This is a genomic window from Sphingomonas pokkalii (assembly GCF_003096275.1).
Classification (GTDB): Bacteria; Pseudomonadota; Alphaproteobacteria; order Sphingomonadales; family Sphingomonadaceae; genus Sphingomonas; species Sphingomonas pokkalii.
The window spans coordinates 4,114,354-4,171,419 of record NZ_QENQ01000001.1 but is presented as its reverse complement, the minus strand read 5'-3'; the positions used below and the strand labels follow the sequence as shown (position 1 = coordinate 4,171,419).

Here is a 57,066-nt window from a genome sequence, read left to right as displayed (position 1 = left end):
TAGCTGATGGGGTGGACGCCCCCCGACGGCATCGATGTGCCAAAGTGGAGGTGTTGATCACCACTTGAGGGAGGCGTCCGTGTCGGAAGTTAGCACAATCGGTCTGGATATCGCCAAGAGTGTTTTTCATGCACATGGGGCGGATGAGCGGGGTGTGATGGTGTTCAGCCGCAGGCTGACGCGGGGCAAGCTGCTCGAGTTCTTCGCGGTGCAGCGGCGGTGTACGGTAGCACTGGAGGCATGCGGCGGTGCACATCACTGGGCGCGCGAGTTGCAGGCGATGGGGTACCGTGTGCGGCTGATCCCGCCGGCGTACGTCAAGCCGTTCGTGAAGCGGCACAAGAATGATGCGATTGATGCGGAGGCGATCTGCGAGGCGGCGCAGCGTCCCGGCATGCGCTTTGTGGCAGTCAAGAGCGAGGAGCAGCAAGCGGCAGGGCTGGTGTTCCGCACGCGCGACCTGATCGTGCGCCAGCGCACCCAGCTCATCAACGCGATCCGGGGTCACCTGACCGAGTATGGCTGGGTGGCGCCGCGAGGCACGGCGCACATGACCCTGCTGGCCGAGATGCTGGAGGACGATGAGATGGCTTCGTCCCTGCCGGCTGAAGCGCTGCCGATGTTCAGGGTTATGGTCGACCTGCTGACCGAACTCGACAAGCGCCTTGCCATGCTCGATCGCGAGATCGCACGACGTGCAAAGGAGGACAAGGCAGCACGTCGGCTGATGACCATCCCTGGGATTGGGCCGATTGCCGCCACGGCAATCCTGGCACTTGCTCCGCCCATTGAGACGTTTGCCAAGAGTCGCGACTTTGCCGCCTGGCTCGGGCTTGCGCCACGACAGCACTCAACCGGCGGCAAGCAGCGCTTGGGCAGCATCTCGAAAATGGGGGAGCGAACCATCCGCCGATTGCTCATCATCGGGGGCAGCTCAGTGGTGCGGCAGGCGTGTCGCCGCGGTGCGCCTGCCGGCTCCTGGCTGGAGCGGATGCTCGCGCGCAAGCCGCGCATGCTCGTCTCGGTGGCGCTCGCCAACAAGATGGCGCGCATGGTGTGGGCGCTGCTGACCAGGAAAGAGGATTACAGAGCTCCGGCAGTGGCAGCGGCATAAAGCCGCGGCGGCAGCCAGAGGCGTCGGGGACGTAGGCGGATCGAAGGAGGGTATGGCACAACAGTCGGCGAGACGGGGCTGGAAGAACCAGTGATACGGCAGAGCGCTACCAAGCGCGATTAGCTGAAATGGATCCGGTCCGCGAACTCCCATACTGGCCCGCAGCTATGGCGCTGCTCATCGAGGCCGGACAGATGACAGCATCCGACTACGTGCCAACATTACCCCGATTTACCGCTTGCATCCGAAGGGGCGTCCACAGATGCCGTCTCCCTCAAGTGGTGATCAACACCTCCACTTTGGCACATCGATGCCGTCGGGGGGCGTCCACCCCATCAGCTAACCACCAAGATGCGAAATTCCCGCACCGGCGGCTCCCGCTCTGGAAGCTGTGCTCATTCCTCCCCCGGCGGGGGAGGGGGACCGGCAAAGCCGGTGGAGGGGTAGTCTCCGCGGGCGACAGCGACGATGTGGTGGATCGCAGCTCCCAGATCGGACAGGATGATCTGCGCGGGAATGCGGAGCACCCGAACGCCTTGCGCGCAAAGCCAGCCATCGCGGATCACGTCTCGCGCTGGCCGATCGTCCCGCGCGTGCGCTTCGCCATCGACCTCCACAGCAAGGTTGCGAGCCGGACAGAAGAAATCGAGGACATAGCTGCCCGCTGGATGCTGACGGCGAAAGCGCAAGCCTTCAGGACGGGTTCGAAGCGCCTGCCACAGGAGAAGTTCGGGCAAGGTCATCCGTCGGCGCAGATGCCGGGCAAAATCCTGCGTTTTCTTCGACCCGTGGAGCATGCGGAGACTACCCCTCCACCAGCCTGCGGCTGGTCCCCCTCCCCCTCCGGGGGAGGATCGAAGAAAGCATCATCCGCGAACCCGCGCAACGTCCGCTTCCCACCCCATTTTCAGGCATTCAGGCGCGCTGTCGAAGGCGTCCGTTTATGAGGTCAGGCCCCATAGCGAGATGACGTGATGTTGGCCCATCGTTATTGCCCTGCGGCGACCGCCGCGCCGATCAACGCACGAACATGGCGAGAATCGACCAGCGCAGGATCGCGCAGGCACAGATAGCGCCCCCGCCGCCCCTCCCCCCGCAGCAGCGCCGCCGGGTCGGGCAAGGCCGCGCCCGCGGCGAAATGGAGAAGAAGATTGGGCGGATCGACAACCAGCCGCAATACCGCGCCACCCCCCTGGGGCGGGGCATAGAAAAAGGTCCGCCGCTCCCCCGCACCGATTCCCGCTCGATCGCGCCGGGCCATAGCGTGTGCAGCAGCACCCGCGCGGCGGCGAGGCGGGCGGCGAGGTCCGCCGCCCGATCTTCCTTCCGATCAGATATCGTCGTCGGGCTCCGGGCCGGCCATCAGACCCTCGGCGACCTGGTCGGTACGCCCCCGGATCGCCGCTTCCAGTCGATCGCAAACCTCCGGATTCTCGCGCAGGAAGTTCTTTGCGTTCTCACGACCCTGGCCGATGCGAATGCTGTCGTAGCTGAACCACGCGCCCGCCTTCTCGACCAGCCCGGCCTTCACGCCGAGATCGAGGATCTCGCCAATCTTCGAAATGCCTTCGCCATACATGATATCGAATTCGACCTGCTTGAACGGCGGGGCGACCTTATTCTTGACGACCTTCACCCGCGTGGCGTTGCCGACGATTTCGTCGCGATCCTTGATCTGGCCGGTGCGGCGGATATCGAGGCGGACCGAGGCGTAGAATTTCAGCGCGTTGCCGCCCGTCGTCGTCTCTGGGTTGCCGTACATCACGCCGATCTTCATGCGCAGCTGGTTGATGAAGATCACCATGCAGCGCGAACGGCTGATCGAGCCGGTGAGCTTGCGCAGGCTCTGCGACATCAGGCGGGCCTGGAGGCCGACATGGCTGTCCCCCATCTCGCCTTCGATTTCGGCGCGCGGCACCAGCGCCGCGACCGAATCGACCACCAGCACATCGATTGCGTTCGAGCGGACCAGCGTATCGGTGATTTCCAGCGCCTGCTCGCCGGTATCGGGCTGCGAGACGATCAGTTCATCGATATTGACGCCAAGCTTCTTGGCATAGACCGGATCGAGCGCATGTTCGGCATCGACGAATGCCGCGACGCCACCATTTTTCTGCGCTTCGGCGATCACGTGCAGCGCCAGCGTCGTCTTGCCCGAGCTTTCCGGACCATAGACTTCGATCACGCGCCCGCGCGGCAGCCCGCCGACCCCGAGGGCGATATCGAGCCCGAGCGAGCCGGTGGAAATCGCCTCCACCTGCATCGTTTCCTTCGAGCCCAGCTTCATCGCGGAACCCTTGCCAAAGGCACGATCGATCTGCGCGAGGGCGGCGTCGAGCGCCTTCTGCTTGTCTGTGGAAAGGGCCATGTTGCCGTCGATCACCTTGAGAGATGCTGCCATTGGAAGAGCCCCGTCGCTAAAGGGTTTGTACACCAGGTTCAACTGTATTGGCATCCATGTATCGCATTTGTTCTTAGGGAACAAGAGCGGAACACACGGGAAGATTGCGGCGATGCGCCAGGCTGGCTAGCGGTGCGGAATGACCATGATCGTCGGCCACGTCTCCGCCCTTGCACGCTTTCCGGTAAAGTCCATGGCCGGCGAGACGCTGGCGATCGCCGAAATGGACTGGCAAGGCATTGAAGGGGATCGCCAATATGCCTTTGTCCGCGCGGCGAACGGAACCCGCTTTCCGTGGCTTACCGCACGCGAAGTGCCGGGGATGGTGCTGCACCGCGCCCGGTTCGCCGATCCCGCCGCGCCCAAGACCAGCGCCGTCGAAGTCGAGGCCCCCGATGGCGGCCTCCGCGCGCTCCACGATGCCGGGCTGCACGCGCACCTCGCCGAGGCGGCACGCGAGCCGGTGTCGCTGATCCAGGTGGCGCGCGGTGTGTACGATTCGATGCCGATCTCGCTCCAGACCAGCGCCGGCCATCGCGCGCTGGAGATCGCGCATGGCGGCCCGATCGATTCGCGCCGCTTCCGCATCAACGTGACGATCGAGAGCGAGCTGCGCCCCGAGCAATGGCAGGGCCGGCGCCTCGCCTTCGGCGACCCGAGCGAGGACGGCGCGATCGTGCATTGCGCCGACCCGATTCAGCGCTGCGTGCTCGTCACCATCGATCCCGAAACGGGCGCCAAGGACTCGACGATCCTGCGCACCGTGGCGCAGCGCTTCGGCGCCTGCTACGGGCTCTACTCGGCGCCGGCGCGACCGGGGCTGATCCGCGTCGGCGATCCGGTGCGCATCCTCGCCTGAAGCGGAGGGGCCGGCGCCCCTCCCCTTCCTTTACTTCCCCGCCTTGCCCGTCCACCGGTCCATCCAGCCGAGCACTTCGCCATACCATTGCAGCGAGTTCTTCGGCTTGAGCACCCAATGGTTCTCGTCCGGAAACACGACCAGCTTCGACGGGATATCGCGCCGCTGGAGCGCGGTGAAGGCGGCCAGTCCCTGGGTATAGGGAATGCGGAAATCCTTCTCGCCGGTAATCACCAGCTGCGGCGTCTTCCAGGCGGCGACATGGTTGACCGGGTTCCAGCGTTCGAACGCGGCGGGATCCTCATAATAGGCCTTGCCGCCATGCTCCCATTCGTCGAACCACAGTTCCTCGGTTTCATAGGCCATCGCGCGGGCGTCGAACACGCCGTCGTGCTGGACGATGCACTGGAAGCGATCCGGCCACTGGCCCTCGATCCAGTTCATCATATAGCCGCCATAGGAGGCACCGAGCGCGCAGGCCTTATCCTGGCTAAGGAAATCAAAGCGATCGGTTGCAGCCTTCAATCCTTTTTTGAGGTCCTCCAGCGGCCAGCCACCCCAGTTATTGCGGATCGCATCGGTAAAGGCCTGACCGTAGCCGGTCGAACCATGGAAATCGACGGCGACCACCGCATAGCCGGCGCCCGCAAATACCGCCGGGTTCCAGCGATAGGACCAGCTATTGCCCATGCTGCCCTGCGGACCGCCATGGACGATGAAAGCGACCGGCGCCTTGGCCCCCGATGCCAGTCCGGCCGGCTTGGCGACATAGCCCCAGACGGTATCGCCATTGGCCCCGCTGAAGCTGTAGCGAGTGACTTCGGGCATGGTGATGCCGGCAAGCTTCTCGGCGTTCACCGCCGTCAGCCGCGTGCTCTTCCTGCCCTTCAGCCAGTATAGATCGTCCGGCGCGGTGATGCTGTTCATCGCATAGACGAGGCCGCCCTTGGTCGGCACCACGGCGGAAACGCTGCCCTGTTCGGTCAACCGCTCGACCTTGCCGCTGGCCGCATCCACCGCGAACACCGGTTCTTCCTGGACGTCCTGCGCCGTGACGTAGATCGTCTTGGAATCGACACCCCAGGCGATCGAGGCGACCGAGCGATCCCAGTTCGGCGTCAGCGCGCGCACATCGCCGGTGACGAGGTTGCGCAGCATCAGCACCAGGCGATCCGCCTCATAGCCCGGCCGCCGCATCGCCGCCCAGGCGAGCCATTTGCCATCCGGCGACACCGCGGGAAACGTATCCGTCGCCGCATTGCCCGATGTGAGGTTGACCGGGGCCGAGGCGCCGTCGGCCGGCGCCGCGAAGATATCGAGATTGGTCGAGAGCGGTTCGATCCGCCCCGCCTCGCGCAGCGCGAAATACACCGTCTTGCCGTCCGGCGACCAGCTGACTTCCTCGACCCCGCCATAGGGCTTGGACGGCACATCGCCGATCAGCCCGCCGACGATGGCGACCCCCGCATTGTCGGCGCCGTTCGGCCCGAACGGCAGCACGAACAGCTGGGAGCGGTTGCCATCCGCCCAGTGATCCCAGTGCCGGACGAACAGCTGATCGTACACGCGGCCCGATCCTGCGTTCGCATCCTTCTTTTCCATTGCCGGCTGCAGGCTGGGCGCGCCGGGCTTGCGATCGGCCCAGATCAGCAGGCGGCGGCCATCCGGCGAAACCTTGAACCCATTGAACCCGCCGGGAATATGCGTGAGCTGCACCGGCGTGCCACCGGTGACGGCGACACCCCACACCGCGTCTTCCCCGCCCTTGTCCGACTGGAACCAGACGGTCTTGCCGTCGGCGGAGAATTGCGGCGCGGTTTCGTTGACCTCGGCTTCCGCCACCAGCTTCTGGGGCTTGGCGCCCTTTACGGACAGGTCCAGCCGCCAGAGATCGTAGCGGCCCTTGTTGGCCGCCAGATCGGTCTCTCGCTGCTGCCAGACGAGCCAATGCCCGTCCGGCGACACCGCGGGCGATCCGATGCGGGAAAGGCCGACGACATCCTGGATGGTGAGATCTCGCGCCGAGGCCGGCGCAGCGATGGCAGCGAGCGCGACGCTCGCGACGAGGAACTGCTTCATGGCCGGCACGATAGCCGGAAGGTAACGCCGGTTACAATCGCCCGTTCGCGCCCCGCGGCGATCAGCGCCCGCCCGTGATCCGGGCGATTTCGCGGGCGACGATCGCCTCGACGATCTCGGGCAGGTTCTGATCGAGCCAATCGCGCAGCATTGGCTTGAGCATTTCGCGCACCAGGCCTTCCAGCGTATCCGATCCCGGCACCTGCGGCTTGATCACCAGCCGCGACAGGATTTCGAGCTTTTCGCGGCTCGCCTCGGCAACGCGGTCCGAAAGAATGGGATCAACCGCCGACGCCGCTGCCAGCGGCGCTTCGGCCATCGGCTCGTTCAGCTCCAGCACGTCTTCATGCGGTACGGCGTCGAGCGGGACAGCCGCCGGCACATCCCGCGGATCGGACGCGCCCCCGAGCGGCCGCCCACGACCGGCGGCGCCGGGTTCGTCATCGGCGATGATCCGTTTGATCGATGCGAGGATCTCCTCCATCGACGGCTCGCTGCTGGCAGTCCCCATCGCGTCCATCCTGGCGTTCGAGCGGTACGAGCAGCCTCAATCAGGGATTCTGCCGGTCGCTGTCAACCGGACGCTGGAGAATGGGATCGAGCGGCTGGCCCACCACCTCCGGCGTCTGGGGCGGTGTGCTCCGGGTGCTGGTCGCGACCGGCATGGGCGTCTTGTCATCGCGCCAGTCGTTGATGCGGTTACGGACGCGCTTGTAGTTCAGCGCCGGATCGTAGAGCTGCCCCGCCTCGAAATTGAGGTCCCTGGCCTGCGCGCGCCCCATGGCGGCAAGCAAGGTGAAGCCGGCGACATAGGCGTCGCGTTCCGCAGTGACATACTGGACCTGTGCGTTCAGCAGTTCCTGCTCGGCGTTGAGGATATCGAGAATGGTGCGCGTGCCGACGCTGTTTTCGGCGCGCACGCCTTCCAGGCTGAGCTGGTTCGCCTGCACGGCGGTGCGCGAGGATTCGATCACGCGGAGCGCAGCCTGATAGCTGGCATAGGCAGACCGCGCCTGCGCGATCACGCCGCGTTCGGTGAGCGTGACCTGCTCGATCGCGGCGCCTTCGCGCGCCTGGGCCTGGCGCACCTGCGCAGCCGGGCGGCCCGCCTGAAACAGGGGCATCGTCAGCTGCACGCCGACGGTGGCGTTGGTCGTGGTATTCGGAACCGCCGCAGCGCCACTGCCGACGCTGGCGATAGAGCCGAGATAATTGGTGTAGGTGCCACCGGCCCCCAGGCTGACCTGTGGCAGGCGCCCGGCCTGCGCAACCCGGGTGTCGTAGCGCGTGGCATCGCGCGCGAGCTGGGCCGCTTCAAGGAACGGATTGTTGGCGAGCGCGACCTGTTCGGCGGTCTGCACGTCCTCCGGCAGATTCGGCAGCGGCGGCGGCGGCGCGAGCACGCCCGGCGGCGTCCCGACGACCCGAATATAGGTCTCACGGCTGCCGATCAGCTGTGCCTCGGCGCTGCGCAGCTGGGCCTGGGCGAGCGCCAGCCGAGCTTCGGACTGCGCCACATCGGTGCGGGTCAGATCGCCGACCTCGAACCGGTCGCGCGTTGCCTGGAGGTTCACCTCGAGGACGTGGACATTTTCCTGGTTGAGCCGGACGACCGATTCATCGCGAATAACGTTGAGATAGGCCGTGACGGTCTGGGTGAAGATGTCGGCCTCGGTCCCGCGTAGATTGGCGCGGCCGGCATCCACCCGCACCTCGGCGGCGTGAACCGAATTGCGAATTCGGCCGCCGCTATAGATCGGCTGCGTCAGGTTCAGCCCGAACTGCGCCTGGCGCGTCGGCGTAAACGCGTTGGAGGCAGTATTGTACAGGCTGTCGCTGGCACTCCCGTTCGCGGTGAAGCCGGGCAACCCCTGCGAGCGCGCGATCGGAACATTCTCGTCGTTGGCACGCTGGTTCGCGCGTTGCCCCTGCAGATCGGGATTCGTCGCATAGGCCTGTGCGAGCGCATCCTGCAGCGTCGTGGTCGGCGTGGCCGTCTTGGCGCCGGGCGAAGGCACGTCCTGCCGCCCGCTTGGCGCGGTCTGGGCTAAGGCTGGCGCCCCGATGGCAACGAGGCTCACACTAAAGAGCAAGAAGTTCAGTCGCATGAGCCCCGTCTTTAAGGTTAAAAGGTAAATTTTCTCGGCTTGTCGAAGCCCGGCAGGCGGGCAACTTCGATATCCATGAAGTCCGCCAAGCCGAATCCCCCTTCGGTACGACGGCCAAGGGCGAGACGCGTGACACCGCGATCGACCACGCCGGTGGCGATGCGGCCACCCGGCTTCACCTGATCGATGATCGCCTGCGGCAACGCTTCCACGGCACCGTCGATGACGATCAGGTCATAGGGCGCACGCCCCGCCCAACCGGCATTCAGCGGCCCCTGCACCAGTTCGACATTCGCCGAACCGGCCAGCCCGCCGCGCGCAATCGCCGCGAGCGAAGGATCTTCCTCCAGCGCGATGACCGACTGCACCAGCTGCGCGAGCACGGCCGCGCCATAGCCGCCGGCCGCGCCGATCAGCAGCACATGATCGGTCGGCTGCAGCACCGATTCCGTGAGCAGCCGCCCAAGCACCAGCGGCGCATTATGCTGGCGGCCATTGCCCAGCGGCAGGAGCGAATCGCGATAGGCGATTGCCCGATGCTCGGCGGGGAGAAAGGCCTCGCGGGGAATGCGCGACATCGCCGCCACCACACGAGGATCGTTCACCGCGTTGGTACGCAGCTGGCTTGCCACCATGGCGTGGCGCATCGCTTCGAAACGGGGCGCTTCGACGGGCGCAGGGTCGACCAGAAGGGTCATCATCACTCCGCTTGTCGCACAACTGTTTTAGCCGTGCAATACACTTGTTGCTATCTCTGTGGCTTGTATCGCGGTGCAACGGCCGCGCCAAGCGACCGCAACGTTATTTTGAAACGATGTTGACATTCCCCCCATGCCCAAGGCATTGGCCGCGCCTCACCCAAGGATGGCCCGATGGCGGAGTGGTGACGCAGCGGACTGCAAATCCGTATACGCCGGTTCGATTCCGGCTCGGGCCTCCAGTGATCCTACCCGCACCCTTTTCTTCCAGCCCCCGTCGAGCGGGGACCGGCTGAGTCCGCGCCGTTCCGGCCGCGCTGCGCCGGGGTGGCAGCCAGAGCGCGATGACATCGCGCCACCCCGCCCTAACGAAGCAACGCCAAGGGTACGGCCGCCGCCATCGCACGATAGCCGGCGATCGACGGATGCAGCCCGTCGCCGCTGTCATATGCCTTGTGCAGCCGGGCGGGATCGGCCGGATCGCGCATCGCCGCGTCGAAATCGATCACCGCATCGAAATTGCCCGGCGTTCGGATCCAGCGGTTCACCGCCTGGCGATCCGCCTCGTTCTGCGCATCGGGATGATAATAGCCGGACGCGGCATAGGGCATGATGGTGCCGCCGATCACCTTGATGCCATGCGCATGGGCGCGGGCGACGATCTGGCGATAGGCATCGATCATCCGGGCAACCAGCACGGCATGGGCCGCGGGCGAGACCGGGCCGTCGCGGGTCAGCGTGCCGAGATCGTTCACGCCTTCCACCACGATGACATGGGTGACGCCCGGCGGCGTGAGCACATCCCGATCGAACCGCGCCAGCGCGTTCGGCCCCAGCCCGTCGTTCAGCAGCCGGTTGCCGCCGATCCCGGCATTCAGCACCGCCACCTCGGCCAGGCCGGGTGCCGCCTTCAGCCGGGCCTGCAGCGCATCCGTCCAGCGGGCATTGGTGTTCGGCTTCACACCATAGCCATCGGTGATCGAATCGCCGAACGCCACCACTGCACGGGCGTGCGGCGCGAGCGCCTCGATCCCGGCGATCTGGTACCAATGGTCGGCCGTCTTCGCCCCCGGCAGATCGGCAGCGTCGCCATGGCTGCCATGGACGACATAGGAGGTCGCCCGCGATCCGGGATGGCCCGTCTGCACGCCCGGCGGACCGGCAAGGTGGAAGGAGATGGCAAGGTCCGCGGCGCCGCGGATCTTCACATCCACCGGGTCGCTCCAGTAATCGGCGCCGGCAGGGATCGTCACCGTGCCGCTGCCGCCGAAGCGCAGCGGGCGCAGCGACGCCGGATCGATCGCGGCACGGGCCGGATCCAGCGCAAGGGCGACCGTCGCGCCGTCGATGGTCAGCGGCGCGGAACCGAAGCGATTGGTGAGCCGCACGCGCAATCGGGCGGTCGACACCGGCACCCGTACGATCTGGCGGAGCGTGGCATCGGCAAGATCCTCGCCGGGAAGCGCATTCTGCCCTTCCGCGACCAGCTGCGCCGTCGCCCAGATCGCAGCCCAGCGCTCGCCGGGCGCCGCATGTGCACTGGCCACCAACGCCAATGCCAGCGCGGCACCGCCGACCCATTTCCGCATACCGCCTCTCCTCATTCTCATTGGTATCGCTACCATACCGCCCGATGCGCAGGCGACAAGCCATCAAGAGCCAATGTGCGCCGCAGGTGATATTGCAACATGCCCAGCTGCGGCATAGTCGGCAGCTTCTGCTTTCGAAGGACATTAGATGCGCGTCGCCCTGCTCGCCTGCACTGCCCTGTTGGTTCCCGCCGCCGCCCTGGCCCAGACGCCCCAACCGGAGGGCAAGCTGCCGGACGTCGCCACGCCGGCGGCCTATCGCCTCGATTTCACCATCCTGCCCGAGCGGGAGCGGTTCAGCGGCCATACCGAGATCGATGTCGATCTGAAGCAGCCTGCCAGCGCGATCTGGATGCATGGGCGCGACCTGCGCGTGAACAAGGCGACGGCGCAGATCGGCACCAGGCGCATCCCCGTGCATTTCACGCAGAAGAGCGCCACCGGCCTGGCCCAGATCGATTTCGGCGCCACCGTGCCCGCGGGCCGCATCACGCTGCGCTTCGATTACGATGCGCCGTTCGGCCGGACGACGTCCGGCATGTACCACCTGAATATCGCCGATGCGTGGTACAGCTGGAGCCAGTTCGAATCGATCGACGCGCGCGCCGCCTTCCCCTCGTTCGATCAGCCCGGCTACAAGACGCCCTTCACCGTTTCGATCACCACCCATCCCGGCTTCGTCGCGGTCAGCAACGCGCCGCAGGTCCGCACCGAGAAGCGGGGCACGCTGGTGAAGCATCAGTTCGCCGTCACCAAGCCGCTGCCGACCTATCTGGTCGCCCTCGTCACCGGGCCTTTCGCAACGACGCACGCGACCATCGCACCGACCCCGGAACGCAAGGATCCGATGCCGCTCGGCGTTGTCGGCACCAAGCCCAATGCCGGGCAGATGGCGTTCGCCCGCGACGAATCCGGCAAGATCGTCGCGCTGCTGGAACGCTATTTCGGCCAGCCCTTCCCCTTCCCCAAGCTCGATCAGATCGGCTCGCCGATCATGCCGGGCGCGATGGAGAATGCCGGCGCCGACATCTATGGCGACGACATCCTGTTCCTCGACGAATCCGCCTCCACCGAACGGAAGCAGGAATTCGGCATGGTGGTGGCGCACGAACTGTCGCACCAATGGTTCGGCGACCTCGTCACGCCCGCCTGGTGGGACGACATCTGGCTGAACGAGAGCTTCGCCAACTGGATGGGCTATCGCATCGGCAACGAATGGCGACCCGATCTGGAAATGGGCGTGAACGCCATCGAGGAGGCATTCGAGGCGATGGCGGTCGACTCGCTCGCCTCGGGGCGCCCGATCCATGCCCCCATCCTTCGCGACGGCGATATCGATGCGGCATTCGATCAGATCACCTATGGCAAGGGCGGCCAGGTGGTGGCGATGATCGCCGACTATATGGGCGACGAACGGTTCCGCGACGGCGTGCGCCTGCACATGCAGCGCCATGCCTATGGCAACGCGACGACGGACCAGTTCTTCGCATCGCTGGCCGATGCCGCCCATGATCCACGCGTGCTCGCCTCGCTCAAGAGTTTCGTCGACCAGCAGGGCGTGCCGCTCGTCACGCTGCATCGCGAGGGCGACCGGCTGACCGCCAGCCAGTCGCGCTTCGCCTATTTCGGCACCAACCTGCCGGCGCAGCAATGGCTGATCCCGCTGTGCCTGCGCCGCGGCGAGACCAGAAGCTGCACCCTGATCGACCGGCCGAGCGAGGCGATCGAGGCCAAGGGCAGCGGCGTGATCGTTCCCAACGCAGGCGGCTGGGGCTATTACCGGTTCGAACTGGATCCCGCGGACTGGGACGCCCTGATCGCCGCCGGCCCCACGCTGCCCCAGGGCGAGGCGCTGGCGCTGGACGACAGCGTCTGGGCCAGCTTCTATGCCGGGCGCAGCGATGTCGCGCGGCCGATCGCGCTGGCACGGGCGATGGCGGCCTATCCGGCCAGCAAGATCGTTTTCGACAATGCCAATCGCCTGCGCGGCCTGGAAGCACGCGGCCTGCTGACGCCGGAAGCGCTGCCCGCCTATCGCAAGCTGCTCGTCGATCTTTACGGCCCGATGCTCGCCAAGATCGGCTTCGATCCCAAGGCCGACGCCCACGCCGCCGACAATGCCGACCGGCACGAACTTCGCAACCGGCTGCTCTCGCTGCTCGTCTTTTCCGGGCAGGATGCGGCGTTGCGCAGCAAGCTGCTGGCAGCGTTCGACGCCTGGGTGGCGGGCGACGGCCAGGCCCTCGATCCGCAATATGCGTCGATGGCGACGGCGGTGGCGATCAACGAACGCGGCCTGGACTTTGCCAAGGGCCTGATGGAACGCGCGCTCGCCGGCAACGGACCGGTGCATCGCAACGTCGTCGCCCAGGGCATCGGCCAGGCCGGCCGCGCCGATGTCGCGCGCTGGTTCCTGAACGAATTCAAGGACGGCCGCCTGAGCGGACAGGCACGCGCCGGGGTCGTCGCCGGCTTCTTCCAGTCCCCCTACACGCGGGACATCGCCAGTGACGCGATGCTCGCCCATTTCGACGCGATGATGAAGGAAAGCGGCAGCGCAGGCATCTTCGCCAATCGGGCCGTCGCGATGTTCGGCGGGCTCTGCTCCGATGCGCAGGCGGACAAGGTCGACGCCAAGCTGCGGCCCACGATCCAGGGCAGCACCCTGGCACTCGATCGCGCCCTGGACGGCATTCGCACCTGCGCGCGCTTCCGCGAAGCAAAGGCCGCCAGCGTCAGCGCGGGCGTGATCGCGGCGAAATGACCGGCGGGCGGCGGCGCCCTTGCCGCGCCGCCGCCCCGCGCCTCACGCCGCCGCCAGCGAGTAATCCGTGTAGCGTTGGCGGATTTCCATCTTCAGCAGCTTGCCGGTGGCCGTGTGCGGCAACGCATCGACGAAATGAATCTCGTCGGGCAGCCACCATTTGGCGACATGCGCCGCCAGATGCGCCTGGATCTCCTCCGCCGTCACCGCGCTGCCGGGCTTGCGGACCACCAGCAGGATCGGGCGTTCCTCCCAACGCGGATGATGCACGCCGATCGCCGCCGCCTCGGCGACGCCGACGCAGCCGACCGCGCAATTCTCCAGCTCGACCGAGCTGATCCACTCGCCGCCGGACTTGATCACGTCCTTGGCGCGATCGGTGATCTGCATCACGCCGTCCGGATGCAGCATCGCAACGTCGCCGGTGTCGAACCAACTGTCGGCATCGACCGCCGGCCGTTCCTCGCGATAATAGGTATCGATCACCCAGGGCCCGCGGACCTGCAGCCGCCCCGCCGTCTTCCCGTCGCGCGGCAGCACGTTGCCGGCATCATCGACCGTGCGCAGCTCGACGCCATAGGGCACCCTGCCCTGCTTCACCACCTGATCGACCTGCGCGTCGAACGGGAGGGCATCGAAATCGGGCGACGGCGCCCCCATCGTGCCGATCGGGCTGGTCTCGGTCATGCCCCAGGCGTGGTTGACCCGCATCCCCATCTTCATCAGCCGCTCGATCATCGCGCGGGGCGCCGCCGATCCGCCGATGGTGACGATCTTGAGGTGCTTCGGCGTCTCCCCCGTCGCGTCGATGTGCTGGAACATCGCGAACCAGACGGTGGGCACGCCCGCCGAATGCGTCACCTTCTCCCGGTTCATCAGCTCGCACAGCACCTTGGGATCGTTGATCGCGGAGAAGACCATCTTCGCCCCCACCGCCGGCGCCGCCCAGGGCAGCCCCCAACCGACCGCGTGAAACATCGGCACGATCGGCATCGCAACAGACTGGGTCGACAGGTCGAACACCGCCGGCTGCAATTCGGTGAGGGCGTGGATCACCGTCGAGCGATGGGTGTACATCACCCCCTTCGGATTGCCGGTGGTGCCGCTGGTGTAGCAGAGCATCATCGGCTCGCGCTCGTCCCCCGTCACCCAGGCATAGGCGCCGTCCTCGACACCGATCCAGGCTTCGAACCCGTCGGGACCGAGATCGTCGAAGCAGATATAGCGCTCGATCGTCGTCCATTGCGGCTTGAGCCGCTCGACGACGGCCTCGAACATCCGGTCGTAGAGCAGCACCCGATCTTCGGCATGGTTGGCGATATACGCCAGCTGATCGTCGAACAGCCGTGGATTGATGGTGTGGATCAGCGCGCCCATGCCGGTTGCGCCGTACCAGGCGACCAGATGCCGGCTGTGGTTCATCGCCAGCGTCGCGACCCGATCGCCCTTGCGGATGCCGAGCCGCTCCAGCGCCTGCGCCATCCGCCGCGCATCGTGCGCGATGCCGGCCCAGTTCGTCCGCGTCTCGCTGCCGTCCGCCCAGCGCGTCACGATCTCGCGGGGACCATGTTCCCGCGCCGCGTGATCGAGCAGCGTAGATACCCGAAGTTCGAAATCCTGCATGCCGCCCAGCATATGCCTCTCCATTGCGTGGCTGTTTGGGCGCAGGATACGCCTTCGGGGAGCGAAGTCGAGAGGGTGGAACGTTACGTTCCGTTTCCGGAAGGCGGCGTACCGGAACCTCTGCCCCTCTTCCCTCCGGGGAGGGGGAGGGGCCCGCTGCCGGAGGCAGTGGGAGGGAGAGGGGGCGATTTGCCCGGCAAATCGCGCGGCGCTGTGCGCCGCGCACCCTCTCCAAGCTGCGCTAGGCGCTCACGCGCCAAGCTTCGCTATCCTCTCCCTCGAGGGAGAGGAAAAGTAGAAACTCACGCCGCCGCCTGCAGCTTCATGCTCGCCGGCATCAGCGACGCCGCCTGGACGCCCGGCATCCCCTCGATCCGCGCCGCCAGTTCGGTATCGAGCCGGAAGCCGCGGCCGAGCATCACGGTCGCCTCGCCGCCCTCGATCGGTGCATGGAGCAGGATCTCGCCCCGCCCACCGCCGCGCAGATCTCCGACCAGCGCGGCCAGTTGCGCCGGCACGGTCGGATCCTCGATGCGGATCTCCAGGATCAGCTGGGTGGTGCCCGCCAGCGTGTCGAAGGGCTGCACCCGCTTCACCGCCGCGCGCGGCGTATCCTCGCCGGGGCGCTTGTCGAGCTCCAGCGTCAGGATCGCGCAGCCGGTGCCGTTGGCGCAGGCTTCCATGTCCTTGGCGATCAGCTCTTCGAAGCACGAGGTCTGGATCTGCGCGCTGCGGTCCGAGATCGTCGCCATCAGATAGCGGTTGCCCCGCGCCGAGGTGCGGTAACGGCAATCCTCGATCAGCGCCGCGATCTGGGCATTGACCCGCGCGCCCTCGGGGATCTGCATGTCCGGGAGCGAGGCGATGTCGCGCACGCCCTGGCCGCGGAACAGATGTTCGTAGCGGTCCAGCGGATGCGCCGAGAAATAATAGCCAAAGGCATCCTTCTCGGCGTTGATCTTGTCGGACATCGACCAGACGGCATCCTTGGGCACGGTGATCCCGCCGCCCGCCGGCTCGGCATCGCCGAACAGCCCGCCCTGCCCGCTCATCCGGCTGGCATGGTCGCGCTGGGCGACCGCGAGGATCGTCTCGGCGGCGGCATGCACGCCCGCGCGATTGGGCTCGATGCTGTCGAACGCGCCCGCCGAGGCCAGCGTTTCCAGCTGGCGCTTGTTGAGCACGCGCGGATCGACCCGCTTGGCGAAATCGTCGAGGCTGGCGAAGCGCCCGTTCTTCTCGCGCTCCTCGACCAGCAGCTCCATCGCCCGCTCGCCCACGCCCTTGAGCGCGCCGAGCGCATAGCGCACCGCCAGCCCCTCGCCATGGGGCTGCACGGTGAAGTCGGCCTCGCTCGCGTTGATGTCGGGCGAGGTCGCCTCGATGCCCAGCCGCCGCATGTCGTCGGCGAACACCGCCAGCTTGTCGGTCTGGTGGATGTCGTACGCCATCGAGGCGGCGAAGAATTCGTGCGGATGGTGCGCCTTGAGCCACGCGGTCTGATAGGCGAGCAGCGCGTAGGCGGCAGCGTGCGACTTGTTGAAGCCGTAGCCGGCGAACTTGTCGATCAAGTCGAACAGCTCGTTGGCCTTGGCCGCCGGAATGTCGTTCACTTCCTTGCAGCCCTTGACGAAGATGCTGCGCTGGGCATCCATCTCCGCCTTGACCTTCTTGCCCATCGCGCGCCGCAGCATGTCTGCGCCGCCCAGCGTATAGCCGGCGAGGATCTGCGCGGCCTGCATCACCTGTTCCTGGTAGACGAAGATCCCGTAGGTCTCCTTCAGGATCGGTTCGAGCAGGTCGTGCGGGTAGATGATGGGCTCGCGGCCCGCCTTGCGCGCGCCGAACATCGGGATGTTGTCCATCGGCCCCGGGCGATAGAGCGAGACGAGCGCGACGATGTCGCCGAAATTGGTCGGCCGCACCGCGGTCAGCGTGCGGCGCATCCCTTCGGATTCGAGCTGGAACACGCCGACCGTGTCGCCGCGCTGGAGGAGTGCATAGACGCCCTCGTCGTCCCAATCGAGCCGATCGAGGTTCACGTCGACGCCGCGCTTGGCGAGCAGCACCACCGCCTTCTTGAGCACCGACAGCGTCTTGAGGCCGAGAAAGTCGAACTTCACCAGCCCCGCGCCTTCGACATTCTTCATGTCGAACTGGGTGACCGGCATGTCCGAGCGCGGATCGCGATAGAGCGGCACCAGCTGCGCGAGCGGGCGGTCGCCGATCACCACGCCGGCGGCGTGGGTCGAGCTGTGGCGCGGCAGGCCTTCCATCCGCATCGACAGGTCGACGAGGCGCTTCACATCCTCCTTGTCGCTATATTCGGCGAGGAACTCGCTCACGCCGTTCAGCGTGCGCTCCAGCGTCCAGGGGTCGGTCGGGTGGTTGGGGATCTGCTTGGCAAGACGATCGACCTGGCCATAGCTCATCTGGAGCACGCGGCCGACGTCCTTGATCACCGCGCGCGCCTTCATCGTCCCGAAGGTGATGATCTGCGCGACGTGATCGCGGCCGTATTTCTCCTGCACATAGCGGATCACTTCGCCGCGCCGGGTTTCGCAGAAGTCGATGTCGAAGTCGGGCATCGAGACGCGTTCGGGGTTGAGGAAGCGTTCGAACAGCAGTCCCAGCTTGAGCGGATCGAGATCGGTGATGGTCAGCGCCCAGGCGACCGCCGAGCCCGCGCCCGAACCACGCCCCGGCCCCACCGGAATGTCGTTCGACTTGGCCCATTGGATGAAGTCGGCGACGATCAGGAAGTAGCCCGGGAACCCCATCTGGATGATGATGTCGAGCTCGAACTGCAGGCGCTGGTTGTACACCTCCACTTCCGATGGATCGGTGACGCCGGCGAAATCGAGTCGGTCCTTCAGGCCCTGCCAGCTCCGCTCGCGCAGCATCGCCGCCTCGCCCTCGCGGTCGCCGGCGAGGCTGGGCAGGATCGGCTTGCGCTTGGGCGCCGCATAGGCGCAGCGTTGCGCCACGACGAGGGTGTTCTCGATCGCCTCGGGCAGGTCGGCGAAGCTGGTCTTCATCGTCTCGGCCGGCTTGAGCCAGGCCTCGGGCGAGGAGCGCGGGCGGTCGTCGGTCTCGAGATAGGTCGAGTTGGCGATGCACAGCATCGCGTCATGCGCGTCGTAGAAATCGGCGTCGGCGAAACAGGCCGGGTTCGTTCCCACCAGCGGCAGGTTCCGCGCATAGGCGAGCTCGATCAGCTTGTCCTCGGCCCGGGTCTCCACCTCGTTGTTGCGGCGGGCGATTTCGACATAGAGCCTGTCGGGGAACAGCGCCTCGAGCTGCGCAACATAGGCCTCGGCGGTCTTGTCCTGCCCCTCGGCATAGAGCCGGGCGATCGCGCCCTCGGCACCCGCGGTCAGGCAGAGCAAGCCGTGGGTATGCCCGGTGAGCGCCGCGAAGGGGACATGCGCATCCTCCTCGATCGGGCGATCGAGATGCGCCTGCGAGACGAGGTGGCAGAGATTCTCATAGCCGGTCTGGTCCTGCGCATAGAGCGCCAGCCAGTCGATCGGCACGTTGAGCCCTTCGGCGACGTTCGAGCGCTTCACCGCCAGCAGCGTGCCGACGATCGGCTGGACGCCCGCCTTCTTGGCAGCATCCGAAAAGCTCATCGCGGCATAGAGGCCGTTGCGATCGGCGACGGCGATGGCGGGGAAACCGTGGTTCTTGGCGTGCTTGGCGATCGCCTTGGGGTCGATCGCCCCTTCGAGCATGGTGTAGCAGGAGAAAACCCGAAGCGGGACGAAACCGGAATGCGCCATGCCCGAACCTAGGGTGTCGCAGGCACCTTTGCCAAGCCGAGAGGCCGCTTCTCCACAGCTTTTCGATTCCGCCGCCAACTACGCATCATTCCGTAGGCCGGCATAAAGGATAGCAAAGCTTGTCCAACTATGGGATTGTCGAGACGCGGCCGGAAGCTTGCAAACCTCCCGATTCCGGCCGCACCTGGCCTAGCTAGAGCAAGGACTCGATGGGGTTGATCAAGTCTCGCGGCGAAGTCGTCGGGGCATAGCGATCGACCACCTTGCCGTTCCGATCGACCAGGAACTTGGTGAAGTTCCATTTGATCGCCTCCGTACCCAGAACGCCCGGCGCTTCCGATTTCAGCCGTTCGAACAGCGGCGCCGCATTGGCGCCGTTCACGTCGACCTTTCCGAACACCGGAAAGGTGACGTCGTAGCGGAGCGAACAGAATTGCGCGATTTCTTCCGCGTCACCGGGCTCCTGCCCGCCAAATTGGTTGCATGGGAATGCGAGCACTGCAAACCCGCGATCGCGATAGATACGCCATAGCTGTTCCAGCTCGGCATATTGCGGGGTGAAACCGCATTTCGACGCCGTGTTGACGATCAACAGCACCTGGCCCGTAAAGGCAGAAAGATCGGCGCTGCTTCCATCCGGCATCGTGACGGGTATCGTGGTGATGGCATCGCTCATGCTGCTTCCTCCAATCGACCTTCGTGCAACCGCACGACGCGATCCATCCGCGCCGCCAGCCGCTCATTATGCGTCGCGACCAGTGCCGCCGACCCTTCCCCCCGCACCAGGTTCAGGAATTCGTCGAAGACGCGGTTGGACGTGGCTTCATCCAGATTGCCGGTCGGTTCGTCGGCGAGCACCAAGGGTGGCCGGTTTGCGAGGGCACGGGCCACCGCGACGCGCTGCTGCTCGCCGCCGGATAGCTGATTCGGCCGATGGGTAAGCCGGTGCCCGAGGCCCAGCTGCGTCAGCAACGCGGCCGCCCGCGCCTGCGCCTGCGGCCGAGTGGTGCCGCGGATAAGCTGCGGCAGGATCACATTCTCCGTCGCGTCGAAATCGGGCAGCAGATGGTGGAACTGATACACGAAGCCCAGCTTGTCCCGCCGTACCGCCGTGCGCGCCCCCGCGCCCAACTGCGCCGCTTCCTCGCCGACGATCCGAATCGATCCCTCGAACCCGCCTTCGAGCAAGCCCACCGCCTGCAGCAGGGTCGACTTGCCCGAACCCGAGGGCCCCAGCAGCGCGACGATCTCGCCGGGCTGGATGTCGAGATCGATGCCGCGCAGCACATCGATACGCACCCCGCCCTGTTCGAAGCTGCGGCGCAGATCGCGCGTCTGGAGAACCGGATCATTCATAGCGCAATACCTGGACAGGATCGGTGCTCGCCGCCTTCCACGCGGGGTAGAGCGTGGCGAGGAAGGTGAAGAGCAGTGCCATCGCGCAGATCGCGAAGGTCTGGAACGGATCGGTCTTGGCCGGCAGTTCGGTGAGGAAGCGCATCTGCGGGTCCCACACCTTCTGGCCGGTCGCCGCGCCGATCGCCCATACCACCTGCTCGCGGAAGGTGATGAAGAAGAAGGCGAGCACGCCCCCCGCCCCTACGCCAAGGGCCCCGATCGTGGTGCCGACGAGGACGAATACCTTCATCATGCTGCCCCGCGTCGCGCCCATCGTCCGCAGCACCGCGATATCGCGCGTCTTGGCGCGGACCAGCATGATCAGCGACGAGATGATGTTGAACGCGGCGACGACCAGGATGATCGACAGGATCGTGAACGAGACGATCCGGTCCACGGAGAGCGCCTCGAACAGTTCGCTGTTCATCTGGCGCCAGTCGGTGATCTGGCCGACATTCCCGACCTTGGCGGCGAGCGGGCCGACGATCTGCTGGATCTTGTCCGGGTTGTTCGTGTCGATCCGCACCATGCCCACCGTGTCCCCCATCAGCAGCAGGGTCTGCGCATCCTCGATCGGCATGATGATGTAGCTCTTGTCGTAATCATACACCCCGACTTCGAAGATCGCGGCGACACGATATTTGACGATGCGGATATTGGTTCCGAAGGGGGTCGCCACGCCGAGCGGATTGACGATCGATATTTCCGAACCGATCGACGCGCCCAGCGCCTCGGCCAGCCGCGAACCGATCGCGACCTGTTCGCTGCCCGGCTTCAGGTTGTTGAACGAACCCAGGATCTCCTTGCCCTTCAGCGTCGCGTTTTGTCGGATATCCTCGACCCGCATGCCGCGGACCAGCGAGAACTCGGTGCGACCGTTGAAGATCGTGAAGAGCGGCTGCTCGATCAGCGGGGTGGCGGCGGTGACGCCCGGGATCGCCTTGGCCTCGTCAGCGATGCGGCGCCAGTCGCGCAGCTGGCCGCCATAGCCCTGCACCACCGCATGGCCATTGAGGCCGGCAATCTTGTCGAACAGCTCCGCGCGGAACCCGTTCATCACGCTCATCACCACGATCAGCGCGGCGACGCCGAGCATCACGGCGACCAGGCTGAACCCGGCGACAACGGCGATAAAGGCTTCACTGCGCCCAGGCAGCAGGTAGCGGCGGGCGATCATTCGCTCGTAGCGAGAGAGTAGCATGCCGATCCTCTAGGGCCCATTCGCGCGGAGGGGAAGCGCTCTGTTGCCTTTTCGACACAGGGCGTGCGCAAACTGCTTACGGCAAGCTGTCGGCGGGTGACAAAGCAATGCTGGGATCGTACCAGAACAACGTCGAAGCGCAGGCACCAAAAGGCCACGGTTCGGGGAGGTTCCCAGCTCCACGTGCAAGCAAATGCAGGTGTTTAGAAGCGGGATCCTATTAAGGGGGCTGACGAGCATTCGTCACGCAGGCGCCCGGATCGGAAACGGTCCGGGCGTTTGTCTTTTCCCACCGATCCTGTGCGCGACACACCGCTTTCCCAGCACCCTTTTCCCGGTATCCGCCCGCTTCCCCGGCCTATCGGGCGGAGCAGGTGACCCCGCTCCGCCCGCCAACCTCCCCCGGCCATGGCGGGAGGCCAGTCGGTCACCCGATCAGAAAGAACCGCTGATCGTGAAACCCCAGGTACGCGGGTCTCCAGGCTGGCCGACAATCAGGCCGGTGTTCCCCGACTGCACCGAAAGCAGTTCGAAATAGCGCTTGTCGAAGGCGTTCCGCACCCAGGCAAAGGCATTCACCTTGCCCTTGCGATAGCCCAGGCGGAAGTTGGACAGCGAATAGGCGTCGATCCACGTATAGGCCGAGGGCGAGGGATTGGACGAGAAACGCGACCGCCAGCTGCCGTCATAGCCGAGATATACCTCGCCTTCCGCAACCGGCGCATTCGCTTCACCGCCAAAGCCGAACGCCCATTTCGAAATACCCGGCAGCACCTGGCCCGAAATGTCGCAATTGGCCGGGCTGCTCGCGCCGCCGGACAGTTCGGGCGGGCATGGCGCGTCGCGGAACCGGGCATATTTGGCGTCGGTGAAGGCGCCATTGGCGTAGAGCTTGAAGCGATCGCTGGGCTGGATGTTCGAATCGAATTCGAAACCGCGCACCCGCACCTTGTCTGCATTGGCGAGATAGCCGCGAATCACGCCCAGCTGACCATTGGTGACGGTCGCCTGATAGTCCTTCACCTCCGTCCAGAAGCCGGCAAGGTTGAAGGTCGCCCGGCGATCGAAGAATTGCGTCTTCAGGCCGACTTCATAGTGGTTCACCTTTTCCGGCTTCACCGTCACGGCCGCCAAGATCGGGCTGTTGTTCGCGTCCAGCGGCAGACCGGACAGGTTGATCCCGCCCGATTTGAAACTGCGGGCATAGGTCGCATAGCCGTGCACGTCGCGATCGAAATCATAGGACAGCGTCACGTCGCCGGAGACATTCCAGTCGCTGAACCGCGGGGAATAGCTTTGCGGCGCCAGCACGCCGCGCTGATCCGAATTCAGCGTGGTGCTGCCGGTACCGGTCGTGACCGTCGCGACATACGAGCCGCTCTTCTTGTCATAGTTGAGCCGCAGGCCGGGCTGGACCCGCAGCTTCGGCAATGCTTCCCAGTTGAGCTTGCCGAAGACAGCGAAGCTCGAATTATCGAAACTGATCGCGTTGCGCGACGTCAGGCCGTTCAGCACCGCCGGATTGCAGGCATTGGCCGTGGGCGTGGCGCATCCAACGGCCCCGGGCGCGACATTGCCCGGATTGAGCAACCAGCGGCTCGCCGCCGGCCCCTGGACCTGCGATCCCTGGGTATCGATCGTCTGATGAAACAGGAAGATGCCGGCGGTGTAATCGAGCCGGTTCTTGCCATTGGACGCGATCCGCAATTCCTGCGTCACCTGCTTCTGCTGCGACGGGTTCTGCGACACGGTGGTGATCGGCAAGCCGACGAAATCGCGGTCGTTCGCCGGCTTCCAATCCCAATAGCGCCAGGCGCTGACGGAGGTCAGGGTCGCACCGCCAAGATCCCAGTTCGCGACCAGCGAGGCACCACCGATTTCCTGGCGCGAATTGATCGAGGCATCGAGATCGGTCTTGCGATCGAACGGATCGGTGCTGGGCGGCGCATAGCCGAATGCGGCCGCCAGCGCCGCATATTGGCGGTTCAACGGGCGCTGCGTTGCGCCGACCCGCGCATAATATTGCACACAACACAATGGGTTCTGCAGATTGAAGTCGCCCGAAAGGGTGAGATCCAGATTGGGCGCCGCACGCCAGAGCAGCTGGCCGCGCACCTCGTAATTGTCCAGCCGGTGCAGATAGCTGTCGGTGCGGGTGTTGTAGATCGTGCCGCGGCGGTTCGAAATCGAGGTGGAAATCCGTACGGCGAGCGTATCGTCGGCAATCGGCGCAGAGGCCGACCCCTTCAGCTGAAGGAAGTTATAATTGCCGACGCTCGCTTCATAGCGGACCTCCGGCGTGAAGCTCGGCGCGCGCGTGGTGATATTGATCGCGCCCGCCGTGGTGTTCTTGCCATAGAGCGTGCCCTGCGGCCCGCGCAGTACCTCCACGCGCTGGACATCGACGAAATCGAACGTCGAAGCACCGACCCGGCCGATATAGACGCCGTCGACATAGAAGCCGACGCCCTGTTCGATGCCGTCATTGGTGAGCCCGAACGGCGCGCCGAGCCCGCGGATGTTGATCGCGGTGTTGCGCGGATTGCTCGAATAGAATTGCAGCGCCGGCTGCGATTGCTGGATGCGGCTGACGTTGAAGGCGCCGCTTTCTGCCAGCGATTCGCCGGTCAGGACCGAAATCGCGAGCGGAACTTCCTGCACGCGCTCCTCGCGTCGGCGCGCGGTGACGAGGATTTCGCCGGACGGCGCCGCATCCTGCTGCGCTTCGGCAGGCGCCGCCTCCGGATCGGTTCCGGTATGCGGGCCGCCTTGCGCGCCCCCGGCAAGCAGCAGCAGCGGAATCAGCGCCAAACTCATCATCGTCCCCTTGATTACCTTATAGCAATCTCCACCATATTGATGGGCTTTAGCGAGCAAGGAGATGTTTAGCGCCCGCTAGCGCTAGTTGCGCGCCCATGGAGCAAGCGCAGCGACAGGGCCTTGAAACCGGAAATCGGCAAACCAAATATGGTTCGACAGGATGCCACAAGGGTCCTGTCCCGGTGCCGCGAGTGTTCGGGCACCGAATGTCACGACGTTCAAATTGCTCATTGGAGGATAGAAAGATGCGTCAGTTCGATTTCACGCCGTTCCGTCGTTCCGCAATCGGCTTCGACCGGCTGTTCGACTTGCTCGAAGCCAGCGCACGCCAGACGAGTTCGGAAAATTACCCGCCGTTCAACCTCGAGCGACTTGCCGAAGATCGTTACCGCATCACCATCGCGGTGGCAGGATTCAAGCCGGATGAGATCGACATCACCGCGCAGCAGAACCTGCTGCTCGTCGCCGGTCGCAAAGCCGGTGAGAATGAGAACAACCAGGGCAATTATCTGCATCTGGGCATCGCCAACCGCAGCTTCGAGCGCCGCTTCGAACTCGCCGATTTCGTGCGGGTCGAGAATGCGAACCTGGCCGACGGCCTGCTGACGATCGAGTTGCTGCGCGAAGTGCCCGAGGCGATGAAGCCCAAGAAGATCCAGGTGGGTACCGGCAGCGAGCCGACCGCGATCGACCATCACGCGGCCAACGCGGCGTAACGCCCCAGCGCATGTTCAAGTTGGCCGTTTCCAGTCGACGACTTGAAAAATGCAGGATCGAAAAACTGGAGCGTATTCGCTGCACGTGAAACCGCTCCAGCGCGTTCGCGGCGCTCCCCCTCCCTTAGGCGCCGTGGCGGGGCGCTCGGGCTTCGGCCCGGGCGCCTTTTCCTGTGGGCGAGGAACCGCCGCGATGCCGAGCGACATGGCGCGAACACGGGTTGCCGCCACACCGCCCTGGGCGAGGAAGCACAGCGGAACCCATCCGATCTCGATGCCTGCCGTGACGCAGCCGAGCCAGGTTAGAGGGTCTTGAGATACTCGATCAGGTCGAGCTTTTGCTGCGGCGTGAGGTTCGTGCCATACTCGTGACCACATCGGCTGTTGCCCGAATCCACCCGATCACAGCCGGTCGTCTGCCGCGTCGCATGAAGACCGGTTTGTGTCGCCGCGAGACCGACCGCGGTCTTGTCGTAGCGACGCCCGACCTCGAACCGCACGGGCCGCTGCGATGCGGGTTTCAACAGGTCAGCGAGCGTCGGGACGCTTCCGTTGTGGAGATAGGGCGCTGCCGCCCAAATCCCTTCCAGGACGCGCGCTTCATAACGGAACTTGCCGGATGTATCACCCTGCGCCGGCACTTCGGCATCCAAATGATAGGCGTTCAGAAGCGAGGCCTGTATCGGCGACAAAGACGTCTTCAAGAACGTATCGGCGGCGGCCTCGCTCATCGCTTCCGCTGCGGTGAGCTTCCCGTGGAAGGGCCAATAATTCTGCGCAATGCTGCCGACCACCGACGTTGCAAGAATATCGAACTGCCTGGCCTTCGGCCCAAGCCGCTTCAACGGTATGCCGGTGCCCGACAACACGCCGGTCGACGCCGTGCGGGCGAGCACGGCATATTCGCGCGTATCGGTGCCGACATCCAGAAGCGGCGTCCTCCAGGTGGGAGTCAGCGAGAAGCGCATCGCGCCCTTGGCAATGCCATGACACTCGACGCAGCCGCCCGCCGCCGTCTTCAAATCGAAGATGCGCTTGCCGCGCTCGGCGCTCTGCCTGTCATGGGACCAGGGCCAGCGCGGCGCGCCTATCTTCTTGATCAGCCCCTCGGCAAGACCAAGCCCGTCGAAATTCGCCGAATTGCCGACGAGAAAGTTCGCCTTGAATATGCTGTGCGGATCGGGCTGCGGGGAAAATGCCGCGAACACGCCATAGACTTCGCCGAGATTGCGCACGAGGCCGAGCAGGTCGTTACCGTTTTCCGCGAAGCCCGGCCACTGCGTGAAATCCTGCCGTGCCGCATTCCACAGGAACGGATAGCGCACCGGCGCATCGGCTGTCTGGATATTGTCGGCGATGATCCCGTTCGGTCCGGTACCGATGTCCAGGCCGGTCAGGCGGTTGAAGATCATCGAAACGGCATCGAGCCGCCCAAGGCCCCAGCCCTCTTTCGGAAAGGAGCGGGTGAAGAGCGTGTGCTGGCGATCATACCAAATATCCACGGCACCTCGAAGGGCGCGTTTCTGAGCCTCCGTGGCGCCGGCGCCGAGTATTTTGGTCGCGAACGCGTCGAACGCAGACGGTGTCGCGAGCGCCTTGGCAACCGCGGCATCAAGGTCACTCAGGAACGCCTGAAAATCGGAGATCGCAGGGCCGCCGTCGATCCTGTACGTCTGCCCTTCGACCTCGATGTCGCGCGTGTGGCAGGCCGCGCAGGTCATCCCCATCATTTCGCTGCCCAGCGGACCCGAGCTGGTGAAGCCGATCGGCAAGCCGGTGTCGGTCGCAGGATTGGCGAGATAGCCGTAGCGGGTAAGGCCATCCGCAAGGAAAGGCTGCCCATTCGGACCATCGAGCGCACGGATCCAAGCCAGCGGGATGACCCGCGAGCCTTGGTCCTGCGTGTAAAATGCCTCGCGATCGACCTGCCTCCAGGAAGCCCCCTGATCGACATAGGTGATGCTGCCGGGTTTCTTGTCCGGCGTCCGCAGCAGGACGATGGCCGCGATCAGCGCGATGCCCAATACCGCCAGGGCGATAATTGACCAGCGTTTGATCCAGCGTGCGCTATCCGCCGTCTTCGTATTCATATTCCCCCACCCCCGGGTTATCGCTCAGGAATACATCCAGAACCATATCCGACAGCCCAGATACACGCCCAAGCATAGATTCGATAAGAACACAGTTCCGAACTTTATTGTTCAATTATACCTTCGTCAATCGCTCGCACGGAACAAGCAGGACGCAATACTAATATATGACGATATGAATACACAAACATGCAAATTGCATGGATAAGAACTAGGTCTTTCAGCACGTTATGCTTAAGATGATATTAAGGTCGGCCGTAGAAATGTATAATCGGCGGCATCGGCAAGCCCGCCATCGGGAAGAAATCCTGCCCGCGTACGGCGATATCGCCATCCCCGGCATCGATGCGCTTTCGATAGATGCAAAAGGATGCTCTGGCGGCAGATAGCGCCAGCGCGAACGCGCGCGCTGCTTCCCGCGCGCGAAGGCCGCAGGTCAATGCGACTCGGACAGGCCGGGCCCGCGGATCCGGCGGTACTGCGCGCAGGAAGTGATCCGGCCCCTGTTCGGAATGGCAGCCATGCTTCCAGAACCCCTGTTCTGTAGCAGGCCATTGCAGCAAAGCCCGGCCACGGTTCCGGCGCCGACCAGAAAACCGATATATATCAGGTATCTGTGAAAAAGCTGGCTGGGGCGGGAGGATTCGAACCTCCGAATGACGGTACCAAAAACCGTTGCCTTACCACTTGGCGACGCCCCAACGGGAAGCGGGCTTATAGAGCCTCAGAACAGACGTTCAAGCCATCCGTGCGGATCCGGGGCAACGCCGCGCTGAATTCCCACCAGCTGCTCGCGCAGACGCTCGGTCAGCATGCCGGGACCGCCATTGCCGATCTGGAACTCGAAGCCGTTGCCGCGCACCGCGCCGATCGGCGTGACCACCGCTGCCGTACCGCAGGCAAAGGCTTCGCGCAGGCGGCCGCTCTTCGCATCGTCGCGCCACTGGTCGATCGAATAGCGTTCCTCGCGCACCTCGACACCCGCGCCGCGCGCCAGGGTGATCAGCGATTCGCGGGTGATCCCCGGCAGGATCGTGCCGGACAGCGGCGGGGTGGAGATCGAGCCGTCGTCGAACACGAAGAACACGTTCATGCCGCCCAGTTCCTCGACATAGCGGTTCTCGACCGCGTCGAGGAACACCACCTGGTCGCAGCCCTGGCGGATCGCCTCAGCCTGGGCGACCAGGCTGGCGGCATAGTTGCCGCCGCACTTGGCAGCCCCCGTGCCGCCCGGCGCCGCGCGGGTATAGTGATCGGAGACCCACAAAGTCACCGAGGGGGCGCCGCCCTTGAAATAGGCACCCGCCGGCGACGCGATGACGAGGTAGAGATATTCGCTCGCCGGCTTCACGCCCAGGAAGGTCTCGCTCGCGAACATGAAGGGGCGAAGATACAGCGAGGCGCCCTCGCCTTCCGGGATCCAGTCGCGATCGGCCTTCACCAGTTCGCGGATCGAGGCGAGGAACAATTCCTCCGGCAGCGGCGCCATCGCCATGCGCTCGGCCGATTCGCGGAAGCGGCGGGCATTTTCCTCCGGGCGGAACAGCGCGGCACCGCCATCGGGCAGGCGATAGGCCTTGAGGCCCTCGAAAATCTCCTGTGCATAATGGAGCACGGCACAGGCGGGATCGATCTGCAGCGGCGCATAGGGCTGGATGCGTGCATCGTGCCAGCCCTTGTCGGCCGAATAGCGGATCACCGCCATGTGATCGGTAAATACCTTGCCGAAGCCGGGGTTCGCGAGGATCGCCGCGCGGTCATCGCCGGTCCGCGGGTTGGTGTGGGCTTCGAATTCGAAATCCAGGATCGTCGCGTCTTCCATCACTCGGTCTTTCTCGTCCCCAGAGCCTCGGGTTGCGCAGGACTAGGCGCGGTGGCAGAAACGGTCAACATGGCTGCCCCAATTCCTGCCTCCCCCCTCTTTCTGCGCGAGCCCGAAATCCGGCGCGGCATCGAGCTGCTCTATTTCGGCTATTCGCACCTCACCCGCTCGATCGACGACGGGCTGGCGCGCCAGGGACTGGGCCGCGCGCACCACCGCGCGCTCTATTTCATCGCCCGCAAGCCCGACCTGACGGTGAGCGAGCTGCTCTCGCTGCTGGCGATCACCAAGCAGTCGCTGGGCCGGGTGCTGGGGGAATTGGCCGAGCGCGGTCTGGTGGAAACGCGGGCGGGCACGCGCGACCGGCGGCAGCGGCTGCTGCGGCTCACCGAGGCGGGCGCCAAGCTCGAATCCGAGCTGTTCGAGGCGCTGCGCGAAAAAATGGCCGGCGCCTATTCAAGCGCCGGCCAGGGAGCCGTCGGGGGATTCTGGGCCGTGCTCGAAGGGCTGATGCCCGAGGACGAGCGCGGCCGGGTGGCTACGCTGGGGCGCTGAGCGCCCCGTCCTTCCCGAAAGCCGTCATCCCGGCTTTCGCCGGAATGACGGGACGGTCGTTCAGGCGACCTTGAAGCCTTCCTTGTTCATCGCGAGCGTGAGCGCCTTGTTCCTTTCCTCGCTCAGCTGGGCACGGAGTTCGGGGAACAGCGTGTCCTCTTCCTCGCGTATGTGCTTTTCTAGCGCGGCGCGGAATTCCTTCACCTTCTCCAGCCACTTGGGCGAGGTGCTCGGCATGTTCTCCAGGTCGTAGAGGAACTGCTTCACATAGCCGTGCTCGGCGTTGAGATTATCGGCCTCCTCGGTCTTCCCCGCTTCGCGGAGCGCCGGGTAGATGACATTCTCTTCCTCGATCGCGTGCTTCACCAGCGCGTGCTTGATGTGCGCAAGCAGCATGTTGCGGCGGATCGTCGCCTTGTCGTCGGTCGCTTCCAGCGTGTCGAATACCTTCAGCACCGCCTTGTGCTCGGCCTTGAGCGCATCGTCCCAATTGCCGGCGAGCGCACTCGGCGCCTGCACCGCCGCCTTGCGGCCGAGCATCGCCAGCAGGCCGAGCGCCGCGCCGCCGGCCACCGCGCCGGCGATCACGCCCATGCTGGTGCCATTGCTCGCCTTCGCCGCGTCCCTGGCCGTCGTCTTCGTCGTGCGCTTGGGTTCGGTCGTCGTCGCCATGTCAGCCTCCGTCGAAACTTGGGATCGGAGGCTTAACCGATGGGAATAGCGCGCGTTCCGTTGGTCGCCGCGCTATTTGCGCGCTTCGGCGGCCATTTCCGCGTTGCGCCGTGCCGATGCGGCCAGCGTTTCGCGCAGCAATCTCTTCAGCGCCTCGCCACGGTCGAGCACGTTGAGCCCTTCGCGGGTCGAGCCGCCAGGGCTCGCGACGCGATCGGCGAGCACCGCCGGGCTTTCGCTCGCAGCCGCCGCCATCAGGCCGGAGCCTTCCACCGTCGCCAACGCCAGCCGCTGCGCCTGATCGGCGGGCAGGCCGAGCGCCGCACCGGCCTCCGCCAGCGCATCGACGAAGCGGAACACGAAACCCGGTCCACACCCCGCCAGCGCGGTGAGCGCGTCGAGCAGCGGCTCGCTCGGCACCCATTCGACAAGGCCGAGCGGGCGCATCAACGCTTCGGCGGCGTCGCGCGCGGCGGCATCGTCGCTGGGCGTGGTGAGGCCGACAACGCCTTTGCCGATCGCCACCGGCAGGTTCGGCATCGCACGCACGACCGTCTCCGCGCCCAGCGCCGCGGCAAGGGTCGCGACCTCCACGCCAGCGAGGATCGACACCAGCAGCGGAAGGCCCGCCACCAGCGGCGCCAGTACCGGCGCCACGGCGTGGAGCTGCTGCGGCTTCACCGCCAGCACCAGCACCGTCGGCCGCTCGCCCGCAGGCGGCGTTGCGCAGTGCCGTACGCCCTCGGGGATCGCCGGGCTGCCCGGATCGATGACGGTGATTGCGGCGGGATCGATCCCCGCCCCCACCCAGCGGCGGAGCATCGCCCCGCCCATATTGCCGGCACCGACCAGCCAGATCCGTTCGAGCAGGTGCATCTCAGGCCTCACCCTGGGTTTCGATCAGCGCGGCAGCGATCGCCTCGCTCGGCGTCTTGCCGCCCCAGAGGACGAACTGGAAGACGGGATAGAAGCGCTCGCACTCGTCGATCGCGCTTTCCACCAGCAGCTCCGCCTGGGCCAGCGTCAACGACGCGCCCTCGTCGCCGTCGATCAGCGCGGCATGGCGGAACAGAAGGATGCCGGTGGAGGACCAGAGTTCGAAATGGCCGATCCAGAGCTGCTCGTTGACCAGCCCGATCGTCTCATAGACCAGCCCGCGCCGCTCCTCGGGGACGCGCACATCGGGAAAGCCCATGAACTGCAGCACGCCATCGTCTTCGCGCCAGATCGCGCGGAGCTCATATTGGGTCCAGCTGCCCTTCACCTTGGCGACGATCTCGTCGTCCTCGCGCTCATGCGTCCAGCCATGCGCGGCGAAATAGGTTTCGAGCATATCGATGGGAGCCGCTGCGTCGCGGTCGAATTCCGCTTCGTCTAGCATCCCCATTCCGCCCTCGATCGTGTAATCATGCCTGCTCCTGCCAAGCACGCGAACGGGGCACAAGCTTGCGCCTGCGCCCCGCCACCAAAAGCTGTGGACAAGGAAAGAGCCGCCAGCGTCACGCGTTCCCTTGCGGGTTCAGCTTTGCCTCGAGCGCATCCAGGCGCGCTTTCAGCGCATCGGCTTCGTCGCGCGCGGCGGCGGCCATTGCCTTCACCGCTTCGAACTCGTCCCGGCTAACGAAATCGAGCCCGCCGATCCATTCGCGGACGCGTTCGCGCGCGCCGGATTCGGCCTCGCGCGCTACGCCGGCAAAGGTGCCCGCGGCGCCGTTCACCAGCTTCACCAGATCGTCGAACAGGCGGTTGTCGGTCTGCATGTCTAAAGATTCCCACTCAAAGCGTGTCTAGGCCGATGTGGGCGTTCATCGTCGCCGACGCAATCTTTTCTGCATCAGGATTGAGGTCGCGGACCTGCGAAAACAGCACGCTGGCGAAGCAGACCCAGGCGAGATAGGGCAGCAGCAGCAGCCCGGCGAGGGCACGCACCCGCCAGAAGGCGATCATCGTCACCGCGACCAGCACCGCAAGTGCCACGATCACGATCAGCGCAAGATCGAGCATGTGGAAGCGGAAGAAGATCGGCGACCAGGCGAGGTTCACCGCCAGTTGCACGACGAACAGCAGGAGCGCCGCCGAGCGCCCCCGCGCCCCGCGCGCGCTCAGCACCAGCGCGAAGGCCAGGCCCATCAGCACGTAGAGGATCGTCCAGACGACCGGAAACGCGATGTTGGGCGGCTGGATCGCAGGCTTGGCGAGCGCGATGAACCAGGGGTTCTGGTCCCCGGCGGGCGCGATCATCGCCGATCCGAAGCCGAGCAGCACGACAAGCGGCACCGTCACCAGCGCCCGCCGCCAGAAGCCGCGCCGCAGTTGCGCCTTCGATGCCAGTGCGTTCACGTGCCGTTTCCCCTATCTTCAACCTGGCCTTGCTGCACGCCTAAGCCATCGCGCAAGGCGTGCAAAGGGCTCGTCTATCCAATGGCAGCTCCCGCCCAAGTTGCGGTCATTCGCATTGGCCGCCACAAGAGCGGCATGAGGGTTGCAAATTGGACGCTGCTTGGGCTTTGCCTCTGTGCATCGACTGCTGGGTGTGATGCCTATTTGCGCCTAGAGATCCTCAACGCTACCGACGAAAACATGAACGTCGTTGTTGAGGGCCGTGACGCGCGGGTGGAGCCTGGCCTCAGCTATTCGGGTCAATATCCCGCTAGCGGATCAACCATCACAATTCGCACGGCAAAATGTTCACGGGATTACGTGACACCCAATCTTGATCAGTCGCCCTGGAAAGTATTTGATTGGGCGGTCGGTCAAATTGAGAGCAGCTTCATCTGGCGAACTTATCGCCTATGCACCGACGCCTGACGTTGAAATCAAAGGCAATCCCCTGCGAGCGATGCAGGATGGCGCGGCAATCCTTCACCCTGTGCGGTCCGCTTGCCGCGCATCGTGAGCGCCAGCCCTATGTCCGCTTCCCACCCAAAAACGGCCGCTCCGGCAGCCTCCAGCTACAGGCGGATCGATTCAGTCTTCCGGGCGGTCCCCGCGGATAGCGCCGATCAGGAACTCCACATTGCCCTCCGGCCCGGTGATCGGGCTGCGCGTCACGCCCAGGACCTGCCAGCCCTTGTCTTCCAGCCATGCCGCCACCTCGGCGCAGACCCGCTCGTGCACCGCAGGATCGCGCACCACCCCGCCCTTGCCGACCTCCTCGCGCCCCGCCTCGAACTGCGGCTTGATCAGCGCGGCCAGCCGCGCGCCGGGCCGGGTGAAGCCCAGCGGCACATCCAGCACCTTGGCCAACCCGATGAAGCTCGCGTCGCACACCACCAGGTCGATCGGCTCGGGGATGTGCGACGGCGTGAGGATGCGCGCGCTGGTCTGTTCGTGGACCACCACCCGTTCGTCCTGCCGCAGCTTCCAGGCGAGCTGGTTGGTGCCGCTGTCCACCGCATAGACGCGCGCGGCGCCATTGGTCAGCAGCACGTCGGTGAAGCCGCCGGTCGAAGAGCCGACGTCGATCGCCACCGCGCCGGTGACGTCCCAGCCGAAATGGTCGAGCGCATGGGCAAGCTTGATGCCGCCGCGCGATACCCAGGGATGGTCGCGGCCGCGCACCTCCAGCGCCGCGTCCGCGGCGAGCATCTGGCCCGCCTTGTCGATCTTGCGCTCCCCGGTGAAGGCGAGCCCGGCCATGATGAGCGCCTGCGCCCGCGTACGGCTCTCGGCGAGCCCGCGGTCGACGAGCAGTTGATCGGCGCGAAGCTTTGCCATGCCGCCCTTTAGGCGCGGCGCACGCCTCGGCGCAACCGCTCCTCGACTTGCCGCAGACTTATTGTCCACTATTTCAGTATGAATTATATCGAAGGTCCGGCCAGTCCCTCCCAAGGAGAGGATTTTATGACGATCTTTTCGCCGATCGATGATCGCTCGCCGATCATCCTTACCGTTCCCGGCCTCGGCGGCTCAGGGCCGTCGCACTGGCAGACCTTGTGGGAACAATCCCGCCCCGACACCCACCGAGTCGAACTCGGCATGTGGGATACGCCGCATCGCAACGCCTGGGTGACCAAGCTCGATCAGGCGATCCGCCAGGCGCAGGCACCGGTGGTGCTCGCCGCGCATAGCCTGGGGTGCCTGGCGGTCGCCTGGTGGGCGATGCTGGCGGGACAGACCTTCGGCACGCCGGTCGCCGGCGCGCTGCTGGTGGCGCCTGCCGATGTCGACCGCGACGACGCGCCGCCGGAACTCCACGCGTTCCGCCCGACGCCGATACACAGCCTGCCCTTCCCCTCGATCGTCGTCGCCAGCAGCGACGATCCCTGGATCGGCGTGGAGCGGGCGGAGGAACTGGCGCGCGGATGGGGCAGCCTGTTCGTCGATGCCGGGCCGCAGGGCCATTTGAACGCCGCCAGTGGCATCGGCTGGTGGGAAGATGGGCAGGCGCTGCTCGATCGCGTTCTCGATACGGCATCGGAGCGGAATGGGACAGTGCGCACCACCGTCGAAGCACGTTCGCTGCTGGCGGTGCACGCTACCGAGGCCGCACAGGCGCATTATCTCGGCAGCGGCCCGCGAAAGAGTGGGCAATATGGGACGAAATCATTCGAAGGCGGCTGGTAAGACTGAGGAGGACAATATATAGTAATCGCCATGGGCATGGCCGGGTGACGTACCCTAGAGCGTCATCCGGCCTACCCTGACCAGGCACGGAAATGCTGCGAAATCGAAGCGCGCCTTGCGGGTGCAGAGTTGCATATTTTGCAACGTGACAATTGATCTTTCTACCCGACCGAAAGCCGTTGCCGATTTTCGGCGCGCAGGGCGGATCGATGGCGTTGCAGCGAGCGGCGCCGAGCCCCTTTGCCGGGCCCCGATACTTTTCTGCCATGTTATATTGTACCGACAGCAAAGCCCCTCTATATGCCGGCCATGACGCTGAGCTCCCCTGTTGCCCACCGGGCCGGCATGGATGGAACCCTGGATCGCATCGCGATCGGGATCAGCGGCCTTTGCCTGATCCACTGCGTCGCCACCACGGTGTTGCTCACCGTGCTGTCCTCGGCAGGCGCGCTCGTCGATCCGCACATCCATGAGATCGGGCTCGCCCTGGCGATCGGTGTCGGCGTGTTCGCGCTCGGCCGGGGCATTCTGCACCATGGCATGATGGTGCCGGCGGTGGTGGGCGCATTCGGCCTGGGCATCATGGGTGGCGCGCTGTCGCTTCCCCATGGCGGATTCGAGACGTTCTGGACGCTGGTCGGGGTATCGTTGGTCGCACTCGGCCACGAGTTGAATCGTCGTGCCGGCTGCTGACGGCTGGCCTGCCAATTCCCGGTCGGTGCTTGCCGTCCTTCGGTCCAGCCCTTAAATCCCACCCATGTCCGCGCATCAACATCACGAGCATCAGGGTACCGACCTGACCAAGGCCGCCCAGACCCGCCTGGAACAGTCGGGTGAACAATGGACGGCGATGCGCGAACGCGTGTTCGAGGCACTGGCCAGCTTCGAGAAGCCGGCCTCGGCCTATGACATTGCCGATGCCGTTTCGAAGCTGGAAGGGCGGCGCGTTGCCGCCAACAGCGTGTACCGAATCCTCGATCTCTTCGTCGGGGCCAACCTGGCGCGACGGGTGGAGAGCGCCAATGCCTATGTCGCCAATGCCCATCCGGAATGCCTGCACGACTGCATCTTCCTGGTCTGCGACAATTGCGGCCAAACCACGCATATCGATGACGATACGATCACGCGCAACGTCCGCTCCGCAGCGGAACATGCGGGTTTTTCGCCGGTACGCCCGGTAATCGAGGTGCGCGGCAAGTGCAGCAAGTGCGATTGACCTGACCATTTGACCGTTCGACTTGGGGCCGGCACTAGGCTAACAAACGCTATGGCTGACCTACCCAAGACGCCGCTGCTCGACACCGTCGACACGCCGCAGGACCTCCGGAAGCTCGCCCCCGCCCAGCTGCGCCAGCTGGCGGATGAGCTTCGAACCGAAACCATCAGTGCTGTGGGCACCACCGGCGGCCATCTCGGCTCCGGCTTGGGTGTCGTCGAGCTCACGGTCGCAATCCATTATGTGTTCGACACCCCCGACGACCGGCTGATCTGGGACGTCGGGCACCAATGCTATCCGCACAAGATCCTCACCGGCCGGCGCGACCGGATCCGGACGATCCGCCAGGGCGGCGGCCTCTCCGGCTTCACCAAGCGCAGCGAGAGCGAATATGATCCGTTCGGCGCCGCACACTCGTCGACGTCGATCTCCGCAGCGCTCGGCTTTGCCGTCGCCAACAAGCTGAACGAGGCGCCCGGCAAGGCGATCGCGGTGATCGGTGACGGTGCGATGAGCGCCGGCATGGCCTATGAGGCGATGAACAACGCCGAAGCCGCCGGCAACCGCCTGATCGTGATCCTCAACGACAACGATATGTCGATCGCGCCGCCGGTGGGCGGGCTTTCGGCCTATCTGGCGCGGCTGATCTCGTCGTCCGAATATCTCGGTCTGCGCAGCCTTGCCCGCCGGGTGACCCAGAAGGTCTCGCGTCGCCTCACCGCCGCCGCCGGCAAGGCGGAGGAATTCGCGCGCGGCATGGCAACCGGCGGCACGCTGTTCGAGGAACTGGGCTTCTATTATGTCGGCCCGATCGACGGCCATAATCTCGAGCACCTGATCCCGGTGCTGGAAAATGTCCGCGACGCCGAGCAGGGCCCGATCCTCGTCCATGTCGTGACCAAGAAGGGCAAGGGCTATGCCCCGGCCGAGAAGGCGGCGGACAAGTATCACGGCGTCCAGAAGTTCGACGTGATCACCGGCGCCCAGGCCAAGACACCGCCGGGCCCGCCCGCCTATACCAAGGTGTTCGCCGACGCGCTGATTGCCGAGGGCGAGCGCGACGCAACCGTCTGTGCGATCACCGCGGCGATGCCCTCGGGCACCGGGCTGGACAAGTTCCAGGCGATGTTCCCGGATCGCACCTTCGACGTGGGCATTGCCGAGCAGCACGCCGTTACCTTCGCCGCGGGCCTCGCCGCGCAGGGGATGCGGCCGTTCTGCGCTATCTACTCGACCTTCCTGCAGCGCGCCTATGACCAGGTGGTGCACGACGTCGCGATCCAGAACCTGCCGGTCCGCTTCGCGATCGACCGCGCCGGGCTCGTCGGCGCCGATGGCGCGACCCATGCCGGCAGCTTCGACGTGACCTATCTCGCCAGCCTGCCCAATTTCGTGGTGATGGCGGCGGCGGACGAGGTCGAGCTCGTCCACATGACCCACACCGCCGCGCTGCACGACAGCGGCCCGATCGCGCTGCGCTACCCGCGCGGCAACGGCATCGGGCTCGAACTGCCCAAGGTTCCGCAGCGGCTGGAAATCGGCAAGGGCCGCGTGGTGCGCGAGGGCAAGAAGGTGGCGATCCTGTCGCTCGGCACCCGCCTGGCGGAAGCACTCAAGGCCGCCGACACGCTGGATGCCAAGGGGCTTTCCACCACCGTTGCCGACCTGCGCTTCGCCAAGCCGCTCGACGAGGATCTGATCCGCCGCCTGCTCACCACGCACGAAGTGGCGGTGACGATCGAGGAAGGCGCGATCGGCGGCATGGGCGCGCATGTGCTGACGCTCGCCAGCGACACCGGCCTGATCGATGCCGGCCTGAAGCTGCGCACGATGCGCCTGCCGGACCTGTTCCAGGACCAGGACAAGCCGGAAAAGCAGTACGACGAGGCCGGCCTCAACGCCGCCAATATCGTCGACACCGTGCTGAAGGCGCTGCGCTACAACGAGGCCGAACTGGCTGACGGCGTGCGGGCGTAAATCCAGCCATATCCTCCCCCGCCAGGGGGAGGTGTCAGGCCCAGCCTGACAGAGGGGGAGGAAGCGCGGCGGCCGAGAGGCTCTGGCATCCGCCCCCTCCGTCGCCTTCGGCGCCACCTCCCCCTGGCGGGGGCGGATAGGTTGCCCCTCCACCTTGAAGCTCCAACATGCACATGGTATGTGCATGTGCATGGCAACGCAGCTTCCAGAGACCCGCTCCAGCCGTGTCGTCGTGCTGGTATCGCCCGAGGAAAAGCGGCGGATCGCCGCTAATGCCGAAGCTGCGGACATGACGATGAGCGACTTCATGCGCACCGCCGCGGAGCGCTATACCGAGCCGACCGACGCCGAGATGACGCTGATGCGGGACTTGCTGGCCCAGCTCGAAGGCGCCAACGCCCGCACCGATGCTGCCTTTGCGCAGCTAGACGCCGCCCGCACCACCGCCGCGCAGTTCGACGAGGATGCCTATCGCGCGCAGGTTCGCGAACAGCTGCTCGCCGATCCCTCGATCGACTGGGATGCGCTGTCCACCGCCCTGTCCGGCTGGGCGCGCGCATGAGCTTCTGGACGGACGCGCTGCGCGCCCTCCAGCAGGTCGCACTCCTCCAGCACAAGGTCGAGCAGGCGCTCAGCACCGCCGAGGAAGCGCGCCGCCACTCGATCGAGACGCGCGAGCGGGTGATCCGCCTGGAAACGCTGATCGACATTGCGATGAAGCGACAGCCGCCGCCCGCACCGCCGGCCCTTCCCGAAAGTCCACCCGCCAGCCGCTAGCGCCGGCTTCCCCCAGGGACTACATCGCGGTACGTGCTGAAGATGACTGTTCTGCCCCTTACCGCCCGCCCCCGCGCGCTTGCGCACTGGCTGTTCGTCGTCGCCGCCATGATCGTGTTGATGGTCGTCGTCGGCGGCGTCACCCGGCTGACCGAATCCGGTCTCTCGATCACCGAGTGGAAGCCGATTTCGGGCATCGTCCCGCCGCTCAACGACGCGCAGTGGCAGGCGGAGTTCGATCATTACAAGCAGATCGGCCAGTATCAGCAGCTGAACCAGGGCATGACCCTGGCCGGCTTCAAGGCGATCTTCTTCTGGGAATATGTCCACCGCCTGCTCGGCCGGCTGATCGGGATGGTCTTCGCGCTGCCGCTGCTGTGGTTCTGGGTCCGCAAGCAAATACCGCAGGGCTATGGCTGGCGATTGGTCGCGCTGCTCGCGCTGGGCGGGCTGCAGGGCGCATTCGGCTGGTGGATGGTCAAGTCAGGGCTCACCCACACCCGCACCTCGGTCAGCCATTTCTGGCTGGCGATCCACCTGATGACCGCGCTGTTCACGCTGGGCGGCATCGTCTGGACGATGCTCGACCTGCGCGCGCTTGCCGCCAACCATACCGAGCGCCCTGCCCGGCTGACCGGCCTGGGCGTGGGGGTGCTGGTGCTGCTGGCGATCCAGCTCTTCTACGGCGCGCTGGTCGCCGGGCTCGATGCGGGGCTGGTCACCGACCAGTGGCCGCTGATGAACGACCGCTTTTTCCCCGGCGTCAGCCAGATCGGCGAAAGCCCGGTCCACGCCGCGCTCTATGATCCGGCGATCGTCCATTTCATTCATCGCTGGTGGGCATGGGTCGCGGTTGCCGGGCTGATCCTGCTCGCCCGCAAGGCGCGCGCGGCCGGCGACCGCCGCGCCTCGATCGCCATCCACTCGGCGTTCGGCATCCAGATCCTGCTCGGCATCGCCACGGTAATGACCGGCGTGAACCTCCACCTCGCCGCCACCCACCAGCTGGTCGGTGCGCTGCTGGTCTGCGCCACCGTCTGGGGAACGCACGCGACCGGCCGACGCCGATGAACGACACCGCGCTGCTCTACGTCACCTTCGCCAGCCGGGCAGATGCCGAGCGGGTGGCGGAGACGGTGCTGGCGGAGCGACTGGCGGCCTGCGTCAACCTCCTGGCGCCCTGCACCTCCATCTACCGCTGGCAGGGGAACATCGAACGCGGCGAGGAAGTGCCGGCGCTGTTCAAGACCCGCCCCGCCCTGGCGCTCCGCCTGCGCGAGCGGATCGCGGCGATCCACGGCTATGACCTGCCGGTGATCGAACAATGGCCCGCCGAAGCCGGCAACGCCGTTGCCCGCTGGATCGCCGACGAGACGCAATAGGACCAGCCGTGCCGCTGGACAGCCAGGCGGAAGCCTCGCCGCTTGCCCAACTGGGCCGATTTGCCGAACCGTCTGCGAATGCATCCGCTCCTTGTACTCGCCGCCATGCTCGGGACTATGCCTGCCGAACCCGCCATGGCGCCGCCTGTCTCGGCCGCTGCGGAAACGGTGACCCTGATCTTCCAGCCGCCGCTCGATCGACCGATACGCTATCGCATCGCGCAATCGCGCGCGCAGTCCGATCGGGTGAACGCAGCGTCCGAATGGGTGGAAGAACTGCGATTCGCCAAGGCCGGTGCGGGATATACGCTCCAATGGAAAATTGATCCCGCATCCGCGCAGGAGATCCTGAAAGACCCTGCCCTTGCGCCGCTGCTCCTCCCCTTCACGACGCAGACGATCACCTTTGATGTCGATGCGGAAGGCGAAGTCCTCCGTGCGCGCGATTGGGATAGCGTTCGGCCGCGGCTGCTGGAAACCGTCGACAAACTACCCCTGGCTGCCGGGACGACGGCGGCGGAGCGCGCGCAGGCAAAGGCGCAGATCCGCAGCCTTTTCGAAGGGATGACCGCCGAACAGGCGCCTGCGATTCTGCTCAAATCGCTCCAGCCCGTGCTCGGCTGGGGCGGCACATCGACCCGCGAGGGCGAAGTGCGCGAGACGACCGGGGCGAGCACGATCCCGATGTTCAACATACCCCTCGAACGGACGACCAGCGTGACGCTGGAATCCGCTACGGCGGATCGCGCGACCTTCCGCATCCGGTCGACCGTCACAAAGGAAGCGCTGACCTCGATGATAGCGGGGATGGCCGAACGCGTCGGCATCCCGCTGGATTCGGAGAAGGGTCGGGAGATGCAGGCCCAACTTTCGCAACTCGCCTCGGCGATGACCGACGAGAGCGTCGCCAGCTTTGATCGTGCCACCGCCCTGCCCCGCCATCTGCGCAACGACCGACGGGCGTCGATGGGCGGCAAGGCGCTGCAACAGACGCTGGAGATCACCCGACTCGACTGACAGGTATTATTTTACCCGTCAGCAAACCCACGCATTTCTTGACTTTCGGGACCCCAAACGTCAAAGGGACATCGAACGCGCTGCCGGCAACGGTGGCGCGTCTGCATTTCCTACGTGAAAGGTCACAGGCCATGAAGGCGCTGATGAAGACCACCAAGTCGGTCAAGCCGGCCGAGGTGGAGAAGAAGTGGCACATCGTCGACGCCGAAGGGCTCGTCGTCGGTCGTGCGGCGGTGGTGATCGCCAATGTGCTGCGCGGCAAGCACAAGACCAGCTTCACCCCGCACGTCGATTGCGGTGACAATGTCATCGTCATCAACGCGGACAAGGTCCGTTTCACCGGCAAGAAGCTCGGCCAGAAGGTGTACTACAAGCACACCGGCTATGCGGGCGGCATCAAGGGCATCACCGCTGCCAAGGTTCTCGAAGGCCGCTTCCCGGAGCGCGTTCTGGAGAAGGCCGTGGAGCGCATGATCCCGCGCGGTCCGCTCGGCCGCCAGCAGATGCGCAACCTGCGCATCTACACGGGTTCGGAGCATCCGCATGAAGCCCAGAACCCCGAGGTTCTCGACATCGCCGGCATGAGCCGCAAGAACAAGGTGGGTGCATAATGTCTGACAACCGCCAGTCGCTTTCCGACCTGGGTGCAGCGCTGGGCCAGCAGCCCGCCGCCGCTCCGGCTGCTCCGGCCACCACCGGCGCTGACGCCTATCTCGCCGGCGAGATCGCCGAACCGGCCGCCCCGACCACGCCGCTGCGTGCGCAGGAGCTGGATCAGTATGGCCGCGCCTATGCCACCGGCCGCCGCAAGGACGCCGTGGCCCGCGTGTGGCTGAAGCCGGGCACCGGCAAGATCACGATCAACGGTCGCGATCAGGAAATCTATTTCGCGCGTCCGACGCTGCGTCTCGTCATCAACCAGCCGTTCGGTGTCGCCGAGCGTGAGGGCCAGTATGACGTGATCTGCACCGTCAAGGGCGGCGGTCTTTCCGGCCAGGCCGGTGCCGTGAAGCACGGCATCGCGCAGGCGCTGACCAAGTATGAGCCGGTGCTGCGCGCCCCGGTGAAGAAGGCCGGCTTCCTGACCCGCGACAGCCGCGCCGTCGAGCGTAAGAAGTACGGCAAGGCGAAGGCCCGCCGCAGCTTCCAGTTCTCGAAGCGCTAAGCGTCTCGGCTACGGCCAGGAAAATGGGGCGGTCCGGCAACGGGCCGCCCTTTTTCGTTGCCTGGACGCGCCGCTCAAGCGGGAACGGGATCGCCGGGCGCGAGCGGCCGCCCTTCCTTCTGCCCCTCGCGGATCCAGTGCGCATATCCGGAGTCCAGCTCTCCCCGGCGCACCAGCGCATCCACATCCGCGTTGGCGTTCAGATAGGGGAGTTCGCGAAATGCGATCGGTTCGGCATCGATCCCCATATATAACCGCAGGAACAGCCCCATCATCGCCCCGACGGCATCGTTGCGTACGTGCAGGCAATCGCGGTCGTACACGTCCTGCCTGGGCGAAAGGCTGATGATGTCGTAGCTCGGGAAATAGTCGACATCCTCATGTGCGTCCGCAAAGGCGTTCGCGGCCGCGCACAACATCGATTTGGAATACATGTTGGCGACGAAAATATCCCGGCCCGAGAATGTTTCCGACATCGGCACGGGCGAAACCGTCACGATGATCCGCGCGTCCGGATTGAGTTTCTTCAACGTCGCGTGCAGCGCCTGAAGTTCGATGAAGTTCTCGACGAAATCGGTGACTTTCAGAAAATATCGCCCCGGGTTCTTCCGGGTCGCGAAATAGCTGGGCGGTGCATTGAGGTGCAGCGCCCGCGCTGAATCGTACCATATTTCGTTGAGGCCGAGCGTCAATACAACCACGCTCGCCTTGGAAATGCGCGCGAAGTAACATTCGCTCAGATACCGGCGCCGCTCCACTGCCCGCGCCAAGGATACTTTGAAGATACCAGGCGTAAGCTGAAGATCCACCCAGCCATCCTCAACCTCAGAAAACAGCCTCTCATCATATTCCGGTGGCGAGAGCACCCATTCCAACTCGTTTCGCATCGAATGGACGGTGAATTTGTTGACGATCCCGGAGGGTCGGTTCGGCCATTCCTCCCTCGGCGCGATGATGTTCTTGCTGAGGACTTCGACGCCCTGATAGAGCAGGTGCTCCTCGATATTCCGGGCGAAGCAGGAGCCGATACAGAAGAACCGATCGGAAGAATCGAGGGTGAACTTCGGCGTATGGACGATATCGACGATTCCGCCGGAAAAGCGCGAAGCCAAGGACTGCCAGCGATTGGCAGGATTTTTTGCCGCACCCTTCCATGCGACATCGCCCGAAATCATCACCGTGCCTCGTACCCCCTGTCTGTCTGCCCGACATGCTACCACAGAAGAAAGAAAAGGCGCCAGAAGGTAGCGGCGCAGGATCGGCCGGCACCGTTCGCCGCAAGGCACCGAAAAACCCGCCCCAAGGGCAGGCCTCCCCCTCACATGAAGCGCGCGCGGGTGGACAGTTGGCGCCCGTCGACGTGGAGCTCGTTGAACGAAGCCGGTTGGTCGCGGGTCCGGCGCGAAAGGGTTCCGGCGCCGATCAGCCGTATCGTGCGATCGCCCAGTACATGCTCGATATCGAAGGGATCGTGCACATGGCCGGTCAGCACGGCGTCCGCCCCCGCCGCCGCCAGCGCGGCCAAGGCCTCCCGCCCCTTCCGCGTCTGCGCGCTGGCGCTGGTACCCGCTTCGACCAGGGGGTGATGGGCCGCCACCAGTACCAACCCGTCCCGCGGGGCGGCCTCGGCGATGGCGAGTGCCTTTTGCAACGCCCGCAGGCTCACCACCCCCTTCGACCAATCCAACCGCCATTGAAAACGCGCCGTGGTCTTCAGCGGCACCACCGAGACGCCCGGCAAATCGAGCGGGCGCTGGATCATGCGCGCCAACGCGCGATAGCGACGATAGGGCGTGGCAAACCGGGCGACGAGATTGAAATAGGGCAGGTCGTGGTTCCCCACCTCTACCGTCACCGGTACGCCCAGTTGTTCGAGCCACCGCCCGGCCGCCGCAAATTCGCGGCTGCGCGCGCGCATCGTCAGGTCCCCGGTCACGATCACGGCGTCGGGCCGTTCGCGCCCGACCAGGTCCGCAAACCAGGCGATTGCCGCCGCGTCCTCGCATCCGAAATGCACGTCGCTGACATGGAAGAGCCGGATCATCGCAAGCGCTCTCCCGCACGGGTCGCGATGAAGGTTTCGCGGCTGCGCGCGGCGCGGATGTTGGTGCCGCTCGCCAGCATCACCGGTTCGCCGTCGAACAGCGCCAGCACCGGTCGGCGCTCGCGCACCCACAACTGTTCGGCCCTGCGTTCGGTGACGGCGCGCGCCGCGAGCCAGTCGCCGGTCAGCCATCCCCAGCCGAGCTGCGCGATCGCCCCCCAGTCGCGCGCATCGACCGCCGCTACCTCCAGCCCATCCGCGCCTGGGTTCACCAGAATCGCCTGATAGCGATCGCCCAGCCCCGCCACCCCTTCCACTCGCACGCCGCGCCGGTGGAAGGTGCTGCGCCACGCGCCGCGCACCGCCGCGATCAGCCGGCCCAGCCGGCCCTTGCGCACCGCCTCACGCGCGCGAAACCAGGTCGCAGCCGGGCCGAGGATCAGGCCGACAAAGGCGCGGTGCTCGCCGGCGACGACATAGGGCAGCGCCACGCGCCGATCGCATTCATGCGCGGCATGGATGATCCTGTGCGGATCGGTTTCGTCATGCAGCGCTTTGGCAAGCAGGTTCATCGTCCCGCCCGGCAGGACGAGAAATGCCCCTTCCCACTCGGCGAGCGCACGAAGCGCAGCGTTGATCGTCCCATCGCCTGCAAACAGCACCACGGTATCCACGCCCGCCCCGTCCAGCGCGGCAGCCTCGGGCATGGTATCGGCCGGAAAGCGGGTACGGCCCGCCAGCGATAGCCCCCGCTCCGCAAACACCGCTTCCAGCGCGTCGCACTTGGCCTGCGAGGTGGTGCCGGAATTCGGATTGGTGATGAACCACAGATTCTTCATGCCGCATCGAAACGCCCGAGAACCGATTTCGTCGCGCGGGGCAGCGCCCCGCTCGCTCCTCGCTCCTATCCACAACCCAAAATCGGCGTCGTCACGCTGGGGCAACTTCCCGCCACCTCGCTCTATCGCCCCTTGAACTGCGGCGTTCGCTTGGCGAGGAACGCGGCAACCGCTTCGCGACAATCCTCGGTACGCGACGCGATGCTCTGGTGCGCCGCTTCGATCTCCAGCGTTTCCGCCAGCGTGCCCGCCAAGGCCGCCGCCACCTGTTTCCGAATCAGCCCCAATGCCACCGTGGGCATCGCCGCCAGCTTGGCCGCCAGACCATGGGCCGTTTCCATCAGGACCACATCGTCGGCAACCCGCGTCACCAGCCCGGCATCAAGCGCCTCGTCCGCCGGCAGGCGCTCCCCCAGCAACGCCATTTCGAGCAGCTTGGCACGCCCGGCGGACTTGCCGACCAGCCAGGTCGCCCCGGCATCGGGCACCAGACCGATATTGGCGAAAGCGAGCAGGAGATAGGCCGAGCGCGCCATCACCACGATGTCCGCCGCCAGGGCGATCGAGGCACCAGCCCCCGCCGCCGGGCCGTTCACGGCGGCCACGATCGGGATCGGCAGGTCGGCCATCGCCATGATCACCGGATGGAAATGCTGCCGCAGCGACTCGCCTGAATCGCGAATGGCCATGCCGGCGGCGAGATCGGCGCCGGCACAGAATCCCTTGCCTTCCCCGGTCAGCAGGACGGCGCGGGCGCCGTCCGCAGCGGCCTGCCGTAACGTCGCCGCCAGCAGATCCAGCATGTCCGATGTCAGCGCGTTGAGCCGATCGGGGCGATTGAGCCGAACCACGGCGACATCGCCTTCCATCGCGAGCAGCACCGGCGCGTCCGACATCCTCGTTCCTCCCTGTGTTCAGCGGAACGGGATGCCCGGTGCGATGCCGCTACGCAACTCCATCCTCGCGGCGGCGCTCAAAGCTCCTTGAGCACCACCGCCGGATCGGCAAGCTTCGCGGGCTCGGCGACGATCCCTTCCGCCACCAGCCGGCGACCCTGCACATAATCGCGGGTCGCATTGACGCAGTCGAGGGCGATCACCCGCCCGCCGCGCAGATACACGACCGAGAAGGATCGCGTGGCGGGGTCGCCACGCAGCACCGTCGCGTCATGCCCGATCGACAATCCCACCGTCTGCAGTTTCAGATCATATTGGTTCGACCAGAACCAGGGCACCGCATCATAATGCGCCGGCTGCCCGGTCAGCACCTTGGCGACGACGTTCGCCTGGTCGTTGGCGTTCTGCACCGATTCCAGCCGGATCTCGGCACCGTCGGCATAGCCGTTGTGATGCAATGCACAGTCGCCGATCGCGAAGACATCTGCCAGGCTGGTCCGGCACTGCGCATCGACCCGCACGCCATTGCCGCCATCGGCCCCGGCCGCGAGCAACGGCGCGACTTCGGGCACGATGCCGATGCCGACGATCACCAGGTCGGCCGGCAGCGTCTCGCCGCCCGCCAGCCGCACGCCACAGACGCGCCCATCACGCCCGTCCAGGCAGTCGACCAGCGCGCCGGTGCGAACCTCCACGCCATGGGCGCGATGCTCGGCCTCGTAGAAACGCGAAAGGGCCTCGCCGGCAACGCGTGCGAGCACGCGATCCATCGCCTCCAGCACCACGACATGCTTACCCTGCTCGGTCAGCGCAGCAGCGGCCTCCAGGCCGATATAGCCGCCGCCGACCACCACGACGTGACCAGCGGCGGGAAGCTCGGCGAGCAGCTGGTCGACATCCTGGCGCGTGCGGACGGCATGGACGCCGGCGAGATCATGGCCGCTGCACGAAAGGCGCCGCGGGCTGCCCCCGGTCGCCCAGATCAGGCTTCCATAACCGATCTCGCGCCCTTCGCCGTCGCGCACGGTCTTGCCCGCCGCGTCCACCGCCACGATGCGCCGACCGGGCAGCATGGCGATCGCACGCTCCTCCCAGAAGCCGGCGGGGCGGATCAGGATGCGTTCGAAACTCTTCTCGCCTGTGAGATAGTCCTTCGAGAGCGGCGGCCGCTCATAGGGGAGTTCCGCCTCTTCCCCAACGATCGCCAGCGTACCCGCAAATCCCGCTTGGCGCAGCGCGATCGCACCTTGCGCACCGGCATGGCCACTACCGACGATAAGAACATCAAACCGTTCCAAGCCCGTTCCCCTCCAGTCCATTCCGCATATTGCTATGGCTGATAGCAATATGCGGGCGACCGACAAGTCTTCGCGCCCGTCGGCCAACTTTCGTACCGATGGCGGTCTCTATACGGTCGGGGAACGCGGGTCGACCCTGGAAGGACAGCAAAGCAATCGCCGGCCGGGGATCGCCCGCCCCGTCATCCTGCCACCTTCCGTCAGAACCGGAAGCTCAGCCATCCGGCGACGAAATCCGAGCTGGCATAGCCCGCGTTGCGGAGCCCCCGCCCGGCCGCGAAATGCTCGTACCGACCGGTGAGCGACAGCCGCGGCGCGATCGCCCATACCAGCTGCAGTCGCGCTACATCGCCGATATGCGCATCGCGAACATTCTGCGTGCCGGCAAAAGGCTGGCCGCTCGCACGATAGACGGCATCGTGGACGTTGGCGCGCCACGCCCGCTGAAGTTCGGCGCTCACGCGCAGCCGCGACGACGGAGAGAGTGCCAGCGTCGGCGCCACGGCGATCAGGTTGCTCGGCGTCAGGAAAAGGCCATAGCTGTAGTAGATGTTGTTGCCGAAGGGTGCATAGGCGTTGCGGAGCTTGCCATCGCCATAGCCCCCGCCACCGCTGGCATAATCGGCGTGGAACCCGATCCGGGGCGCACGCTTGCCGCTACCCAGTCGGACATTCTGGGCGAAGAGCGCCTGCCAGGCATCGATCCGCTGATCGCGGAAATCACCCCATTGATGATTGACCGACCAGTCGATCGTCACCGGCCCCGCTTCGCCGAACAGATGTGCGCCCAGATAATAGCGGGTCGCCGGGCCGATCCGGCCTCCCCAGGCGCCCACCGTGTTGCGGCGGCGCCAGAAGAACGGATCGAAATAGAGCTTGGCTTTGCCCGCAAGCGCCTTGGGTACCACGAAACCCAGCGTCACGCCGGAGAAGCGCCGCGCGGGATCGATCACGTCATCGTCGCTGCCCAGATCGCCATATTGGGTCGGCTTCAGATCGAACAGATCCACCCGCATCGCCTTGCCTCGCGCCCATAGCCTCGTGCCGTTGAGCGTGTAGCGGATCGTGTTGTTGTCGCGCTGCGAGACGAGCAGGTTGGGACCATCGACAAATTCCTGCCGGCCATAGCGCGCGCCGACCTCGATCCCGGCGACCTCGCCTGTCGCCTCGGCGAAGAGCTGCTGCACGGCGACGCGGTTGCGCAGCGTCGCGGCGGGCGCACCAAGCTCGATGCCGGTGATGCTGCCATGGGCAAGCTCGCCATAGACGCGCAGATGCTCGCCCATGTGCAGGTCCGCCCCGCCGACCAGGCGAAGGATATCCTGCCGCTGCGCGCGACTGTCGCGCAGATTGGGGTTGGTGGTGTGGTTGACGCGCAGCCGGGCCTCGCCGGACAGCGTGACATAGACATCACCGCTGGGCGTGAGCTTCACGCATTTCAGGGCGTCGATCGGATCGTCGCGTCTGGCTGGGTCGCACAGCGCACGCCAATCCTCCGCCCAACGGGAAAGATTGTAGCCGCCGGTGGTGGCGCCGTCGCCGGCGGCCGCCGCAGGATAGGTTGCGCTCTTGTCGATCGTCTGGGCGATGGCGGGCGTCGCAAGGGCGAGCACGGGGGTGGCGCCCAGGGCGCAGAGGAAATGCTGCATGGGGAACGCTCCTTAGGCGGCCGAGGCGGTGCCGGCGGGAAGCTGCGGGGCCTGGCCGCGAAGCGCGGCATCGAGCGCGCGATGGTCCAACCGCCCTTCCCAGCGCGAAACGACCACCGTCGCCACCGCGTTGCCGATGAAGTTGGTAAGGCTGCGGCACTCGGACATGAAGCGATCGACCCCCAGGATCAGCGCCATGCCGGCCACCGGCACGCTGGGCACGATCGACAGCGTGGCGGCCAGCGTGATGAAGCCTGCGCCGGTAACCCCTGCCGCCCCCTTCGAGGACAGCATCGCCACGCCCAGCAGCAGGAATTGCTGTCCGATCGAGAGTTCGACCCCGGTCGCCTGGGCGATGAACAACGCCGCCAGCGTCATGTAGATGTTGGTGCCGTCGAGGTTGAACGAGTAGCCGGTCGGAACGACAAGGCCGACGATCGACTTCGGACAGCCGGCGCGCTCCATCTTCTCGATCAGCGAGGGCAGGGCGCTTTCCGAAGACGAGGTGCCGAGCACCAGCAGCAGCTCTGCCTTGAGATACGCAATCAGCCGGAAGATCGAAAAGCCGGCCAGCGCCGATACCGCGCCGAGCACGACCACCACGAACAGCGCGGAGGTGAGATAGAAGGTTCCCACCAGCATGGCGAGGTTGGCGAGCGTGCCGACGCCGTATTTGCCGACGGTGAACGCCATCGCGCCGAACGCGCCGACCGGCGCCGCCTTCATCAGGATCGCGACGACCTTGAACATGGCCAGCGAGATGTCCTCGAGCGCGCCGGTGATCCGCTCGCCGCGGTCGCCGATCAGCGCCAGTCCGATGCCGAACAGGATCGCGACGAACAGCGTCTGCAGGATGTTGCCGCCGGTGATCGCGGAGAGGAAGGTGTTCGGGATGATGCCGAGCAGGAAGGCGGTCAGCGTACTTTCATGCGCCTTGGCGGCATAGTCGGCGACCTTGCCAGCATCGAGCGAGGCGGGATCGATGTTGAGCCCCGCGCCCGGCCGCACGACATTGGCGACGACCATGCCGACGACCAGCGCCAGCGTGGAGAAGAACAGGAAATAGGCAAAGGCCTTGGCCGCGACCCGGCCGACGGCCTTCAGGTCGCGCATCCCGGCGATGCCGGTGACGATGGTAAGGAAGATCACCGGCGCGATGATCATCTTGACCAGCTTGATGAAGCCGTCGCCGATCGGCTGCATCGCTTCGCCGGTGTGCGGCGCGTAATGGCCGACCAGCACGCCGGCGAGGATCGCGATCAGCACCTGGGCATAGAGATGCCGATACCAGGGCCGAGAGGGCACCGCCGGGCTATCGCCGGTGGCGACTGGGGAATCGATCGCGATACGTACCATGAAGTCCTCTCCGTTCGCTCCGGTTGCACGCCGGTAGCCATCGATCGCACAACCCTGCCCCAGCCCCGAATGCGCGCAAAGACGCACCATGGATTCCATTTTATTGTTAGTAATCAATCTTTTGATTTCAGGCCGGCCGAAAGCTTGGGCGAAAATCGGCACATCTCCGGCATGGCGATGTGCAGAAACTTGCACATCGCGCATTTGTGGCGGATAGCCGGGCGGTGACGCGGGGCGAATCATCCTTTGCATGGCGCTACTGGGCGTTGGCGACGCTGATCGGGGTGGCGCTGGCGCTGGCGACGGGCTGGATCAGCGGCACGCGGACACGCGAATCCCTGATCGCCGGCGCGACCACCGGTGCTCAGCTCCGCGCGGCGTTGCTCGATAGCGAAATCGCCCGCTTCCGCCTGCTGCCGCTGGCGCTGGCGGACGACCGCGACGTCGTCGCCACCCTGCAGGGAACCGCCGCCCGCCCGCTGAACGAAAAGCTGGAGCGACTGGCCGGCACTACCGGCGCGGCCGCGATCTACCTTATCGGGCCGAACGGCCGCACGCTGGCGGCAAGCAACTGGCGTTCGCCCCAGAGTTTCGTCGGATCGGATTATCGCTTTCGGCGCTATTTCCGCGAGGCGCTGCGCACCAGAGAGGCCCGCCAATTCGCCTTCGGGACGGTAAGCCGCCATTCCGGCCTCTATCTCGCCCGGCGTACCGCGGCATCGGGCGTGATCGTGGTGAAACTGGAATTCGATGCGATCGAAGCGGCATGGCAGCGGGCCGGCGGCGACACCTTCGTCGAAGATGCGACCGGCCTGGTGCTGGTGGCCAGCACCCCCGCGTGGCGCTTCGCCGTCGCACGGCCGATCCTTCCGGCCACGCTGGCGTGGCTGCGGCGGGAGGCGGCCCTGCCCGCTGCGCCGCCCCCGATCCTGCTTCCCGCCGTCGATCGCAACCAGATCGAGGCGCGGGTGGCGACGGCGCAGCCCGGCTGGCAGCTTTCGCTGCGCCGCCAGGTGGGCCCGGCCGTGCGCGCCGCCCAGCGGACCGCTGGACTGAGCGCGCTGATGGTGGTGATGGCGCTGGCAGCGCTGATATCGGGTTTGCGCCAGCGGACGACGCTGGCCAGGCGGCGAACCTCCGAGCTGGAAGCGGCGGTGGCGGAACGCACCGCGGCATTGCGGCGCGAGATCGAGGAGCGGACCGCACTGGAGGCCCGCGCCGCCGAACTGCGCGAAGGGCTTCGCCAGGCGAACCGCCTCGCAACGCTCGGCCAGGTGACCGCCAGCGTCGCCCACGAAACCGCCCAGCCGGTCGCCGCGATCCGCACCTATGCCGAAACCAGCGTTGCGCTGCTCGATCGCGGCGCGAACGACATGGTACGCGATAATCTCGATGCGATCCGCCGCCTGAGCGACCGCATCGGTACGGTGACCGCCCAGCTCCGCGGCTTCTCCCGCCGTCGTCCGGGCGAAATTCGCGCCCTGCCGCTGGCGGAAGCGCTGGATGGCGCGCTGCTGATCCTGAAGGAACAGCTTCGCACCGTACGGCTGGACCGACCGCAGTTCGACCCCGCATTGGAGGTGATGGGCGGTCGGGTGCGGCTGGAACAGGTCTTCGTCAACCTGCTGCAGAATGCCGTGGAAGCGCTTGCCGAGCGGCCGGACCCGCGGATCGCGATTTCGGTCACGCCCGGTGAAGGGCAGGTGCTGATCCACATCCGGGATAACGGCCCCGGCATCGCCCCCGATATCGCCGCCCGGCTGTTCACGCCCTTCGCCACGAGCCGTACCACCGGGCTCGGCCTGGGGCTGGTGATCGCCAGCGATATCATGACCGAACTGGGGGGAACGCTGCGCTGGGTGCGGGAGGCGGCGCCAGGCGCCTGTTTCGAACTGGTGCTGCGCCGCGCATGAACGTGCCGGTCGCCCTTGTCGACGACGACGACGATCTCCGCGCCGCGCTGACCCAGGCGCTGCTCCTCGCCGGGCACGCGGTGCATCCCTTTGCCGATGCGATGACGGCGCTGGCGGCGATCGACGGCGATTTCCGCGGCGTCGTCGTCAGCGACGTTCGGATGCCGGGGATGTCCGGCGTCGATTTCTTCCACCGGCTGCGCGCCACCGATCCCGAATTGCCGGTGATCCTGATGACGGGGCACGGCGATGTCGCCATGGCGGTGGACGCGATCAAGGCCGGTGCCTGGGATTTCCTCACCAAGCCCTTTCCGGGCGAGGCGCTGGCTGCTGCCTTGCAGCGCGCAGGCACCGCCCGCACGCTGGCGCTGGAGAATCGGCGGCTGCGCGTAGCCGCACGGGACGCGGATACCGCCCTGATCGGCGAATCGGTGGCCATCCAGCGGTTGCGGGAGATGATCCCGCTCCTCGCGGACGCCTCGCTCGATCTGATCGTGGAAGGCGCGACCGGAACCGGCAAGGAACTGTACGCCCGGCTGGTCCATCGCGGGGGCCGGCGCGGCCGCCACCGTTTCCAGCTGGTCGACTGCGCAACGGTGCCGCCGCTGATCGTCGAGCGCGAGCTGTTCGCGCGGGGTGGTATCGTCGCCCGCGCCGATCGCGGCACGCTGTTCCTGGACAATCTCCACCTCGCCCAACCCGCACTGCAGCACCGGCTGGCGCAGTTCGCCGAAGCGCGGACAGTGGCGACCGATCAGCGCGATCCTGATCCGGTGGACGTGCGGATCATCGCCACGATCGCGGAAGGCGCTGCCGACAGCCTGCCCCCGTCGCTCTATCACCGGCTCGCCGGGGTACCCTTGCGAATGCCCCCGCTGGCGGAGCGGCGGGAAGACGTGCCGCTGCTGTTCGCCCATTTTGCCCTGCACGCCGGAGAACGACACCAGCGTCCGCCCGCGGCGCTGGCCGCCGCCGCCCATAGCGCGGCGGAGCGGGAATGGCCGGGCAACGTCCGCGAACTGGAACGGGCGGCGGAGCGCTTCGTCCTGGGGCTGGAGCCGCCGATCGATGCGCCGGCGACACCGGGGCCCGCGACGCTGACAGAGCGCCTGGAAGCCTTTGAGCGGGCGGCGATCCTGCAGGCGATCAGCGCCGCCAATGGCGAGATCAATGCGGCGATCGCGACGCTAGGTCTTCCCCGCAAGACTTTCTATTATCGGGTGAAACGCCTGGGAATCGATCTCCGCAGCGCGCGCGGAAAGGCATGAGACAGCAAAAGGGCGCCCGCTGCCCCGTGCAGCGAGCGCCCTTGCCGAAAGCGACCGGTTAGCGGTTGCTACGGCAGTTGCCGCCATCCACTTGGCGACCGGCCAGCGCGCCGACGCCTGCGCCGATGATCATGCCGGTGCCGCTGCGGCGATAGGAGCTGCCGCGGCCGATTTCGCCACCGAGCAGACCGCCGGCGATCGCGCCCAGAATGGTGCCGGTAGTGCCGTCGCTGCACCGCTGGCGATAGTTGCGGTCCCGATAGGCATAGCGCGGGGCATCGCCACGATAGTCGCGATATTCCCGATAATCACGGACATCGCGATATTCGCGGTAGTCGCCACGATCATAACGATCATAGTGGCTATAACCGTCGCGATAGCCCCAATCCTGCGCTGCCGCGGGGGTCGCGGCGACTGCACCGGAAATCAGCGTGGCCGCCATGGTGGCGCCGATCAGAAACTTCTTCATGTCCTCGTCTCCTCGCGGGGCGCTTGTGCCGCCGTCGAAAGCCTGATTCGCATATTTCAGATGTTGCGAGCCTGAATGCGCTCGTTAGCTTGCGTTCATCCGCAGGTACGGCCGTTCCGGAACCAGAAGGTTTCGCCATCGTTCCGCTTCCAACAGGAGGATTTCGCCATGCATGACTTCGGTATCCGGCGCGTGTCGGACCATGTTCGCCTGTTCTATCGAACGCGGGACACCAATCCTTGCCCGGGCTGCGGCCAATCGCATTGGATGGTCGGTAGGATCACGGCCGAGTGCGCCTATTGCGGCACCGCGCTGCCGCTGCACGCTGGCACGACCGGCCAGAGCGCGCTGAGCAACCGCCCCGCGCCCGCGCGACCGCCGTTAGCCGCATGACCAGCATCGCCTCGACAACCCCCATCGAACGCATCGCCCGCGTCATCGCCGCCGAAATGCTGAGCCCCAATGCGGAAGGGGCCGGCGATCTCGGGCGCCCGGTGAGCGAGATCGTCGATACGATCTGGCCGCGCGAAACCGAACGCGCGCTGGCGGTACTGCGCACCCTGCGCGAAGCGACGCCGGCGATGATCCGCGCGGGCGAAGCGGCCGGCGGCGATCCCGCCGGTATCTGGAGCGCGATGGTGAATGCCGCAATCGCCGAGCGTCCGCCATCGATCGACTGACCATTCGGAAGGTTTGTTCGGTGCGCGGCTTTCGCTATGGGCGTTGCCATGCATGACGCCCCGCTGACCCTGTATAACTCGCTCTCCCGCTCGCTGGAGCCGTTCCAGCCGCTCGATCCCGCAAAGGGCGTGCGCGTCTATTCCTGCGGGCCCACCGTGTATAACTACGCCCATCTCGGCAATCTGCGGGCCTATGTCTTCACCGATACGCTGAGCCGGGTCCTGCGCTGGAAGGGCTTCCCGCTCACCCATATCATCAACATCACCGATGTCGGCCACCTCACGTCCGACGCCGATGCCGGCGACGACAAGATGGAAGCCGCCGCGCGTGCCCAGGCCAAGAGCATCTGGGACATCGCGGCCCATTACACCGCGGCGTTCAAGCAGAATATCCGCGACCTCAACATCGCCGAACCGAGCAAATGGTCGGTAGCGACCGATCACATCCAGCAGATGATCGCCTTTGCCGAGAAGATCGCGCCCGAGCATTGCTACGAGCTCGAGTCGGGGCTCTATTTCGACGTCTCGACCGTGCCGGACTATGGCCGCCTCGCCGGCGCCGCCGACGATGCCGCCGAAGGCCGGATCGATCCCGTGGATGGCAAGCGGCACCCGCAGGATTTCGCGATCTGGCGCAAGTCGCCGCCCGGCGAGCAGCGCCAGATGGAATGGGATTCGCCCTGGGGCAAGGGTGCGCCGGGCTGGCACCTCGAATGCTCGGTGATGAGCATCCAGTATCTCGGTGCGCCGTTCGATATCCACACCGGCGGCATCGACCATCGCGAGATCCATCACCCCAACGAGATCGCGCAGAACCAGGCCTATTGCGGCTGCGGCGATACCGGCGCGAAATTCTGGATGCACAATAATTTCCTGGTCGATCGCCAGGGAAAGATGTCGAAATCGAAGGGCGGCTTTACCACGCTGCAATCGCTGATCGATGCGGGCGTGCATCCCCTCGCCTATCGCCTGCTGTGCCTTCAGGCGCAGTATCGCAGCGAACTGGAATTCTCGGCCGACAATCTGGCGGCGGCGCTGACGCGGCTGAAACGGCTGGTGATGACGGTGACGGCGCTGAAGGCGCGGGCAGAAGGCGAAGGCACGGCCCCGGCGGCCTGGCTGGAGCGGCTCGACGCCGCCGTTTCGGACGACCTCAACACGCCCAAGGCGCTGCCGGTGCTGGACGAGTTGCTGGCGGACAAACGCACCGCGCCCGCCGACCGGCTGGCCGCGCTGGCCGAGTTCGACAAGGTGCTCGGCCTGCGCCTTTCGGAGCTGACCCGCGAAGAGCTGCGGATGCGGCCCAAGGACACGACGATGACGCCGGAGGCGATCGCCGACCTGCTCGTCGAGCGTAAGGAAGCGCGGGTGGTGAAGGATTTCCAGCGCTCCGACCGGATCCGCGACGATCTTGCCGCGGCCGGCGTGGAGGTGATGGACGGCGATCCGCTCGGCTGGGATTGGAAACCGGCGCTCCAGGGCTGAGCCGCCGGCTCAGCCCCCCTGCCCGGCGCTGCCGATCGAGCGATCGACCAGCCCGCTGCGCATCATCCACCAATAGAGGACGACGCCGGGCAGCGCGATCAGGGTGGTGAACAGGTAGAAATCCACATAGCCCATCGCCTTGATCAGGCTGCCCGCCGTCGTGCCGGTGACGAACCGGCCGACGATGCTGGCGCCGGCGGAGATCAGGGCATATTGCGCGGCAGTGAAGCGCAGATCGGTGAGCGCCGAGAAATAGGCGATCACCACCACGCCGCCGATGCCGCTGGCGATGTTCTCGAACCCGATCGCGGCGGCCATGCCGATATTGGAATGCCCGGCCACCGCGAGCCCGGCAAAGCTCAGGTTCGATACCGCCATCAGCACCAGGCTCAGCATCACCGACCGCTTCATGCCCATGCGCGCATAGAGCACACCGCCCAGGAAGATGCCGAGCATATAGGCAAGAAAGCCGAGCGAAACGTCGTAGAATGCAATTTCGTCGTTGCTGAACCCCAGATCGTTGAACAGCAGGCGGAAGGTGAGGTTGGCGAGCGTGTCGCCGATCTTGTGCACCACGATGAACAGCAGCACGATCAACGCGCCTTCGCGGGCGAAGAACTGCACGAACGGCTTCCAGATGGCGGCGGCGACGGTGGCGACGCTGCGCCGTTCGGCGGGTTCGCGCCGACGCTCGGGTTCGCCCACGATCAGGCCGGTCAGGATCGCCGGCAGCGCGAAGACCGCACACACGCCATAGCCGATCTCCCAGCCCGATCGC

52 protein-coding genes and 2 tRNA genes (1 of these 54 only partly in view) are annotated in these 57,066 nt (G+C 65.8%); 22 read left to right on the top strand and 32 right to left on the bottom strand.

The window, feature by feature from the left end:
- Positions 1-79: 79 nt before the first annotated feature.
- Positions 80-1,114 carry an IS110 family RNA-guided transposase gene (locus tag DD559_RS19275; RefSeq protein WP_116471037.1) on the top strand — a complete coding sequence of 345 codons (1,035 nt, stop codon included), beginning with the start codon at positions 80-82 and terminating at the stop codon, positions 1,112-1,114.
- A gap of 395 nt (positions 1,115-1,509) precedes the next feature.
- Here DD559_RS19275 and DD559_RS19270 read toward each other — a convergent pair whose 3' ends face one another.
- The 3 genes from DD559_RS19270 to recA all read right to left on the bottom strand — a co-directional run bounded on the left by DD559_RS19270 (position 1,510) and on the right by recA (position 3,515).
- Positions 1,510-1,911 carry an endonuclease domain-containing protein gene (locus DD559_RS19270; RefSeq protein ID WP_116470603.1) on the bottom strand — a complete coding sequence of 134 codons (402 nt, stop codon included), beginning with the start codon at positions 1,909-1,911 and terminating at the stop codon, positions 1,510-1,512.
- A gap of 191 nt (positions 1,912-2,102) precedes the next feature.
- Positions 2,103-2,375: a hypothetical protein gene (locus DD559_RS19265; protein ID WP_240610347.1), complete on the bottom strand. Its 273-nt coding sequence runs from the start codon at positions 2,373-2,375 to the stop codon at positions 2,103-2,105.
- A gap of 69 nt (positions 2,376-2,444) precedes the next feature.
- Complete coding sequence (gene recA / locus DD559_RS19260; RefSeq protein WP_116470602.1) at positions 2,445-3,515, bottom strand: recombinase RecA; 1,071 nt, start codon at positions 3,513-3,515, stop codon at positions 2,445-2,447.
- A gap of 139 nt (positions 3,516-3,654) precedes the next feature.
- Between recA and DD559_RS19255 the strand changes: the two genes are divergently transcribed.
- A complete protein-coding gene (locus DD559_RS19255) occupies positions 3,655-4,374 on the top strand; it encodes an MOSC domain-containing protein (protein ID WP_116470601.1) in 720 nt (239 codons plus the stop codon).
- Between the two features lie 30 nt (positions 4,375-4,404).
- On the opposite strand, the gene DD559_RS19250 is transcribed toward DD559_RS19255, so the two are convergent.
- The 4 genes from DD559_RS19250 to DD559_RS19235 form a co-directional block, all read right to left on the bottom strand.
- A complete protein-coding gene (locus DD559_RS19250) occupies positions 4,405-6,453 on the bottom strand; it encodes an alpha/beta hydrolase family protein (RefSeq protein WP_116470600.1) in 2,049 nt (682 codons plus the stop codon).
- Between the two features lie 61 nt (positions 6,454-6,514).
- Complete coding sequence (locus DD559_RS19245; RefSeq protein ID WP_206364544.1) at positions 6,515-6,964, bottom strand: DUF2497 domain-containing protein; 450 nt, start codon at positions 6,962-6,964, stop codon at positions 6,515-6,517.
- 40 nt (positions 6,965-7,004) lie between these two features.
- Positions 7,005-8,561, bottom strand: coding sequence for a TolC family outer membrane protein (locus tag DD559_RS19240; protein WP_116470599.1), 1,557 nt, complete (start codon positions 8,559-8,561; stop codon positions 7,005-7,007).
- Between the two features lie 17 nt (positions 8,562-8,578).
- Complete coding sequence (locus DD559_RS19235) at positions 8,579-9,262, bottom strand: protein-L-isoaspartate O-methyltransferase family protein (protein WP_116470598.1); 684 nt, start codon at positions 9,260-9,262, stop codon at positions 8,579-8,581.
- 165 nt (positions 9,263-9,427) lie between these two features.
- On the opposite strand from DD559_RS19235, the gene DD559_RS19230 reads away from it, so the two are divergent.
- A tRNA-Cys gene (locus DD559_RS19230) sits at positions 9,428-9,501 on the top strand.
- Positions 9,502-9,624: 123 nt separating this feature from the next.
- Here the strand turns inward: DD559_RS19230 and DD559_RS19225 are convergent.
- Entirely contained in the window at positions 9,625-10,848 is a 1,224-nt protein-coding gene (locus DD559_RS19225) for an SGNH/GDSL hydrolase family protein (RefSeq protein WP_116470597.1), read from the bottom strand.
- Between the two features lie 148 nt (positions 10,849-10,996).
- Between DD559_RS19225 and DD559_RS19220 the strand changes: the two genes are divergently transcribed.
- Entirely contained in the window at positions 10,997-13,612 is a 2,616-nt protein-coding gene (locus tag DD559_RS19220; protein ID WP_116470596.1) for a M1 family metallopeptidase, read from the top strand.
- A gap of 42 nt (positions 13,613-13,654) precedes the next feature.
- On the opposite strand, the gene DD559_RS19215 is transcribed toward DD559_RS19220, so the two are convergent.
- The 6 genes from DD559_RS19215 to DD559_RS19190 all read right to left on the bottom strand — a co-directional run bounded on the left by DD559_RS19215 (position 13,655) and on the right by DD559_RS19190 (position 24,433).
- Positions 13,655-15,247, bottom strand: coding sequence for a long-chain fatty acid--CoA ligase (locus DD559_RS19215; RefSeq protein WP_206364543.1), 1,593 nt, complete (start codon positions 15,245-15,247; stop codon positions 13,655-13,657).
- 290 nt (positions 15,248-15,537) lie between these two features.
- Positions 15,538-19,017, bottom strand: a complete 3,480-nt coding sequence (gene dnaE / locus DD559_RS19210) for a DNA polymerase III subunit alpha (RefSeq protein ID WP_116470594.1) — start codon at positions 19,015-19,017, stop codon at positions 15,538-15,540.
- A 193-nt stretch (positions 19,018-19,210) separates the two neighbouring features.
- Positions 19,211-19,693: a glutathione peroxidase gene (locus tag DD559_RS19205; protein WP_116470593.1), complete on the bottom strand. Its 483-nt coding sequence runs from the start codon at positions 19,691-19,693 to the stop codon at positions 19,211-19,213.
- Complete coding sequence (locus DD559_RS19200; protein ID WP_116470592.1) at positions 19,690-20,373, bottom strand: ABC transporter ATP-binding protein; 684 nt, start codon at positions 20,371-20,373, stop codon at positions 19,690-19,692. Before DD559_RS19200 ends, DD559_RS19205 begins: the two co-directional genes overlap by 4 nt.
- Positions 20,366-21,616: a lipoprotein-releasing ABC transporter permease subunit gene (locus DD559_RS19195; protein ID WP_116470591.1), complete on the bottom strand. Its 1,251-nt coding sequence runs from the start codon at positions 21,614-21,616 to the stop codon at positions 20,366-20,368. The genes DD559_RS19200 and DD559_RS19195 overlap by 8 nt, the downstream gene beginning before the upstream one ends.
- A 435-nt stretch (positions 21,617-22,051) precedes the next feature.
- Complete coding sequence (locus DD559_RS19190; protein WP_116470590.1) at positions 22,052-24,433, bottom strand: TonB-dependent receptor; 2,382 nt, start codon at positions 24,431-24,433, stop codon at positions 22,052-22,054.
- Between the two features lie 248 nt (positions 24,434-24,681).
- Between DD559_RS19190 and DD559_RS19185 the strand changes: the two genes are divergently transcribed.
- The gene (locus DD559_RS19185) at positions 24,682-25,152 is read left to right on the top strand and encodes an Hsp20 family protein (RefSeq protein WP_116470589.1); all 471 of its coding nucleotides are present in this window, start codon (positions 24,682-24,684) and stop codon (positions 25,150-25,152) included.
- A gap of 302 nt (positions 25,153-25,454) precedes the next feature.
- Here DD559_RS19185 and DD559_RS19180 read toward each other — a convergent pair whose 3' ends face one another.
- The 3 genes from DD559_RS19180 to DD559_RS19165 all read right to left on the bottom strand — a co-directional run bounded on the left by DD559_RS19180 (position 25,455) and on the right by DD559_RS19165 (position 29,064).
- Positions 25,455-27,242, bottom strand: a complete 1,788-nt coding sequence (locus DD559_RS19180) for a di-heme-cytochrome C peroxidase (protein WP_116470588.1) — start codon at positions 27,240-27,242, stop codon at positions 25,455-25,457.
- 626 nt (positions 27,243-27,868) lie between these two features.
- A tRNA-Gln gene (locus DD559_RS19170) sits at positions 27,869-27,943 on the bottom strand.
- 23 nt (positions 27,944-27,966) lie between these two features.
- Positions 27,967-29,064, bottom strand: a complete 1,098-nt coding sequence (locus DD559_RS19165) for a branched-chain amino acid aminotransferase (RefSeq protein WP_116470586.1) — start codon at positions 29,062-29,064, stop codon at positions 27,967-27,969.
- Between the two features lie 69 nt (positions 29,065-29,133).
- Between DD559_RS19165 and DD559_RS19160 the strand changes: the two genes are divergently transcribed.
- A complete protein-coding gene (locus DD559_RS19160) occupies positions 29,134-29,619 on the top strand; it encodes a MarR family transcriptional regulator (RefSeq protein WP_093293810.1) in 486 nt (161 codons plus the stop codon).
- Between the two features lie 60 nt (positions 29,620-29,679).
- On the opposite strand, the gene DD559_RS19155 is transcribed toward DD559_RS19160, so the two are convergent.
- The 5 genes from DD559_RS19155 to DD559_RS19135 form a co-directional block, all read right to left on the bottom strand.
- Positions 29,680-30,291, bottom strand: a complete 612-nt coding sequence (locus tag DD559_RS19155; RefSeq protein WP_116470585.1) for a hemerythrin domain-containing protein — start codon at positions 30,289-30,291, stop codon at positions 29,680-29,682.
- Between the two features lie 72 nt (positions 30,292-30,363).
- A complete protein-coding gene (proC, locus tag DD559_RS19150; RefSeq protein WP_116470584.1) occupies positions 30,364-31,167 on the bottom strand; it encodes a pyrroline-5-carboxylate reductase in 804 nt (267 codons plus the stop codon).
- 1 nt (position 31,168) lies between these two features.
- Positions 31,169-31,678, bottom strand: a complete 510-nt coding sequence (locus DD559_RS19145) for a type III secretion system chaperone family protein (RefSeq protein WP_010544228.1) — start codon at positions 31,676-31,678, stop codon at positions 31,169-31,171.
- A 112-nt stretch (positions 31,679-31,790) separates the two neighbouring features.
- Positions 31,791-32,051: an accessory factor UbiK family protein gene (locus tag DD559_RS19140; RefSeq protein WP_116470583.1), complete on the bottom strand. Its 261-nt coding sequence runs from the start codon at positions 32,049-32,051 to the stop codon at positions 31,791-31,793.
- A gap of 16 nt (positions 32,052-32,067) precedes the next feature.
- On the bottom strand, positions 32,068-32,631 hold the full coding sequence (locus tag DD559_RS19135; RefSeq protein WP_116470582.1) for a TspO/MBR family protein: 564 nt from the start codon (positions 32,629-32,631) through the stop codon (positions 32,068-32,070).
- A gap of 81 nt (positions 32,632-32,712) precedes the next feature.
- On the opposite strand from DD559_RS19135, the gene DD559_RS19695 reads away from it, so the two are divergent.
- Positions 32,713-33,099 (top strand): hypothetical protein, encoded by a 387-nt coding sequence (locus DD559_RS19695; RefSeq protein WP_133243865.1) that lies wholly within the window; start codon positions 32,713-32,715, stop codon positions 33,097-33,099.
- Positions 33,100-33,258: 159 nt separating this feature from the next.
- Here the strand turns inward: DD559_RS19695 and DD559_RS19130 are convergent, their stop codons facing one another.
- Entirely contained in the window at positions 33,259-34,008 is a 750-nt protein-coding gene (locus DD559_RS19130; RefSeq protein WP_116470581.1) for a TlyA family RNA methyltransferase, read from the bottom strand.
- Positions 34,009-34,134: 126 nt separating this feature from the next.
- Between DD559_RS19130 and DD559_RS19125 the strand changes: the two genes are divergently transcribed.
- From DD559_RS19125 to rpsI, 11 genes are all read left to right on the top strand, one after another.
- Positions 34,135-34,857 (top strand): RBBP9/YdeN family alpha/beta hydrolase, encoded by a 723-nt coding sequence (locus DD559_RS19125; RefSeq protein ID WP_116470580.1) that lies wholly within the window; start codon positions 34,135-34,137, stop codon positions 34,855-34,857.
- A gap of 345 nt (positions 34,858-35,202) precedes the next feature.
- Positions 35,203-35,550, top strand: coding sequence for a MerC domain-containing protein (locus tag DD559_RS19120; RefSeq protein WP_116470579.1), 348 nt, complete (start codon positions 35,203-35,205; stop codon positions 35,548-35,550).
- A 64-nt stretch (positions 35,551-35,614) separates the two neighbouring features.
- A complete protein-coding gene (locus DD559_RS19115; protein WP_116470578.1) occupies positions 35,615-36,073 on the top strand; it encodes a Fur family transcriptional regulator in 459 nt (152 codons plus the stop codon).
- A gap of 51 nt (positions 36,074-36,124) precedes the next feature.
- Positions 36,125-38,050, top strand: coding sequence for a 1-deoxy-D-xylulose-5-phosphate synthase (gene dxs, locus DD559_RS19110; RefSeq protein ID WP_116470577.1), 1,926 nt, complete (start codon positions 36,125-36,127; stop codon positions 38,048-38,050).
- Positions 38,051-38,240: 190 nt separating this feature from the next.
- Positions 38,241-38,612, top strand: coding sequence for a plasmid mobilization protein (locus DD559_RS19105; RefSeq protein ID WP_116470576.1), 372 nt, complete (start codon positions 38,241-38,243; stop codon positions 38,610-38,612).
- A complete protein-coding gene (locus DD559_RS19100; RefSeq protein WP_116470575.1) occupies positions 38,609-38,827 on the top strand; it encodes a hypothetical protein in 219 nt (72 codons plus the stop codon). The genes DD559_RS19105 and DD559_RS19100 overlap by 4 nt, the downstream gene beginning before the upstream one ends.
- A gap of 42 nt (positions 38,828-38,869) precedes the next feature.
- Positions 38,870-39,898 carry a COX15/CtaA family protein gene (locus DD559_RS19095; RefSeq protein WP_116471035.1) on the top strand — a complete coding sequence of 343 codons (1,029 nt, stop codon included), beginning with the start codon at positions 38,870-38,872 and terminating at the stop codon, positions 39,896-39,898.
- A complete protein-coding gene (gene cutA / locus DD559_RS19090) occupies positions 39,895-40,209 on the top strand; it encodes a divalent-cation tolerance protein CutA (RefSeq protein ID WP_116470574.1) in 315 nt (104 codons plus the stop codon). Before DD559_RS19095 ends, cutA begins: the two co-directional genes overlap by 4 nt.
- 78 nt (positions 40,210-40,287) lie before the next feature.
- A complete protein-coding gene (locus DD559_RS19085; protein WP_116470573.1) occupies positions 40,288-41,226 on the top strand; it encodes a hypothetical protein in 939 nt (312 codons plus the stop codon).
- A 131-nt stretch (positions 41,227-41,357) separates the two neighbouring features.
- Positions 41,358-41,837 (top strand): 50S ribosomal protein L13, encoded by a 480-nt coding sequence (gene rplM / locus DD559_RS19080; RefSeq protein ID WP_116470572.1) that lies wholly within the window; start codon positions 41,358-41,360, stop codon positions 41,835-41,837.
- On the top strand, positions 41,837-42,391 hold the full coding sequence (rpsI, locus tag DD559_RS19075; RefSeq protein WP_116470571.1) for a 30S ribosomal protein S9: 555 nt from the start codon (positions 41,837-41,839) through the stop codon (positions 42,389-42,391). Before rplM ends, rpsI begins: the two co-directional genes overlap by 1 nt.
- A gap of 74 nt (positions 42,392-42,465) precedes the next feature.
- On the opposite strand, the gene DD559_RS19070 is transcribed toward rpsI, so the two are convergent.
- The 7 genes from DD559_RS19070 to DD559_RS19040 all read right to left on the bottom strand — a co-directional run bounded on the left by DD559_RS19070 (position 42,466) and on the right by DD559_RS19040 (position 50,473).
- On the bottom strand, positions 42,466-43,566 hold the full coding sequence (locus DD559_RS19070; RefSeq protein WP_116470570.1) for a GSCFA domain-containing protein: 1,101 nt from the start codon (positions 43,564-43,566) through the stop codon (positions 42,466-42,468).
- 143 nt (positions 43,567-43,709) lie between these two features.
- Positions 43,710-44,435, bottom strand: a complete 726-nt coding sequence (locus tag DD559_RS19065) for a metallophosphoesterase family protein (protein WP_116470569.1) — start codon at positions 44,433-44,435, stop codon at positions 43,710-43,712.
- On the bottom strand, positions 44,432-45,274 hold the full coding sequence (locus DD559_RS19060; protein ID WP_116470568.1) for a diacylglycerol/lipid kinase family protein: 843 nt from the start codon (positions 45,272-45,274) through the stop codon (positions 44,432-44,434). Before DD559_RS19060 ends, DD559_RS19065 begins: the two co-directional genes overlap by 4 nt.
- Positions 45,275-45,396: 122 nt before the next feature.
- Positions 45,397-46,170: an enoyl-CoA hydratase-related protein gene (locus tag DD559_RS19055; RefSeq protein WP_116470567.1), complete on the bottom strand. Its 774-nt coding sequence runs from the start codon at positions 46,168-46,170 to the stop codon at positions 45,397-45,399.
- A gap of 77 nt (positions 46,171-46,247) precedes the next feature.
- On the bottom strand, positions 46,248-47,468 hold the full coding sequence (locus DD559_RS19050) for an NAD(P)/FAD-dependent oxidoreductase (RefSeq protein WP_116470566.1): 1,221 nt from the start codon (positions 47,466-47,468) through the stop codon (positions 46,248-46,250).
- Between the two features lie 200 nt (positions 47,469-47,668).
- On the bottom strand, positions 47,669-49,117 hold the full coding sequence (locus tag DD559_RS19045) for an alginate export family protein (RefSeq protein ID WP_116470565.1): 1,449 nt from the start codon (positions 49,115-49,117) through the stop codon (positions 47,669-47,671).
- Positions 49,118-49,129: 12 nt separating this feature from the next.
- Entirely contained in the window at positions 49,130-50,473 is a 1,344-nt protein-coding gene (locus DD559_RS19040; RefSeq protein ID WP_116471034.1) for a dicarboxylate/amino acid:cation symporter, read from the bottom strand.
- Positions 50,474-50,697: 224 nt separating this feature from the next.
- Between DD559_RS19040 and DD559_RS19035 the strand changes: the two genes are divergently transcribed.
- Together DD559_RS19035 and DD559_RS19030 are read left to right on the top strand one after the other, a co-directional pair.
- Positions 50,698-52,386 (top strand): sensor histidine kinase, encoded by a 1,689-nt coding sequence (locus DD559_RS19035; protein WP_116471033.1) that lies wholly within the window; start codon positions 50,698-50,700, stop codon positions 52,384-52,386.
- Positions 52,383-53,654, top strand: a complete 1,272-nt coding sequence (locus tag DD559_RS19030) for a sigma-54-dependent transcriptional regulator (protein ID WP_116470564.1) — start codon at positions 52,383-52,385, stop codon at positions 53,652-53,654. The genes DD559_RS19035 and DD559_RS19030 overlap by 4 nt, the downstream gene beginning before the upstream one ends.
- A 58-nt stretch (positions 53,655-53,712) precedes the next feature.
- Here DD559_RS19030 and DD559_RS19025 read toward each other — a convergent pair whose 3' ends face one another.
- Positions 53,713-54,123 (bottom strand): glycine zipper 2TM domain-containing protein, encoded by a 411-nt coding sequence (locus DD559_RS19025; protein WP_116470563.1) that lies wholly within the window; start codon positions 54,121-54,123, stop codon positions 53,713-53,715.
- A gap of 389 nt (positions 54,124-54,512) precedes the next feature.
- Between DD559_RS19025 and DD559_RS19015 the strand changes: the two genes are divergently transcribed.
- On the top strand, positions 54,513-54,803 hold the full coding sequence (locus tag DD559_RS19015) for a hypothetical protein (protein WP_116470561.1): 291 nt from the start codon (positions 54,513-54,515) through the stop codon (positions 54,801-54,803).
- A gap of 48 nt (positions 54,804-54,851) precedes the next feature.
- Positions 54,852-56,288, top strand: a complete 1,437-nt coding sequence (cysS, locus tag DD559_RS19010; RefSeq protein WP_165831151.1) for a cysteine--tRNA ligase — start codon at positions 54,852-54,854, stop codon at positions 56,286-56,288.
- 9 nt (positions 56,289-56,297) lie between these two features.
- Here cysS and DD559_RS19005 read toward each other — a convergent pair whose 3' ends face one another.
- A protein-coding gene (locus DD559_RS19005; protein ID WP_240610412.1) for an AmpG family muropeptide MFS transporter crosses the window boundary here: on the bottom strand, positions 56,298-57,066 show its 3' portion. Its footprint extends 512 nt past the window's final position; 769 of the gene's 1,281 nt are visible here — the last part of the coding sequence; the start codon falls outside the window, past its right edge — the gene reads right to left on this strand; its stop codon occupies positions 56,298-56,300.

Bases quoted from the DNA above. Each gene is read 5' to 3' on its own strand.
- DD559_RS19270 (WP_116470603.1), bottom strand. From the start codon at position 1,911: ATGCTCCACGGGTCGAAGAAAACGCAGGATTTTGCCCGGCATCTGCGC.
- DD559_RS19265 (WP_240610347.1), bottom strand. From the start codon at position 2,375: ATGGCCCGGCGCGATCGAGCGGGAATCGGTGCGGGGGAGCGGCGGACC.
- recA (WP_116470602.1), bottom strand. From the start codon at position 3,515: ATGGCAGCATCTCTCAAGGTGATCGACGGCAACATGGCCCTTTCCACA.
- DD559_RS19255 (WP_116470601.1), top strand. From the start codon at position 3,655: ATGACCATGATCGTCGGCCACGTCTCCGCCCTTGCACGCTTTCCGGTA.
- DD559_RS19250 (WP_116470600.1), bottom strand. From the start codon at position 6,453: ATGAAGCAGTTCCTCGTCGCGAGCGTCGCGCTCGCTGCCATCGCTGCG.
- DD559_RS19245 (WP_206364544.1), bottom strand. From the start codon at position 6,964: ATGGGGACTGCCAGCAGCGAGCCGTCGATGGAGGAGATCCTCGCATCG.
- DD559_RS19240 (WP_116470599.1), bottom strand. From the start codon at position 8,561: ATGCGACTGAACTTCTTGCTCTTTAGTGTGAGCCTCGTTGCCATCGGG.
- DD559_RS19235 (WP_116470598.1), bottom strand. From the start codon at position 9,262: ATGATGACCCTTCTGGTCGACCCTGCGCCCGTCGAAGCGCCCCGTTTC.
- DD559_RS19225 (WP_116470597.1), bottom strand. From the start codon at position 10,848: ATGCGGAAATGGGTCGGCGGTGCCGCGCTGGCATTGGCGTTGGTGGCC.
- DD559_RS19220 (WP_116470596.1), top strand. From the start codon at position 10,997: ATGCGCGTCGCCCTGCTCGCCTGCACTGCCCTGTTGGTTCCCGCCGCC.
- DD559_RS19215 (WP_206364543.1), bottom strand. From the start codon at position 15,247: ATGCTGGGCGGCATGCAGGATTTCGAACTTCGGGTATCTACGCTGCTC.
- dnaE (WP_116470594.1), bottom strand. From the start codon at position 19,017: ATGGCGCATTCCGGTTTCGTCCCGCTTCGGGTTTTCTCCTGCTACACC.
- DD559_RS19205 (WP_116470593.1), bottom strand. From the start codon at position 19,693: ATGAGCGATGCCATCACCACGATACCCGTCACGATGCCGGATGGAAGC.
- DD559_RS19200 (WP_116470592.1), bottom strand. From the start codon at position 20,373: ATGAATGATCCGGTTCTCCAGACGCGCGATCTGCGCCGCAGCTTCGAA.
- DD559_RS19195 (WP_116470591.1), bottom strand. From the start codon at position 21,616: ATGCTACTCTCTCGCTACGAGCGAATGATCGCCCGCCGCTACCTGCTG.
- DD559_RS19190 (WP_116470590.1), bottom strand. From the start codon at position 24,433: ATGAGTTTGGCGCTGATTCCGCTGCTGCTGCTTGCCGGGGGCGCGCAA.
- DD559_RS19185 (WP_116470589.1), top strand. From the start codon at position 24,682: ATGCGTCAGTTCGATTTCACGCCGTTCCGTCGTTCCGCAATCGGCTTC.
- DD559_RS19180 (WP_116470588.1), bottom strand. From the start codon at position 27,242: ATGAATACGAAGACGGCGGATAGCGCACGCTGGATCAAACGCTGGTCA.
- DD559_RS19165 (WP_116470586.1), bottom strand. From the start codon at position 29,064: ATGGAAGACGCGACGATCCTGGATTTCGAATTCGAAGCCCACACCAAC.
- DD559_RS19160 (WP_093293810.1), top strand. From the start codon at position 29,134: ATGGCTGCCCCAATTCCTGCCTCCCCCCTCTTTCTGCGCGAGCCCGAA.
- DD559_RS19155 (WP_116470585.1), bottom strand. From the start codon at position 30,291: ATGGCGACGACGACCGAACCCAAGCGCACGACGAAGACGACGGCCAGG.
- proC (WP_116470584.1), bottom strand. From the start codon at position 31,167: ATGCACCTGCTCGAACGGATCTGGCTGGTCGGTGCCGGCAATATGGGC.
- DD559_RS19145 (WP_010544228.1), bottom strand. From the start codon at position 31,678: ATGGGGATGCTAGACGAAGCGGAATTCGACCGCGACGCAGCGGCTCCC.
- DD559_RS19140 (WP_116470583.1), bottom strand. From the start codon at position 32,051: ATGCAGACCGACAACCGCCTGTTCGACGATCTGGTGAAGCTGGTGAAC.
- DD559_RS19695 (WP_133243865.1), top strand. From the start codon at position 32,713: ATGGCAGCTCCCGCCCAAGTTGCGGTCATTCGCATTGGCCGCCACAAG.
- DD559_RS19130 (WP_116470581.1), bottom strand. From the start codon at position 34,008: ATGGCAAAGCTTCGCGCCGATCAACTGCTCGTCGACCGCGGGCTCGCC.
- DD559_RS19125 (WP_116470580.1), top strand. From the start codon at position 34,135: ATGACGATCTTTTCGCCGATCGATGATCGCTCGCCGATCATCCTTACC.
- DD559_RS19120 (WP_116470579.1), top strand. From the start codon at position 35,203: ATGGATGGAACCCTGGATCGCATCGCGATCGGGATCAGCGGCCTTTGC.
- DD559_RS19115 (WP_116470578.1), top strand. From the start codon at position 35,615: ATGTCCGCGCATCAACATCACGAGCATCAGGGTACCGACCTGACCAAG.
- dxs (WP_116470577.1), top strand. From the start codon at position 36,125: ATGGCTGACCTACCCAAGACGCCGCTGCTCGACACCGTCGACACGCCG.
- DD559_RS19105 (WP_116470576.1), top strand. From the start codon at position 38,241: ATGGCAACGCAGCTTCCAGAGACCCGCTCCAGCCGTGTCGTCGTGCTG.
- DD559_RS19100 (WP_116470575.1), top strand. From the start codon at position 38,609: ATGAGCTTCTGGACGGACGCGCTGCGCGCCCTCCAGCAGGTCGCACTC.
- DD559_RS19095 (WP_116471035.1), top strand. From the start codon at position 38,870: ATGACTGTTCTGCCCCTTACCGCCCGCCCCCGCGCGCTTGCGCACTGG.
- cutA (WP_116470574.1), top strand. From the start codon at position 39,895: ATGAACGACACCGCGCTGCTCTACGTCACCTTCGCCAGCCGGGCAGAT.
- DD559_RS19085 (WP_116470573.1), top strand. From the start codon at position 40,288: ATGCATCCGCTCCTTGTACTCGCCGCCATGCTCGGGACTATGCCTGCC.
- rplM (WP_116470572.1), top strand. From the start codon at position 41,358: ATGAAGGCGCTGATGAAGACCACCAAGTCGGTCAAGCCGGCCGAGGTG.
- rpsI (WP_116470571.1), top strand. From the start codon at position 41,837: ATGTCTGACAACCGCCAGTCGCTTTCCGACCTGGGTGCAGCGCTGGGC.
- DD559_RS19070 (WP_116470570.1), bottom strand. From the start codon at position 43,566: ATGATTTCGGGCGATGTCGCATGGAAGGGTGCGGCAAAAAATCCTGCC.
- DD559_RS19065 (WP_116470569.1), bottom strand. From the start codon at position 44,435: ATGATCCGGCTCTTCCATGTCAGCGACGTGCATTTCGGATGCGAGGAC.
- DD559_RS19060 (WP_116470568.1), bottom strand. From the start codon at position 45,274: ATGAAGAATCTGTGGTTCATCACCAATCCGAATTCCGGCACCACCTCG.
- DD559_RS19055 (WP_116470567.1), bottom strand. From the start codon at position 46,170: ATGTCGGACGCGCCGGTGCTGCTCGCGATGGAAGGCGATGTCGCCGTG.
- DD559_RS19045 (WP_116470565.1), bottom strand. From the start codon at position 49,117: ATGCAGCATTTCCTCTGCGCCCTGGGCGCCACCCCCGTGCTCGCCCTT.
- DD559_RS19040 (WP_116471034.1), bottom strand. From the start codon at position 50,473: ATGGTACGTATCGCGATCGATTCCCCAGTCGCCACCGGCGATAGCCCG.
- DD559_RS19030 (WP_116470564.1), top strand. From the start codon at position 52,383: ATGAACGTGCCGGTCGCCCTTGTCGACGACGACGACGATCTCCGCGCC.
- DD559_RS19025 (WP_116470563.1), bottom strand. From the start codon at position 54,123: ATGAAGAAGTTTCTGATCGGCGCCACCATGGCGGCCACGCTGATTTCC.
- DD559_RS19015 (WP_116470561.1), top strand. From the start codon at position 54,513: ATGACCAGCATCGCCTCGACAACCCCCATCGAACGCATCGCCCGCGTC.
- cysS (WP_165831151.1), top strand. From the start codon at position 54,852: ATGCATGACGCCCCGCTGACCCTGTATAACTCGCTCTCCCGCTCGCTG.